The sequence below is a fragment of the Variovorax sp. DXTD-1 genome (assembly GCF_003984625.1).
Taxonomy (GTDB): Bacteria; Pseudomonadota; Gammaproteobacteria; order Burkholderiales; family Burkholderiaceae_C; genus Variovorax.
The window spans coordinates 1-54663 of sequence record NZ_RWKH01000017.1 but is presented as its reverse complement, the minus strand read 5'-3'; the positions used below and the strand labels follow the sequence as shown (position 1 = coordinate 54663).

At 66.6% G+C, this 54663-nt stretch carries 55 protein-coding genes and 1 pseudogene (1 of these 56 only partly in view); 28 read left to right on the top strand and 28 right to left on the bottom strand.

Features of this window, described 5'->3' with window-relative positions; translation table 11 throughout:
* On the top strand, window positions 1–1160 hold the final stretch of the coding sequence (locus EJI00_RS16865; protein WP_260590745.1) for a malto-oligosyltrehalose synthase. It extends 3907 nt beyond the left edge of the window; only the last 1160 of its 5067 coding nucleotides appear in the window; its start codon lies beyond the left edge, outside the window; its stop codon occupies window positions 1158–1160.
* 357 nt (window positions 1161–1517) lie between these two features.
* On the opposite strand, the gene kdsA is transcribed toward EJI00_RS16865, so the two are convergent.
* The gene (gene kdsA / locus EJI00_RS16860) at window positions 1518–2369 is read right to left on the bottom strand and encodes a 3-deoxy-8-phosphooctulonate synthase (RefSeq protein WP_126748650.1); all 852 of its coding nucleotides are present in this window, start codon (window positions 2367–2369) and stop codon (window positions 1518–1520) included.
* Window positions 2370–2577: 208 nt separating this feature from the next.
* On the opposite strand from kdsA, the gene EJI00_RS16855 reads away from it, so the two are divergent.
* Window positions 2578–2967, top strand: a complete 390-nt coding sequence (locus tag EJI00_RS16855; protein ID WP_126748649.1) for a hypothetical protein — start codon at window positions 2578–2580, stop codon at window positions 2965–2967.
* 55 nt (window positions 2968–3022) lie between these two features.
* Here EJI00_RS16855 and EJI00_RS16850 read toward each other — a convergent pair.
* A pseudogene (locus tag EJI00_RS16850) lies at window positions 3023–3360 on the bottom strand (PRC-barrel domain-containing protein).
* A gap of 86 nt (window positions 3361–3446) precedes the next feature.
* Window positions 3447–3893 (bottom strand): helix-turn-helix domain-containing protein, encoded by a 447-nt coding sequence (locus tag EJI00_RS16845; RefSeq protein ID WP_126748648.1) that lies wholly within the window; start codon window positions 3891–3893, stop codon window positions 3447–3449.
* A gap of 75 nt (window positions 3894–3968) precedes the next feature.
* On the opposite strand from EJI00_RS16845, the gene EJI00_RS16840 reads away from it, so the two are divergent.
* Both EJI00_RS16840 and EJI00_RS16835 read left to right on the top strand, forming a co-directional pair.
* A complete protein-coding gene (locus tag EJI00_RS16840) occupies window positions 3969–4862 on the top strand; it encodes a class I SAM-dependent methyltransferase (RefSeq protein WP_185868153.1) in 894 nt (297 codons plus the stop codon).
* Entirely contained in the window at window positions 4855–5406 is a 552-nt protein-coding gene (locus EJI00_RS16835; protein ID WP_126748647.1) for a DUF2938 domain-containing protein, read from the top strand. Before EJI00_RS16840 ends, EJI00_RS16835 begins: the two co-directional genes overlap by 8 nt.
* Here EJI00_RS16835 and ctaD read toward each other — a convergent pair.
* From ctaD to EJI00_RS16820, 3 genes are read right to left on the bottom strand one after another with little or no spacing between them, the layout of a single operon-like run.
* A complete protein-coding gene (gene ctaD, locus EJI00_RS16830) occupies window positions 5372–7900 on the bottom strand; it encodes a cytochrome c oxidase subunit I (RefSeq protein WP_126748646.1) in 2529 nt (842 codons plus the stop codon). The genes EJI00_RS16835 and ctaD overlap by 35 nt on opposite strands.
* Complete coding sequence (locus tag EJI00_RS16825) at window positions 7897–8847, bottom strand: c-type cytochrome (protein ID WP_126748645.1); 951 nt, start codon at window positions 8845–8847, stop codon at window positions 7897–7899. The genes ctaD and EJI00_RS16825 overlap by 4 nt, the downstream gene beginning before the upstream one ends.
* Window positions 8844–9239 carry a c-type cytochrome gene (locus EJI00_RS16820; protein WP_126748644.1) on the bottom strand — a complete coding sequence of 132 codons (396 nt, stop codon included), beginning with the start codon at window positions 9237–9239 and terminating at the stop codon, window positions 8844–8846. The genes EJI00_RS16825 and EJI00_RS16820 overlap by 4 nt, the downstream gene beginning before the upstream one ends.
* A 78-nt stretch (window positions 9240–9317) precedes the next feature.
* Here EJI00_RS16820 and EJI00_RS16815 point away from each other — a divergent pair, with 78 nt between their 5' ends.
* On the top strand, window positions 9318–10190 hold the full coding sequence (locus EJI00_RS16815) for a c-type cytochrome (RefSeq protein WP_126748643.1): 873 nt from the start codon (window positions 9318–9320) through the stop codon (window positions 10188–10190).
* Window positions 10191–10204: 14 nt separating this feature from the next.
* On the opposite strand, the gene EJI00_RS16810 is transcribed toward EJI00_RS16815, so the two are convergent.
* From EJI00_RS16810 to EJI00_RS16800, 3 genes are all read right to left on the bottom strand, one after another.
* Window positions 10205–10468 carry a hypothetical protein gene (locus EJI00_RS16810; protein WP_126748642.1) on the bottom strand — a complete coding sequence of 88 codons (264 nt, stop codon included), beginning with the start codon at window positions 10466–10468 and terminating at the stop codon, window positions 10205–10207.
* A gap of 51 nt (window positions 10469–10519) precedes the next feature.
* The gene (locus tag EJI00_RS16805) at window positions 10520–10951 is read right to left on the bottom strand and encodes a hypothetical protein (RefSeq protein ID WP_126748641.1); all 432 of its coding nucleotides are present in this window, start codon (window positions 10949–10951) and stop codon (window positions 10520–10522) included.
* 168 nt (window positions 10952–11119) lie between these two features.
* A complete protein-coding gene (locus tag EJI00_RS16800; RefSeq protein ID WP_126748640.1) occupies window positions 11120–12901 on the bottom strand; it encodes a thiamine pyrophosphate-requiring protein in 1782 nt (593 codons plus the stop codon).
* Between the two features lie 282 nt (window positions 12902–13183).
* Between EJI00_RS16800 and EJI00_RS16795 the strand changes: the two genes are divergently transcribed.
* Together EJI00_RS16795 and EJI00_RS16790 are read left to right on the top strand one after the other, a co-directional pair.
* A complete protein-coding gene (locus tag EJI00_RS16795) occupies window positions 13184–13492 on the top strand; it encodes a plasmid stabilization protein (RefSeq protein WP_126748639.1) in 309 nt (102 codons plus the stop codon).
* 25 nt (window positions 13493–13517) lie between these two features.
* The gene (locus tag EJI00_RS16790) at window positions 13518–13991 is read left to right on the top strand and encodes a CBS domain-containing protein (RefSeq protein ID WP_126748638.1); all 474 of its coding nucleotides are present in this window, start codon (window positions 13518–13520) and stop codon (window positions 13989–13991) included.
* A 19-nt stretch (window positions 13992–14010) separates the two neighbouring features.
* On the opposite strand, the gene EJI00_RS16785 is transcribed toward EJI00_RS16790, so the two are convergent.
* On the bottom strand, window positions 14011–14616 hold the full coding sequence (locus EJI00_RS16785; protein WP_126748637.1) for an isochorismatase family cysteine hydrolase: 606 nt from the start codon (window positions 14614–14616) through the stop codon (window positions 14011–14013).
* A 274-nt stretch (window positions 14617–14890) separates the two neighbouring features.
* Between EJI00_RS16785 and EJI00_RS16780 the strand changes: the two genes are divergently transcribed.
* From EJI00_RS16780 to EJI00_RS16745, 8 genes are all read left to right on the top strand, one after another.
* Entirely contained in the window at window positions 14891–15706 is an 816-nt protein-coding gene (locus tag EJI00_RS16780) for an SDR family NAD(P)-dependent oxidoreductase (RefSeq protein WP_126748636.1), read from the top strand.
* A 16-nt stretch (window positions 15707–15722) separates the two neighbouring features.
* Window positions 15723–16895 carry a DUF3182 family protein gene (locus EJI00_RS16775; RefSeq protein ID WP_126748635.1) on the top strand — a complete coding sequence of 391 codons (1173 nt, stop codon included), beginning with the start codon at window positions 15723–15725 and terminating at the stop codon, window positions 16893–16895.
* The gene (locus EJI00_RS16770) at window positions 16876–17655 is read left to right on the top strand and encodes an alpha/beta hydrolase family protein (protein ID WP_126748634.1); all 780 of its coding nucleotides are present in this window, start codon (window positions 16876–16878) and stop codon (window positions 17653–17655) included. Before EJI00_RS16775 ends, EJI00_RS16770 begins: the two co-directional genes overlap by 20 nt.
* Window positions 17656–17665: 10 nt before the next feature.
* Window positions 17666–18148, top strand: a complete 483-nt coding sequence (locus tag EJI00_RS16765; protein WP_126748633.1) for a hypothetical protein — start codon at window positions 17666–17668, stop codon at window positions 18146–18148.
* Between the two features lie 97 nt (window positions 18149–18245).
* Window positions 18246–18743: a hemerythrin domain-containing protein gene (locus tag EJI00_RS16760; protein ID WP_126748632.1), complete on the top strand. Its 498-nt coding sequence runs from the start codon at window positions 18246–18248 to the stop codon at window positions 18741–18743.
* Between the two features lie 95 nt (window positions 18744–18838).
* Window positions 18839–19429 (top strand): hemerythrin domain-containing protein, encoded by a 591-nt coding sequence (locus tag EJI00_RS16755; RefSeq protein ID WP_126748631.1) that lies wholly within the window; start codon window positions 18839–18841, stop codon window positions 19427–19429.
* A gap of 18 nt (window positions 19430–19447) precedes the next feature.
* Complete coding sequence (locus EJI00_RS16750) at window positions 19448–19639, top strand: aminoglycoside phosphotransferase (protein ID WP_126748630.1); 192 nt, start codon at window positions 19448–19450, stop codon at window positions 19637–19639.
* 240 nt (window positions 19640–19879) lie between these two features.
* A complete protein-coding gene (locus EJI00_RS16745) occupies window positions 19880–21535 on the top strand; it encodes a phospholipase D family protein (RefSeq protein WP_126748629.1) in 1656 nt (551 codons plus the stop codon).
* A 26-nt stretch (window positions 21536–21561) separates the two neighbouring features.
* Here EJI00_RS16745 and EJI00_RS16740 read toward each other — a convergent pair whose 3' ends face one another.
* From EJI00_RS16740 to EJI00_RS16725, 4 genes are all read right to left on the bottom strand, one after another.
* Window positions 21562–22092, bottom strand: a complete 531-nt coding sequence (locus tag EJI00_RS16740; RefSeq protein WP_260590743.1) for a murein hydrolase activator EnvC — start codon at window positions 22090–22092, stop codon at window positions 21562–21564.
* A 128-nt stretch (window positions 22093–22220) separates the two neighbouring features.
* Window positions 22221–22733: a CreA family protein gene (locus EJI00_RS16735; RefSeq protein ID WP_126748627.1), complete on the bottom strand. Its 513-nt coding sequence runs from the start codon at window positions 22731–22733 to the stop codon at window positions 22221–22223.
* Between the two features lie 5 nt (window positions 22734–22738).
* Window positions 22739–23290, bottom strand: a complete 552-nt coding sequence (locus EJI00_RS16730; RefSeq protein ID WP_126748626.1) for an NUDIX hydrolase — start codon at window positions 23288–23290, stop codon at window positions 22739–22741.
* A 19-nt stretch (window positions 23291–23309) separates the two neighbouring features.
* A complete protein-coding gene (locus EJI00_RS16725) occupies window positions 23310–24011 on the bottom strand; it encodes a fumarylacetoacetate hydrolase family protein (RefSeq protein ID WP_126748625.1) in 702 nt (233 codons plus the stop codon).
* Window positions 24012–24100: 89 nt separating this feature from the next.
* Between EJI00_RS16725 and maiA the strand changes: the two genes are divergently transcribed.
* Window positions 24101–24739, top strand: coding sequence for a maleylacetoacetate isomerase (maiA, locus tag EJI00_RS16720; protein WP_126748721.1), 639 nt, complete (start codon window positions 24101–24103; stop codon window positions 24737–24739).
* A gap of 17 nt (window positions 24740–24756) precedes the next feature.
* A complete protein-coding gene (pgeF, locus tag EJI00_RS16715; RefSeq protein WP_126748720.1) occupies window positions 24757–25512 on the top strand; it encodes a peptidoglycan editing factor PgeF in 756 nt (251 codons plus the stop codon).
* Here pgeF and EJI00_RS16710 read toward each other — a convergent pair.
* Entirely contained in the window at window positions 25444–25758 is a 315-nt protein-coding gene (locus EJI00_RS16710) for a hypothetical protein (RefSeq protein WP_126748624.1), read from the bottom strand. The two genes, pgeF and EJI00_RS16710, sit on opposite strands and share 69 nt — an antisense overlap.
* A 113-nt stretch (window positions 25759–25871) precedes the next feature.
* On the opposite strand from EJI00_RS16710, the gene phaC reads away from it, so the two are divergent.
* Window positions 25872–27632, top strand: coding sequence for a class I poly(R)-hydroxyalkanoic acid synthase (gene phaC / locus EJI00_RS16705; RefSeq protein WP_126748623.1), 1761 nt, complete (start codon window positions 25872–25874; stop codon window positions 27630–27632).
* A gap of 82 nt (window positions 27633–27714) precedes the next feature.
* On the top strand, window positions 27715–28893 hold the full coding sequence (locus EJI00_RS16700) for an acetyl-CoA C-acetyltransferase (protein WP_126748622.1): 1179 nt from the start codon (window positions 27715–27717) through the stop codon (window positions 28891–28893).
* A 505-nt stretch (window positions 28894–29398) separates the two neighbouring features.
* Here the strand turns inward: EJI00_RS16700 and EJI00_RS16695 are convergent.
* The gene (locus tag EJI00_RS16695) at window positions 29399–30310 is read right to left on the bottom strand and encodes a LysR family transcriptional regulator (protein WP_126748621.1); all 912 of its coding nucleotides are present in this window, start codon (window positions 30308–30310) and stop codon (window positions 29399–29401) included.
* Between the two features lie 105 nt (window positions 30311–30415).
* Here EJI00_RS16695 and EJI00_RS16690 point away from each other — a divergent pair, with 105 nt between their 5' ends.
* Genes EJI00_RS16690 through EJI00_RS16670 form a run of 5 tightly spaced genes read left to right on the top strand, consistent with a single transcriptional unit; the run spans window position 30416 to window position 35439 of the window.
* The gene (locus EJI00_RS16690) at window positions 30416–31387 is read left to right on the top strand and encodes a tripartite tricarboxylate transporter substrate binding protein (protein WP_126748620.1); all 972 of its coding nucleotides are present in this window, start codon (window positions 30416–30418) and stop codon (window positions 31385–31387) included.
* Window positions 31388–31397: 10 nt separating this feature from the next.
* Window positions 31398–32306 carry a MaoC family dehydratase N-terminal domain-containing protein gene (locus EJI00_RS16685; protein WP_126748619.1) on the top strand — a complete coding sequence of 303 codons (909 nt, stop codon included), beginning with the start codon at window positions 31398–31400 and terminating at the stop codon, window positions 32304–32306.
* A gap of 19 nt (window positions 32307–32325) precedes the next feature.
* Entirely contained in the window at window positions 32326–33507 is a 1182-nt protein-coding gene (locus EJI00_RS16680; protein WP_126748618.1) for a CaiB/BaiF CoA transferase family protein, read from the top strand.
* A complete protein-coding gene (locus EJI00_RS16675) occupies window positions 33504–34379 on the top strand; it encodes an HpcH/HpaI aldolase/citrate lyase family protein (protein ID WP_126748617.1) in 876 nt (291 codons plus the stop codon). Before EJI00_RS16680 ends, EJI00_RS16675 begins: the two co-directional genes overlap by 4 nt.
* Before the next feature lie 52 nt (window positions 34380–34431).
* A complete protein-coding gene (locus EJI00_RS16670) occupies window positions 34432–35439 on the top strand; it encodes a tripartite tricarboxylate transporter substrate-binding protein (protein WP_126748616.1) in 1008 nt (335 codons plus the stop codon).
* A gap of 45 nt (window positions 35440–35484) precedes the next feature.
* Here EJI00_RS16670 and EJI00_RS16665 read toward each other — a convergent pair whose 3' ends face one another.
* The 11 genes from EJI00_RS16665 to EJI00_RS16615 form a co-directional block, all read right to left on the bottom strand.
* Window positions 35485–37734, bottom strand: coding sequence for a xanthine dehydrogenase family protein molybdopterin-binding subunit (locus EJI00_RS16665; protein WP_126748615.1), 2250 nt, complete (start codon window positions 37732–37734; stop codon window positions 35485–35487).
* Window positions 37735–37747: 13 nt separating this feature from the next.
* Window positions 37748–38221, bottom strand: coding sequence for a (2Fe-2S)-binding protein (locus EJI00_RS16660; RefSeq protein WP_126748614.1), 474 nt, complete (start codon window positions 38219–38221; stop codon window positions 37748–37750).
* 39 nt (window positions 38222–38260) lie between these two features.
* Complete coding sequence (locus tag EJI00_RS16655; protein WP_126748613.1) at window positions 38261–38638, bottom strand: c-type cytochrome; 378 nt, start codon at window positions 38636–38638, stop codon at window positions 38261–38263.
* A 196-nt stretch (window positions 38639–38834) separates the two neighbouring features.
* Entirely contained in the window at window positions 38835–40313 is a 1479-nt protein-coding gene (locus EJI00_RS16650) for an NAD-dependent succinate-semialdehyde dehydrogenase (RefSeq protein WP_126748612.1), read from the bottom strand.
* 39 nt (window positions 40314–40352) lie between these two features.
* Window positions 40353–41441, bottom strand: a complete 1089-nt coding sequence (locus tag EJI00_RS16645; RefSeq protein WP_126748611.1) for a tartrate dehydrogenase — start codon at window positions 41439–41441, stop codon at window positions 40353–40355.
* The gene (locus tag EJI00_RS16640; RefSeq protein WP_126748610.1) at window positions 41438–43087 is read right to left on the bottom strand and encodes an ABC transporter ATP-binding protein; all 1650 of its coding nucleotides are present in this window, start codon (window positions 43085–43087) and stop codon (window positions 41438–41440) included. The genes EJI00_RS16645 and EJI00_RS16640 overlap by 4 nt, the downstream gene beginning before the upstream one ends.
* On the bottom strand, window positions 43087–43992 hold the full coding sequence (locus EJI00_RS16635) for an ABC transporter permease (RefSeq protein WP_126748609.1): 906 nt from the start codon (window positions 43990–43992) through the stop codon (window positions 43087–43089). Before EJI00_RS16635 ends, EJI00_RS16640 begins: the two co-directional genes overlap by 1 nt.
* Window positions 43993–44006: 14 nt before the next feature.
* Window positions 44007–44963 (bottom strand): ABC transporter permease, encoded by a 957-nt coding sequence (locus EJI00_RS16630; RefSeq protein WP_126748608.1) that lies wholly within the window; start codon window positions 44961–44963, stop codon window positions 44007–44009.
* A 34-nt stretch (window positions 44964–44997) separates the two neighbouring features.
* Entirely contained in the window at window positions 44998–46620 is a 1623-nt protein-coding gene (locus tag EJI00_RS16625) for an ABC transporter substrate-binding protein (protein WP_126748607.1), read from the bottom strand.
* 83 nt (window positions 46621–46703) lie between these two features.
* Window positions 46704–47996, bottom strand: coding sequence for an NAD(P)/FAD-dependent oxidoreductase (locus EJI00_RS16620; protein ID WP_126748606.1), 1293 nt, complete (start codon window positions 47994–47996; stop codon window positions 46704–46706).
* A 27-nt stretch (window positions 47997–48023) separates the two neighbouring features.
* On the bottom strand, window positions 48024–48689 hold the full coding sequence (locus EJI00_RS16615) for a haloacid dehalogenase type II (RefSeq protein WP_126748605.1): 666 nt from the start codon (window positions 48687–48689) through the stop codon (window positions 48024–48026).
* Between the two features lie 462 nt (window positions 48690–49151).
* On the opposite strand from EJI00_RS16615, the gene EJI00_RS16610 reads away from it, so the two are divergent.
* From EJI00_RS16610 to EJI00_RS16595, 4 genes are all read left to right on the top strand, one after another.
* The gene (locus EJI00_RS16610) at window positions 49152–50030 is read left to right on the top strand and encodes a GNAT family N-acetyltransferase (protein WP_126748604.1); all 879 of its coding nucleotides are present in this window, start codon (window positions 49152–49154) and stop codon (window positions 50028–50030) included.
* 312 nt (window positions 50031–50342) lie between these two features.
* Window positions 50343–51275 (top strand): 2-hydroxyacid dehydrogenase, encoded by a 933-nt coding sequence (locus tag EJI00_RS16605; protein ID WP_126748603.1) that lies wholly within the window; start codon window positions 50343–50345, stop codon window positions 51273–51275.
* Window positions 51276–51433: 158 nt separating this feature from the next.
* Window positions 51434–52837, top strand: a complete 1404-nt coding sequence (locus tag EJI00_RS16600) for an aspartate aminotransferase family protein (RefSeq protein WP_126748602.1) — start codon at window positions 51434–51436, stop codon at window positions 52835–52837.
* A 69-nt stretch (window positions 52838–52906) separates the two neighbouring features.
* A complete protein-coding gene (locus EJI00_RS16595; protein ID WP_015865681.1) occupies window positions 52907–53401 on the top strand; it encodes an Lrp/AsnC family transcriptional regulator in 495 nt (164 codons plus the stop codon).
* Window positions 53402–53434: 33 nt separating this feature from the next.
* Here the strand turns inward: EJI00_RS16595 and EJI00_RS16590 are convergent, their stop codons facing one another.
* Window positions 53435–54133 carry an HAD-IA family hydrolase gene (locus tag EJI00_RS16590; RefSeq protein ID WP_126748601.1) on the bottom strand — a complete coding sequence of 233 codons (699 nt, stop codon included), beginning with the start codon at window positions 54131–54133 and terminating at the stop codon, window positions 53435–53437.
* Between the last annotated feature and the right edge of the window lie 530 nt (window positions 54134–54663).

Below are 54663 nucleotides of genomic sequence, written 5' to 3'. Positions count from 1 at the left end.
CGCTCAGCGCGCTGAACGAGGTCGGCGGCGAGCCAGACCAGTTCGGCTTCGATGTGGACGAGTTTCATGCGCTCAGCGCCGACCGCGCGCGGCACTGGCCGCACACCATGCTCGCCACTTCCACGCATGACAACAAGCGATCGGAAGACGTGCGCAACCGCATCGATGTGCTTTCGGAAATGCCGGGCGAGTGGCGCGAAGCGCTCGCGCGCTGGCATGCGCTCTGCCGTGGCGAGGAAGAGGCTGCTGCGCCTTCACGCGCGGATGAGTACCTGCTCTACCAGACCCTGCTCGGTACCTTGCCCTTCGGCGGACTCAGCGCCGAAGCCGCGCCTGCGTATGAACAGCGCGTGCTGCAGTACATGCAGAAGGCCGCGCGCGAATCCAAGTCGCACACGCGCTGGACCCAGCCCGACGCGCAGTACGAAGAGGCGCTGGAAGCCTTGGTACGAAAGATTCTGTCCGATCGTTCGCAAGGCGGCTGCCTTGCCGACATCCAGCGCATGGCCGATCGCCTTTCATGGTTCGGCGCGTGGAACGGCCTGACGCTGACGCTGCTGAAGTACGCCTCGCCGGGCGTGCCCGATCTGTATCAGGGCAGTGAGCTCATCGACCTGAGTCTGGTCGACCCGGACAACCGGCGGCCGGTGGACTATGAACTGCGCAGCCAGCGGCTCGATCAGCTTCAGGCAATGGTCGGCGAAGCCGATCTGCCGGCGCGGGTGCAGTCGCTCGCCGAGGCGCCGCACGATGGGAGCGCGAAGCTCTGGTTCATCTGGCGGATGTTGTCGCTGCGACGCGAGCATGCGGAGCTTTTTCGCGGCGGCAGCTATGAAGGGCTCGCGGTTGAAGGGCCGTTGGCTCGGCATGTGGTGGCCTTTGCGCGGAGGCATGAAGGGCGGACGCTGGTGGTGATGGCGGGGCGGTTTTTTGCTGGGGTTGCGCGGAGTGAGGCGGATGGGGGTACGCCGGCGCTTCCTGACGTGGATGCCTGGCGGGGGACCAGGGTGGTGCTGCCTGATGGGCTTGGAAGTGCGGGGCTAACGAATGTCCTGACTGGGGAAGCGCTCGTAGCGAACGGCAATGTCGTTCCACTCGAAGGGGCGTTTTGTTGGATGCCGTGGGCCGCCTTCATCCAAATCGCGGAACCATCGGCGTGACTCGCTCGACACATCCGGGCGAAGCATCTGCCCTATCCCGGCGCAAACCGCCGGAGATTACCGGCGCGGACGTTTTCCTACTGCAAAGGTCGTTTTTTCCCTTCGCCGACCGAGGTGACGCTGGCTACCGTGACAGCGTGTCCACCACCGAGGCAGTTAAATGAAAAGCATCATCCTTTGGCTATGCGGCGTGCCCATTGGCGTCATCATCTTGTTGAAGGTATTCGGGGTCTTTTGAGAGCGATGACTCACCCGCGACCTTGAGATATAAGAGCTCGTCATTCCGGGCCGGCGGCCAAGGATGGAGAACCTAACCTCCGTCGTTGGGTCTGGCAGTTTTTGCGACGGGCGTCTTGTTCAGGCGGGAATATCAAGGGGCGAGAACGACTTCACTAAGTCATCCAACGCCTTCAGCTGCGTCAAGAAAGGCTCCAGTTGGTCCAGCGGCAGAGCGCTGGGACCGTCGCATTTAGCCTGCGCTGGGTCAGGATGAGCTTCAAGAAAGAGGCCCGCCAAACCAACTGCTAGGCCCGCACGCGCCAGTTCAGCCACTTGCTCGCGTCGCCCGCCAGAGACGGCAGCGTTCGCGTCGCGTTGCTGGAGCGCATGGGTAACGTCGAAGATGACCGGCAGGTTCCCTGTGACCTTCTTCATGGCACCGAAGCCAAGCATGTCCACCACAAGGTTGTCATAGCCGAAACAAGTTCCGCGGTCGCACAAAATGACAGGGGAGTTCCCCGCTTCTCTGATTTTTTCGACGATGTTGAGCACTTGCGGCGGGCTCAAGAACTGGGGCTTCTTGACGTTGATGACCTTGCCCGTCCTGGCAAGCGCGACGACCAGGTCAGTCTGACGGGCGAGAAACGCAGGTAGCTGTAAAACGTCCACCACTTCGGCGACGGGATCCGCCTGCCATGGCTCGTGCACGTCGGCGAGGATGGGCACGCCGAACTCCGCCTTCACGGCTTCGAAGATTTTCAGGCCCTCTTCCAATCCGGGCCCCCGGAAGGAATGAATGGACGAACGATTCGCCTTGTCGAAACTTGCCTTGAAGACGTATGGAATCTCAAGTTTCCGCGTGACGCGGACGTATTCCTCCGCAGCACGCAGGGCCATGTCCTTCGACTCGAGTACGTTCACGCCGCCAAACAGGACAAAGCCATCGCTGTTGCTGACGTTAATTGCGGAGTTAATGGCGACGGTTGTCAAGAAGATCTCCTTTGTGGTGTTGTCCACATTCTCACGGTTCGGCTGCTGATTCAAAATGAATCGCCCCGGCTTCCCTAGACACTTTTGAGCCGTTGGAAATGGCGTCGCTCGAACCCCCCAATGAACCGACCACCTGCCCGGCATCCGTCCGACATCTCCGCTGCTTGAAATCGAAGACCGTGCCATGAACAACTTTCAGGAGAGTTCCATGGCTCAACTCAACCAACCTGCCGACAAGAGCGCATCTCACGACCGGGGTCATCCCGCACCATCGCCCGCAGACCTGAAAAAGGCTGCCGACGAATTCACCGAGGGGCCGAACGTCGAGGCAAGTCCGTGGGAGCTCCAGGCCGCGCGCGGAGAAACACCGCTGCAAGGGCCCCGGGCAGAGAATGCCCTGGACTGGGACGAGTTCCTTGCATGCTACGACGAGTGGAAAGACGCGACCGTTCGTTTCGAAGCCGCCGTTCGCGAGATGAAGGCGGGCTCGGAGCAAGGCCGCTTGCAGGCGCAGCAACTCGCGCGCGAGCTTGCACGCCTGCACCATGCGTTCATGGAATCCTCGCAGCCTTACTTCAAGGCCTCGAAGGTCGATTGAGGGGCCTCCCTGTCGCCCCTGGTTCGGCGGTGCGCCCGCCGAACCCCTCTAGCTCCTACAGCCCGTAGTACTTGTCCACCGTGCCGCTGTATTCGTCGTCGTAGTCCGGCACGCGGTCGCTCGCATACCTGGGCGCGCCCTCGAGCTGCGCCTTGTCCAGCGGCACCACGTAGCCGTCTTGTGCGGTGTCGTACTTCAGCATGGGCCACGGAATGGGATAGCGGTCCGTGCCCATGCCCAGGAAGCCGCCGAACTCATCACGGCGTAGCGGACCTGGCCTGAAACCTTGTCGATCATGAGGTCGTCGATGGTGCCGAGTTTGTCGCCGGCCGCGTTGTACACGGCGGTTCCCTCGACACGCTCTGAAGAAATAACCGTGTTGGCGCTTGTCATGGAAGGATGTCTCCGGCCGGCATTTCTGGGGATGACGGCGTTGAATGTTGCAATGCCCAGAGTTGCAACTTTCGACCTGGAAATTTTCAGCTGCATCGGTCGAGAGACCGTCGTGCTGTAGGAGCCTTTCGGCCGCCGGCGCGTGGTGCAGCCCGCAAGATGCGTTGGAAGGTCGGGCATTCCATGTGGCTTGGCGCCGGGCAGGCGGCGGCGTGGCGAAGGCCGTCGCGCATGGCGGTGAGCTTGCGGATGGTCTTGTCGAGCTCGTCGGCCTTGGCTGCGAGCATCTGCCTGTCGATGCGCGGTACTCCCCCGGGCGCGAACATGTGCCCTATCTCTTCAAGCGAGAAGCCCGCGGAGCGGCCCACCGCGATGAGCGCCAGCCGCTCGAGCACGCCGGCCCCGAACAGGCGGCGCAGGCCGCGCCGCCCGGTGGAGGCGATGAGGCCTTTTTCCTCGTAGAAGCGCAGCGTCGATGCGGGAACGCCGGATTGCTGCGCCACTTCGGCAATGTCCAGATGAATTGCTGCCATTACCTCTTGACCTCAAGTCGACTTGAAGTTGCACAGTCTAGCTTCCGCCTCTTGGGGCATGCAAGGAAATCGATGATGACGAACATCAAGCAGCACGACATGGAAGGCAACGAGCAGGCCGCACTGTGGAACGGCCGCGCGGGGCACGCGTGGGTCGATACCCAGGCCTTGCTCGACCGGCTGTTCATGCCGTTTGAAAACCTGCTGGTGGGCGAAGCACGCGCCGCAGCCGCGCGCCGGGTGCTCGACGCGGGCTGCGGTACGGGTGCGACCACGCTGGCCATCGCACGAACGCTCGGTGGGGAGGGCGCCTGCACCGGTCCCGATATTTCGGAGCCGATGATCGCCGCCGCCCGGGCGCGCGCCGAGCGGGAGGGCGCCTCCGCAAGTTTCATTTGCGGCGATGTGCAGAGATACCCTTTCGAGCCGGCAAGCTTCGACATGATCGTGTCGCGGTTCGGCGTGATGTTCTTCGACAGCCCGGTGCAGGCCTTTGCAAACCTGCGGCACGCCGCCAACGATGGCGCGGCGCTTCGGGCAATTGCGTGGCGCAGCGCCGCAGAAAACCCGTTCATGACCACTGCCGAGCAGGCTGCGGCGCCTCTGCTGCCAAATCTGCCAGTCCGCAAGCCAGGTGCGGCGGGGCAGTTTGCTTTTGCAGATCGGGATCGGGTCGCTTCCATCCTCGAAGAGAGCGGCTGGGGCGGCATCGACATTCGTGCGATCGACGTGGAGTGCACTTTTTCAGAAAGCGATCTGCTGGGCTATCTCACCCGGCTCGGCCCCGTCGGCCTGGCTCTCCAGGACGAGGCCGACGAGCGCAGGCGCGCAGAGGTCGTCGAAACCGTTCGCGCCGCGTTTGAGCCGTATGTATACGGCGCCGAGGCTCGCTTCACCGCCGCCTGCTGGATGATCGCCGCTCAGGCGCTTTCGGTGCCGGCCGAGCCGAAGGGAGCCACCCATGCCTGAGGCCGTGAGTTACGTGGTGTGCGCCGTGCTGATTGGCTCCGGCGCAACGGCGGTGATGGACATCTGGGCGGTCGTGCGCAAGCGGCTGCTGGGCGTTCCCTCGCTCGACTACGCCCTGGTCGGCCGCTGGTTCTTCTATCTGGGGCGTGGGCGCTTTCGACACCATCCGATTGCTGCCTCGCCGCCGGTGAAGGGCGAGCGGCTGATCGGCTGGATTGCTCATTACCTGACCGGAATTTTGTTTGCGGGCGTGCTGCTCGCGTTGTGGGGACTTGGCTGGGTTTTTCAGCCGTCGCTCGGCCCTGCATTGATTGTCGGAATCGGCAGCGTGGTGGCCCCGTTCTTCTTGATGCAGCCGGGCATGGGTGCGGGCATTGCGGCCAGCCGCACGCCGCGCCCGGCCGCGGCGCGCTTGCAGAGCCTGGTGACGCACGGGGTATTCGGCCTTGGGCTTTATGGCGCCGGCTGGGTTGCGAAGTGGGTGCTGATTGCGAGCACGTCGGTGCTGTTCAACCCAGCAGTCGCGGCACCAATTGCACCGTAAGTGCACCGATGATTCCCTGCGCTGTTACGCAGTGCCACATGAGCCCGGTGTTGTCGATGGTCGCGCGGGCCGCGGGCTGCAGCCGGCCTGCCCAGGAGCGCACCAGCACGTAGCCGCCCATCAGCATGAGCACGGCGATGTGAAAGGCCTGGTAGCCCAGCAGCATGCCGACCGATGCGCTCCAGCCTTGCGCGCGCGGGTCGAGGGCCGCCAGCAGATGGCCGCCGATGTCGAGCGCGGCTGAGGCTGCGGCGCCGGCCATGGCGAGCGCCACGAGCACCCGCAGCCAGCGCTGGCCGGGCGCATGCGGCGTGCGGACCATGCGCGTGGCCGCCAGCATGGCGCCCGAGCTGGCCGCGAGCAGCAAGGCCGCGGCCAGCGGCCAGCGCATGGCCGGCAGCGCGGCACCGGGAGGCGGGCACACATCGCTTGCCATTGCCAGGTGCACGTGGGTGTAGAGCAGCGAGACGAAGATCGTCATGTCCACCGCAATCAGAACGATCATCGCCCACCATGAATGCGACGTGCTGCCATGCGCGCCGACCGGCAGGCGCACGCCGCGGCCCACGTCCACCATTGGAACTGGCGGCGGAAGATCTGAATCCCACAACCAGCGCAGGATGAACGCCACCGCGAGCACGCCGCACGCAAACGCCGGGATGGTTTGCGAGACCGTCAACAGAAGAAAGAAGCCCGCCGTGCCCGCGGCCGCTCCCAGCGGCCACCAGCTGTCCGTGGGCAGGCGCAGCAGGTGCAGCGGCCGTGCGTCGCGCAGGCTGGTCATCAGCGTTTCCCGGCCGCCGAACACCGTGCCGGGCAGCCAGTGCTGGCCGGCTTCGACCTCCTGCGGCAGCGCGGGGTTCTTCCACAGCGGATAGGCGGAATCGACCTGCGGAATGCTGCGCGCGCCGTATTCGCGTGGCGGCAGCCATTCGAGCGTGCCCGCGCGCCAGGGATTGCCGTGGTCGGTGGAGGGCCGCCGCAGCGTGCGGAACGCATCGACGAAAAAGAGCAGCACGCCGGCGGCCAGGATATAGGCGCCCACGGTCGACAGCATGTTGAGCGCGTTCCAGCCCAGGCTGCCGTCATAGGTGTACACGCGCCGGGGCATGCCGAGCATGCCCGCGATGTGCATCGGAAAGAACGTGAGGTTGAAGCCGCCGAACATCAGCCCGAACACCCAGCGGCCCCAGCGTTCCGACAGGCAGTGTCCGTTGAAGAGCGGTGCCCAGTAGTAAAACCCCGCGAACACCGGAAACACCATGCCGCCGATGAGCACGTAGTGCAGGTGCGCAACGATGAAGTAGCTGTCGTGCGCCTGCCAGTCGAAGGGCAGCACCGCCACCATCACCCCGGTGAGGCCGCCCAGCACGAAGATGAAATGAAAGCCCAGCAAAAACAGCGTGGGTGCGTTCAGCGCCACCCGGCCGCGCCAGAAAGTGGCGATCCACGCGAACACTTGCACGCCGCTCGGTATGGCAACGATGAAACTCGCCGCCGAAACGATCAGCAGCGAGAGGTTGCCCAGGCCCGCGGTGAACATGTGGTGCGCCCACAGCGCAAAGCTCACCACGCCCACGCCGATGAGCGCCAGCACCACGGCGCGATGGCCCACCAGCGGCGTGCCCGCAAGCGTGGCCACCATCATCGAGACCATGCCCGCTGCGGGCAGGAAGATGATGTAGACCTCCGGGTGGCCGAAGAACCAGAACAGGTGCTGCCAAAGCAGCGGATCGCCGCCGCGCGCGGGAATGAAAAAGGGCCAGTCGAACGCGCGCTCCAGCTCCAGCAGCATGGTGGCGGCAATCACGGCCGGAAACGCGATGACGATCATCAGCGCGCTCACCAGCATGGCCCAGGCAAAGATGGGCATGCGCATCAGCTTCATGCCGGGCGCGCGCGTGAAGAGAATGCCTACGATCAATTCGATGGCGCCGGCAATGGCCGAGATCTCGATGAACCCGATGCCAAGCAGCCACCAGTCGGCGCCGCGCCCGGGCGAAAACTCCTTGCCGGTGAGCGGCGGGTACATGAACCAGCCGCCGTCCGGAGATTCGCCGAAGAAGATGGTGCAGAAGAAAGCCAGGCCACCGATGAAGTAGGCCCAGAACGCATAGGCGGAGAGCAGCGGAAACGGCAGGTCGCGCGCACCGAGCATGCCCGGCAGCAAATAGATGGCCACGGCCTCGACGATGGGAACCGCAAACAGGAACATCATCACGGTGCCGTGCATCGTGAAGAGCTGGTTGTAGGTGTTGGCGTCGATCAGGTCGTTGCCGGGCACTGCCAGCTGCGTGCGCATCAGCAGCGCCAGGATGCCGGCCAGCACAAAGAACAGCATGGCCGCGGCAATGTAGAACACGCCGATGCGCGTGTTGTTGACCGCCGAGAGCTGGCGCCAACCGGTGGGCGGCTCCCAGGCACGCTCCAGCGCCTCGCGCTCTCCCTCGGGGCGCGGCGGCAGGTTTGCAAGATCGTTCGCAGCGTGGGTCATTTCAGTTGCGCGAGCCAGGCCGCGATCAGTTGAAGGTCGGCCTCGCCGATGCGATCGCCGGAAGACGGCATGCGTGCGCCCGGCTTGAGCTGCTGTGTGTGGGCAACCCATGCGGCCAGTTGGGCGGGGTCATTGGGCACGGTGCCGGCGCCCAGGTGCAGCCGGCTGCCCACGTGGGTGAGGTCGGGGCCGAGGCGGCTTTCTTCGCTCACGCCGCGCACGGTGTGGCAGGCGTTGCAGCGGTGCGCAAGAAAGGCTTCGCGGCCTCGCTCTACCTCGCGGGGCGACGTGGGCGAAGTGGCCGCGGTGGCCGCCGGCTTTGCTTGCGCCGCAAGCCAGGCATCGAAGGCCGCGGGTTCCTCCGCCACCACGTGCAGCGCCATGCGCGCATGTTGTTCGCCGCAATACTCGGCGCACTGGCCGCGCCAGGTGCCGGGCCGGTCGGCCTGCAGCTGCAGGTGCTGCACGCGGCCCGGCACCATGTCCATCTTGCCGCCGAGCGAAGGCACCCAGAAGCTGTGGATCACGTCGGCGCTGCCAAGCCCGAAGTAGACGGGCCGCCCCACCGGAATGCGGATTTCGTTTGCCGTGACCACTTCGGCGCCGGTGGCCGGGTCGCGGTAGCGCACCTCCCACCACCACATGTGGCCGGTCACGCCCACGATCAGCGCGCCGGGCGGTGGAATCGGCCGCCATGGCGGCCGGTGCCATTCGCTGTAGAAGAAGAGCGCGGTGAGTACCACCGTCGGAAACACCAGGCCGCCGCCAATCAGCCACCAGCGCGCGTTCACGGCGCCCTTGCGGCGCCGCATGGCAAGCGCGAGCAGCAGCATCACCCCGGCGAAGATCAGCGTGCCGCCCACCGCCAGCACGCCGCTCACCTCGAGCAGCGTCTCGGCGACCGGCCCTGCGGCCCGGAGTGCGGATTGCGGCGGGCCTTCGCTCATTCGAGTGAGAGCAGGTAGGCCGCCATGTCGCGCGCGTCGTCGGGCGAAACGCCCATGGCGGGCATCAGGGTGCCGGGCACCAACGCGGCGGGCGCCACGATCCATCGGACGAGATGGTCCGGCCCGTTCGGCACATGCCCCGCGATGTAGCTGCGGCGGCCGAAGGCTGCAAGCGTCGGGCCCATGCGTCCGCGCGCGGCTTGCACTTCGGGAATGGCATGGCAGCTTCCGCACTGGTACTGGGCGAGCAGTTGCCTTCCTCTCTCGAGCTGGGCTGAAGACGCATGATCGAATGGCGGCCCGCTCCCTCCCGGTGTGCACGCGGCAGAAAGCAGTGCCGCAGCCAGAAGGGCGAACAGGCACACGGCGCGATGCGGAAGAACGGCCACCATGCCGCGATTGTGCGGACAGGAACGCGGCTTGCGCCGACACGGCGGCGCCGGTGCGCGTCGGACAATGCCGCCAATTGAATGTTGCCGATGGGTGCACCCAAGACCGTTCTTCTCACCATTGCCGCGCTGGGCCTTGCAGGCGCGGCGGCGGGCGCGCTGGTGGTGTACGGCGGCCTCTACGACGTGGCCGCCACGGTGCAGCACACGCAGCCTGTCTACTCGCTGCTGGAAACCGCCATGCACCAGTCGGTGAAGCTGCGGGCCCGCAACATCGAAACGCCGAAGCTCGACGATGAGCGGCTGGTGATGCGCGGCGCAGCGTGCTTTCGCGACAAGTGCGTTCAGTGCCACGGCGCACCGGGCGTGTCGCAGGGCGACATCGGAAAGAGCATGCAGCCGCTGCCCGGCCCGCTGGTGGATGCGCGGCACCACTGGAAGCCGCGCGAGCTGTATTGGCTCACCAAGCACGGCATCAAGATGAGCGGCATGCCGGCCTGGGAATACAGGCTGTCCGAGGAAGAGCTGTGGTCGGTGGTGGCGTTTCTTGCCAGGCTTCCCGATTTGACGCCGCAGCAATATGCGCAAGCCACGCGCTTCGAAGCGACTGGCGTGCCGGGCGCATCAACGGGTTCGGCGTGCGGCGCGGCCCCGGACGGAGCATCGGTTCGCTCGGGCGACGTCGACCGCGGCAAGCGGGCGCTTCACCAGTACGCCTGCAGCGCCTGCCACACCATTCCGGGTGTCACCAGCTCGTCGCCGCAGGTCGGCCCGCCGCTCGTGGGAATAGGGGGGCGCACCCTCATTGCCGGAAAGCTGGCCAACACGCCCGACAACATGGTGCGCTGGCTGCGGCATACACGAGAGGTCGATCCGCTGACGGCCATGCCGGAACTGGGCGTGACCGAACAGGACGCGCGCGACATTGCCGCGTACCTTGCAACCTTGCACTGAGGGCGACCGCCGGGCTAGAACTTCGCGGCGGTGCGTTCGTCGTCGACCGTGGCGATGCGCAACCGCGCGCGCTCGTGCTTGATGACGAGCTCGGCACATCGCTCCTGCATGGAGGCATCGGCCGGGGGTTGCTCCCTGCAGTCCACAAGGAGCTGCGACTCGTCGAAGTCCAGACCATGAAGAACCTCCTGGCCATGCGAATTGATGGCCAGGAGGTTTTCGGCGGACAACTGCGTGCGCAGGGTCTCGGAAATGGCGAGCGTTTGCACGGGCTTCACCGCTTCGTCGTCCGGGCGCAGGCTGGTGGAATGACTCCCGTCACTTGGGTGTCACTTCTTCATGGCCTTGATCTCGGCCTTGCCCTTTTCCTGGTCGGCCTTGGCTTGCTTCACGCAGGCGTCCTTGGCATCGCCCTTCTGGTCGTCGCACTTTTCCTTCGCAACGGCGTAAGCCACTTCTACCTTGGCTTCGGCCACCTTGCGGGCGTTGCCGTCGCTGGGCTTCTGCTTCTGGTCGAGTTCGGCCTTGGCAATTTTTTCCTTGCCCTTGGCTTCTTCCATGCAGACGTCCTTGGCGTTGTCCTTCATGGCGTCGCAGGCTGCCTTGTCGGCCTTGTAGTCGGCCGAGATCTTGTCGCGGGCCGCTTTGAAGTCAGCCAGGGCCGGATCGGTTGCCGCCGAGGGGGTGGTGTTCACTTGCGCGTGCACCTGGACCATTCCGAGGCACGATGCCGCGGCGCACATCATTAACAGCTTCTTCATGATGATCTCCTTGACGCCGGTGGTTGTTCTGCAAGAAAGGATTCGGCGTCTCAAATCAATATAGAAGTCGCCCGCACCGCCTCGGTAGGACGCGTCGCGAAACGCCCGTAAGCACATGCTGACGAGCCTGCGGCGATCGTCATCGCGGCCGGGTAGCGGTGCGAGGGCTCACGCCATTGCACTGGCCCAGTACTCTCGCGCGGCGGCCTTGATGGTGCGCATCGCCTCGGGATCGCCATGCCAAAGGGCCGAGAGGTAGGCCTTTGCCTGCGCCAGCGACACATCGGGCGGAAGCGGCGGCACGGCGGCATCGGTCACCATCTCGAGCAGCATGGGGCGGTCGGCCGAAAAGGCGGCGTCCCATGCGGGTCCGATCGCCTCGGGCGTATCGACGCGCATGGCGCCAAGGCCGAGCATTTCCGCGAAGCGCGCGTACGGAAAATCGGGCAGTACCTGCGAGGCCTCGAACTTCGGATCGCCGCCGAGCACGCGCTGCTCCCAGGTCACAAGGTTGAGGTCGCGGTTATTGAGCACCATCACCACCAGGCGCGGGTCGGCCCAGTCGCGCCACATGCGCGCGAGGGTGATGAGCGCGTTCAGGCCGTTCATCTGCATGGCGCCATCGCCCAGCATGGCAACCACCGGCCGGTCCGGATGAACCAGCTTGGCCGCAATGGCGTAGGGAACGGCGGGGCCCATGGTGGCCAGGCCGCCCGAAAGGGTGGCCTTCATGCCGCGGCGCAGCTTGACGTCGCGGGCATACCAGTTGGCGGCCGTGCCGCTGTCGCAGGTCAGCACCGCCTGTTCCGGCAGCCGCGGGGAGAGTTCCCAGAACACGCGCTGCGGGTTGAGCGGCGATGCCTCCACGTGGGCGCGCGCCTCGAGCACCCGCCACCATTTGGCCACCTCCGCTTCGATGCCGCGGCGCCAAGGCCCGTGTTCCTTGTGCTCCAGCAGCGGCAGCAGGGCGGCGAGCGTGGCGCGGCTGTCGCCGACCAGGCCCAGTTCCGCCGGGTAGCGCAGGCCGATGGCGCGCGGGTCGGTGTCGATCTGCACGCAGCGCGCGCGCCCCTCGGGCGGCAGAAACTCCGCATACGGAAACGACGAGCCCACCATCAGCAGCGTGTCGCAGTCTTCCATCATCCGGGAGCTTGGCCGCGTGCCCAGAACGCCGATGGCACCGGTCACGAAGGGGAGGTCGTCCGGCACCGCGGCCTTGCCCAGCAGCGCCTTGGCAACGCCCGCGCCAAGCTTTTCGGCCACGTGGATCAATTCGTCGGTCGCGTGCAGCGCACCCGCACCCGCGAGGATGGCGACCTTGCTTCCGGCATTGATGATTTCGGCCGCGCGCTGCAACGCGGGCAATTCGGGCACCACCGCGGTGGCCGTGGCCCCGATGCCGCTGTGCACGGTGCCGTGCTCGCGCGGCGGCACCGGCACGGCGGGCAGGTCCTGCACGTCGTTGGGAAAGATGACGCAGGTCACCGCGCGGCGGTCGCGTGCGATGCGCATGGCGCGGTCGATCAGGTGGCGGGCCTGCTCGGCGCTGGAGGCCATCTGCACGAACTCGTGCGCCACGTCCTTGAACAGCGAGACAAGGTCCACCTCCTGCTGGTAGTCGCCGCCCAGGGCGCTGCGTTTCTGCTGGCCGACGATGGCGACCACGGGCTGGTGGTCCAGCTTCGCGTCGTAGAGACCGTTCAGGAGGTGGATTGCACCGGGCCCCGAGGTGGCCAGGCACACACCCACCTCGCCCGAGAACTTGGCGTGCGCGCAGGCCATGAAGGCGGCAAGCTCCTCATGCCTGCTTTGGACGAATTCGATGGAGCCGTCGGCCCGGTCGAGCGCGCCCATCAGACCGTTGATGCCGTCGCCGGGGTAGCCGTAGATGCGCCGCACGCCCCAGTCGTACAGGCGTTGCACCACGAAATCGCTGACTGTCTGCTTCATTGAAACTCCATCTGCCGGGCGCGCCGGCGGTTGCCATCGGTTGCGGATGAAGCGTCCTTCGGCGGCGAAGGGCGTCCACGTTGCGCGATGTTCCGCGGTCCGGGGGCGGCGGGTGTCGTGCGATCCGCCCCAGGAGGCGTCGGCGCAATCCCACAGCGCGAGAGGGCCCCGCAGCGTTGCGCCGCCGCCAGACTGCTCCCACGTGCAGGTCCTGCGTCCTCCGACCCACGGCGCTGACGGCAGGCGCACGATGCAAGCATCTTCACCCTTCAGGAGAAAGCAATGCCAAGAGGTGACAAGTCGTCCTCTACGGACAAGCAGAAGCGCAAGGCCGAGCACATCGAGGAAAGCTACGAGCACCGCGGTGTCGGCAAGGCCGAAGCCGAAAAGCGTGCCTGGGCCACCGTCAACGCCGAGACCGGCGGCGGCAAGAAGAGCGGCCGCGGCAAGGCCGAGAACCACGCACCGTCGCGCAAGGGCGGCCACAAGGGCGGCGCCGCCGCTGCATCGCGCACCGCCGCCGAACGATCGGCATCCGCCAAGAAGGCCGCTGCAACGCGCAAGCGCAACGCCGAGCACCGCAGCGGCTGACCCAGGCAAACCAAGGAGATCCGCAATGACCCGAGTTTCCGAACTGATGACCCGCGGCGTACGTACCCTTTCGCCCGCCGATTCGGTGGCATTGGCCGCCCAGGCAATGGACGAACTGGACATCGGCGCCATTCCGGTGTGCGACGGCCAGCGCCTGCTGGGCATGGTGACCGACCGCGACATCGTGCTGCGCGTGGTGGCGCAGGAGCGCCCGCTGGACACTTCGCTGTCAGAGGTGATGACGAAGGACGTCAAGTGGTGCACCGAAACCGACAACGTCGAAACGGTGATGGATGAGATGGCCGGCTACCAGGTGCGCCGCATGCCGGTGGTAGACCGCGACCGGCGGCTCGTGGGCATGCTGTCGCTCGGCGACACGGCCGCCAAGGGCGACATCGGCAAGGCGGGCGATACGCTCAACATCATTTCGCAGCCGGCCGAGCCGGACCGCTCGAAGCAGTCCGCCGCGAGCGGGCCCAGCGGCGGCGGCGCGTCTTGAGCATCTGGCGCGGGCCGGCTCAGCGCTTCGCGGGCAGGCGGATGCGCGGGCCGGGTGTGGTGCGAACCAGCAGTGCTTCTTCCGCCTGGCGCAGAAACCGTTGGTTGCGCTCGGGTGTTTGCGAAGCAACGCAATCGCGTGGTGCCAGCGCTTCCAGGTCGCGCATGCCCGCATCGGCCAGCGTGGCCCAGATGCACTGGTCGCTGGCCACGCCGGTCACGATCAGCCGCCTTGCCTTCAGGTAGGCAAGCAGCAACTCGAGCGGGGTCGCGAAGAAGGCGGACTGCTTGGGTTTGAGCACAAAGTAGTCTTTCTCGCCCGGCAGCAGCGCCGAAGTGATTTCGGCGCCGGCCCCGCCGGAGGCGAGCGACATCTCCACCAGCTTTGGAAAGTCGGAGCGCCAGCGTCCGCGGTTGTCGTTGACGTAGATGGTGGGCACCCCGGCGCGGGTGCATCGCGCCTTCAGGGCCGCAATGCGCCCGGCAATGGCGTGCGCGCCGGGCAGCAGTTTTTCTGCATCCGGAAAATCCCAGCAGCTGATCATGTCGATGATCAGCAGAGCGGTGTGGCCGGCGGCGGGCGTGGAGGCGAGGACAGGGGGCGGGGAGGAAGAAGATGAGGCCATGGGCCGGCAAAGCTCCAGTCAGTCCAGTCAGCGGAGGCCTCACGATTCCCAAAGCGCATGGCGCCACCCGTAGGAAAGCTGCGCGTGGCCGCGAAAGTCGCCGCCGAGTTCGCGGGTTCGCGGGTTCGCGGGCGGGCGCGTAGGAGGCCTCTTTCACGACGACGCGCGTTATCCCGCTCTGCCGGAGCGCTAGGTGTTCGACTATCGGCGAGAGCTGTCGAGATGCACGGTTTGTTGCCGTGCGCCCTGCAATCGTTCACAAGGAGCTATTCCGATGAACACTTCCCCGACGAGCACTTCCGCTTTCACGCGGCCCTTCGCCATCGTGACGGGCGCTTCGTCCGGCATAGGGCTGGAACTGGCGCGCTGCTGCGCCAACGAGGGTTTCGATCTGTTGATTGCGGCCGATGAGCCCGAGATCGAGGATGCCGCGGTTCAACTGTGCCGCCGTGGCGTGGAGGTGCAGCCCGTGCTTGCAGACCTTTCCACCACCGAGGGGGTCGATCGCCTGCTGGCAGCCGCCGGCCAGCGTCCGGTCAATGCGCTGCTCGCCAATGCCGGGCGAGGGCTCGGCCATGCCTTTCTCGACCAGAACTTTGCAGACGCGCGGCACGTGCTCGACACCAACATCACCGGCACGCTGTACCTGATCCATGCCGTGGGCGGCGCAATGCGCGCGCGCGGGCAGGGGCGCATTCTCATCACCGGCTCCATTTCGGGCTTCATGCCCGGCAGTTTCCAGGCGGTGTACAACGGCACCAAGGCCTTCCTGGATTCGTTCTCCTTTGCGCTGCGCGAAGAGCTGAAGGACAGCGGCGTGACGGTGAGCTGCCTGATGCCGGGGCCGACCGACACCGAGTTTTTCGACCGTGCCGACATGCTCGACACCAAGGTGGGCCAGGACGACAAGAAGGCAGACCCGGCCAAGGTGGCGAAGATCGGCTTCGAAGCCATGATGAACGGCGAAGGCGACGTGGTCGCGGGCTGGAAGAACAAGCTCCAGGTCGCTGTCGCCAGCGTCACGCCATCGGCACTGCTGGCCAAGCAGCACCGCAGGATGGCCGAACCCGGAACGGCGGACCAACGCTAGGCCGGGAGCGGATGCCATGGACACTTCTTTCAGCTCGGGAGTCGCCCTCGTGGACACCGTCCTCAAGAGCACCGGCGGCAGCGTGGTGGTGTGGAGCGCCGATCCGCAGGCCTACGGCAGCGAACACGAACGCGCAACGCGCAGCAATTTCGCCGAGCGCCTTGCGGCGCTGAAGCAGTTTCGCTTTGCGGGCGAATACCACGCTTCGCGTGCGCGCGAGAACACGCCGCTGTACTTTGTGCCCAGCGACACCGTGCCCAGCACGCAGCTGGCGCGGTCGCTCGGCATCTCGACGGTGCATGACCTGTTCGGCGGCGTGGTGCCATACCCTTTCGTGGCCACCAAGGCCATCACGCATCCGCTGGTCGGCAGGGCGGCCGCCTGCCCGGAGGGGTGGGCGCCCACCTTTGCTGCCGACATCTCGCATGCGGCGCTCGGCGGGTTCTCGGCCTTCTCTGCCGAGGATGCGCGATGGGCCGGGCGCCGCCTGCTCGAAAACGGCCCGGTGCGGGTGAAGCCCGTGTGCGCCACCGGCGGGCGGGGCCAGACCATGGTCACCGGCGCCGATGCGCTGGACCGCAGCCTGGCCGCCATGGACGAGAGCGAGATCGCGCTGCACGGCGTGGTGATCGAAGAGAACCTCGAACGGCCCGACACCTTCAGCGTGGGGCAGGTGATGGTCGACCACATGATCGTGAGCTACTTCGGCCGCCAGCGCATGACGACCGACAACGTGGGCCAGAGCGTGTACGGCGGTTCCGACCTGACGCTGGTGCGCGGCAACTTCGACGCGCTGCTGGCCAAGACCAGCCCCAGCCCGGCGCTGTGCCTGGCCATCGAACAGGCGCGGCGCTACCACCAGGCGGTGATCGACTGCTTTCCCGGCTTTCTTGCGTCGCGTGTGAACTACGACGTGGCGCAGGGCGTGGGCGCCGGGGGCGCGTGGCGCTCGGGCGTGCTCGAGCAGTCGTGGCGGGTGGGGGGCGCAACCGGCGCCGAGATGATGGCGCTCGAGGGCTTCTGGCGCGACCCGGCGCTGGAGCGCCTGCGCGTCTCGTGCTTTGAGGCGTATGGCGCGGCGGCGTCCATTCCTTCGGATGCGGCGGTGCACTATCGTGGCATCGACAGCCAGATCGGCGCCCTGACCAAGTACGCATTGATCCAACCGTATGCCAGCGACACGACATAACGTCATCGATATTCCCGTAGACGGCCAGCACATTGCCGGAACGCTGGTCGCCGCTTCGACGATGGTGCCCGGCGTCCTGCTCGTGCACGGCTGGGATGGCAGCCAGGAGCAATACATTGCGCGCGCGCACGACATTGCCGCGCTCGGCTGCGTGTGCCTCACCTTCGACTTGCGCGGCCACGCGCGCCACGCGGCGCTGCGCAAGGAGGTCACGCGGGAAGACAACCTGCGCGACGTGCTCGCGGCCTACGACACGCTGGTGAGCCACCCCACGGTCGATCCGAACGCGGTTGCCATCGTCGGCAGCAGCTACGGTGGCTACCTGGCGGCGCTGGTCAGCGCCATGCGGCCGGTGCGCTGGCTCGCACTGCGGGCGCCGGCGCTTTACCGGGACCGCGAGTGGCTGGCGCCCAAGGGGCAACTGAGCAGGTCCGACCTTGTGGCCTACCGCCGCACCCTGGTGGGCCCGCGCGACAACCGCGCGCTGGCCGCCTGCGAAGCCTTCACCGGCGACGTGCTGATCGTCGAATCGGAGCACGACCAGATCGTGCCGCACCCGGTCATCGAGAACTACCTGGGCGCGTTCAAGCGCGTTCGTTCCGCCACCTACCGCGTCATTTCGGGCGCCGACCACGCCTTGTCGAAGCAGTCGTCCCGCCAAGCCTATGGGCAGCTCCTGGTGTCCTGGATGACGGAAATGACACTCGGCGCCAGGGCCACCGGCGCCATGACGCGGGCCGTTTCCGAAAGCCCCGCATAGAGGTTTCCACATGAACACAAGCAAACGACTTGCGCCGGCGCTGCGAACCGGCCTGATCGCCGGAACGTTGGCCAGCTTTGCCTCGACGGCCGCGCTCATGCTCTGCGGCCGGCGGGAAGCCGGCAGCGCGGTGGCGCCGACCAATGCCACCAGCCATTGGCTTTGGGGCGACCAGGCCCTGAAGGTGTACCGGCCCACGCTGCGGCACACGGCCCTGGGCTATGCCACCCACCATGCGAGCGCGATCTTCTGGGCGGTGCTCTACGCCTGGCTGCATACCGAGCGGCGCCCGCCGCAATCGGTGCCTGCCGCGCTGGCCAGTGCCGGCGCTGCGACGGCGGTGGCCTGCACGATCGACTACACGATCACACCGCGCCGGCTCACGCCCGGCTTCGAGCACCATCTTTCGAAAGGCTCCATGGCCGTGGTCTACGGCTTCTTCGCCCTGGGCATGGCGGCCGGATGCCTGCTCGCCCAGCGCGGGCGCGAGTAGTGGGCGCTGCTACGTGCACACAGGCAGCTTTCCTACGTCGCGGTGTTTCGAGTCCCCCCATCGTTCAGCTTCCACCAACCTTATTCGGAGCCCCACGATGCCCACCTCTACCAAGCGCGCAGCACCCGATGCATGCAGCCTTCTCGATACCGACCACCGCAACGTCAAGAAGTTGTTCAAGGAGTACGAGGAACTGACCCATTCGCGCGCCGCCAGCGCGCAGCAGAAGAAGCGTGAACTCGCAACCCAGATCTGCACCGAACTGACGGTGCATGCGCAGATCGAGGAAGAGATTTTCTACCCCGCCTTGCGCGAGGCGCTCAGCCAGACCGATCTCCTGGACGAAGCCGAGGTCGAGCACGCCAGCGCCAAGGAACTGATTGCGCAGATCGAGTCCGCCGCCGACGTGGACGACAAGTTCGACGCCAAGGTCATCGTGCTGGGTGAATACATCGACCACCACGTGAAGGAAGAGCGCAACGAGATCTTCGTCAAGGCGCGCGCCGCCAAGGGGCTCGACCTCGTGGCCATGCGCGACCAGCTTGCGGCCCGCAAGGAAGAGCTGATGGAAGAACTCACCGGCGCAACCGCCTGACCCGCCGGGGTTGCAGGCTGCCTTGCCACCTTAACGGCACCTGGCCGCCCGCCGGCCGGGTGCCACGCTTTTTCGATTGGCCTTGGAGGTCACCCATGACAAATCTCGTCTCCCGGCTTTTTCCTACGGCGACCAACATGATTCGCCTGGATCACACGCACGTGCTTTCCACTTTTCACCAGTACAAGGCGAGCGCGCCGAGCCGCGTGAAAAAGGGGCTGGTCAACACCATCTGCACGGCGCTTGAAATTCATGCGCAACTCGAGGAAGAAATCTTCTACCCCGAGATGCGCGAGATCGACGATGAACGCATTACCGAAGCCATCCACGAGCATTCGGAAATGCGCAGGCTCATCGGCCTGCTTCGCACCATGGAGCCCGAGGCGCGCGACTATGACGAAACCCTGTTGGCCCTGATGCGCGACGTGATGCATCACGTGGCCGACGAGGAAACCATCTTGCTGCCGGCAGCCGAAAAGCACATGGCGGACAAACTGGGCGACTTGGGTGCGCAAATGACCAAGCGCCGGATGCAGCTCGCGGGTCCGCGCACGGGCGAGATCGCGCTCGACATGGTGCGGGCTGCTTCCGGCAACACCGCGGCCATTGCCGTGGTCGGCCTGGCCGCGGCGGGGCTTCTGCTGGCACGGCGCTCCGGCCATCTGCGTCGGCACGCGCGCGTCTGACCCGGGAAAAACGGCCTCATGCCCGAAGACACCAACATTCCGTTGCCGTCCGCGCCCGAATCCTCGCGCGCTGCTTTCCAGGCGCTGGCCGAGCGCGTGGGAGTGCTTGCGCCGGGAGCACCGCTTTCGGACGAGCTCATGAAGTTCGCCGAAGGCGTGATGCAGTTCGCCGCGGAGGGCAAGGTTCCGCGCAAGCGCGAAGGTTCATAGCCGGGCGGGCTACAGCAGGTCGCGTAGCCGGTAGTACCTCGCTGAGTGGCACCGGCACTGGCGCCGGGCTGACTGCTACCTGGTTTTCCATCGGTGTTCAAAAAATGTGGTGCTGCCGGCTGCATCCGCGCGTCAGCTTGCCTTTGCCGGCGGTGTAGAAGGACTCCATAAACGGCCGTTTTTCGGCCGGCTCATGGTAGAAACCGGCCACCCTGCGCGCGTTGCGCATCGCACCGTCCGATGGCAGAAAACTCCAACCCGAGAATTTCCGGAATTTCCGAAGAAACAGCCGGCGCCGGCGTGCGCAACGCCTGGCCGCTTTGGCTGGTGCTGGGCATGGCGTTGTTGCTCCTGGGCGGCTGCGCGGGTCTGCCGTCGGGTGTGGAACGCAAGCCGTCGATGGCCATCACCAACGGCACCGACACGGCGCTGGGGCGCCTTGTCACGGCGGCTTCACCGCCGGAGCGGGGCTTGAGCGGCTTTCGGCTGCTGCCCATGGCGCAGTTTTCGCTGCATGCGCGCATCGAGTTGGCAAAGCGCGCGCAGCGCTCCATAGACGTTCAGTACTACCTGGTGCAGAACGACGAAACCGGCCGCTACCTGCTTCGCACATTGCGCGACGCGGCGGAGCGTGGCGTGCGCGTGCGCCTTCTGGTGGACGACCTCTACACCGCGGGTGCCGATCCGCTGTTCGCGGGCCTGGCGGCGCATCCCAATGCCGAGGTGCGGATGTTCAATCCGTTTCCGGCCGGGCGCGAGCGCCTGGGCACTCGCTGGGCCTCGTCGCTGCTCGACTTCGATCGCGTGCACCGCCGCATGCACAACAAGCTCTTCGTGGTGGACAACGTGATGGCGGTCATGGGCGGGCGCAACATCGCCAACGAATACTTCCTGCGCGACGGCGGATCCAACTTCATCGACATCGACACGCTGGTGGCCGGCACCGTGGTACCGCGGCTTTCGTCGCTGTTCGACATGTACTGGAACAGCCCTTACGTGTACCCCGTGGAGTCGCTGGTTTCGACCGGCGGGGCCACGCCGCAGCAGTTGCGCGACCGCTTCGAGCAACTGACCAGCGGGCCGGACACGCTGCACCCCGAGCCGCTTGCTTCCACCGACCTGCTGGGCAATAACGCGCTGGCCAAGGACCTGGACGAAGGCGCGCTCTCGCTCGTGTGGGCGCGCGCCGAAGCCTACGCCGATGCGCCCGCCAAGGCGCTCGGTCCCACGGAAGAAGCCCGCGGGCTGCCGGCGGACGAGTCGACCGACAGCGTGCTCTACAACGTGCGGCGCTACATACGCGACGCGGAGCACGAGATCCTGCAAACCACGCCGTATCTGATTCCAGGCCGCGGCGGCATGGAGTCGATGCGCATCGTGCGGCAGAAGGGCGTGAGCTACACCATCGTGACCAATTCGCTCGCGGCCACCGACGAATCGCTGGTGCACATCGGCTACCGCCGCTACCGGCCGGAGATGCTGCGGCTGGGGGTGGCGCTGTACGAACTGAGCCCCAAGCGCGTGGAAGAAACCAAGCGCTTCGGCATCTACGGTTCGGCGAGCGGAAGGCTGCACGGCAAGTCGGCCGTGATCGACCGCAACATCGTCTTCATCGGCTCGATGAACTTCGATCCGCGCTCGATGCTGCACAACACCGAGGTCGGCATTTTCATCTTCAGCCCGCAGATCGCGCAGCAGCTCACCAGCCTGATCGGCTTCATGCGGCTCGACGGTGCCTACCAACTGCAGCTGGGGCCGCGCGGCGGTATCGAATGGGTGAGCCCGGCCTCGGGCGACGGGGCCGACACCATCCTGCATGTGGAGCCGGAAACGGATTTCTGGTCGCGCTGGAAGCTGGAGCTGTTCGCTCCGCTGGTGCCCGAGAGCCTGCTTTAGCGGCGCGCTTGGCCACCACCGGGTGCCTAGTGCTGCAGGCGCCCGCTCAGGTAGGGCTCGGGATCGACGGCGGTGCCGTTCTTGCGAATTTCGAAGTGCACCTTCACGCGGTCGGTGCCGCTCTTGCCCATCTCGGCAATTTTCTGGCCCTGGCGCACCACCGCGTTTTCCTTGACGACGATGTTTTCAGCGTGGGCGTAGGCGGTGAGGAAGGTGTCGTTGTGCTTGATGATGACCATGTTGCCGTAGCCGCGCAGTTCGCCGCCCACGTACACCACGCGGCCGTCGGCCGAAGCCACGACCGGGTCGCCAAGGTTGCCCGCGATGTCCAGGCCCTTGTTGCGCACGCCGTCGAAGCGGGCAATGGTGCTGCCGCTCGCGGGCCGGATGAACATGGCCTGCGGCTGCTGGACGGGTGGTGGCACGTTCACGCCGGCCCGGGGCGGCGGCGCGGGCGTGGTGCAGGCTGCAAGGCCGGCCGCTACGAGTAGCGCGGCGCCGGTGCGGGAAACAAAAGTCTGAAGGTGCTGCATGGTTCTCTTTTGGAACGAATTCATTGCTGAGGGTTCCTTCGGCCCGGCACGCCGGGCGAGTTACCGCCGGCATGCTAGCAAACTCCCAGGCGCCGGCAGGTGCCGGGCCCCTGGGAGAAGGGGCTGAAGGGGCTGGCGGTGCCTGCTCTTTGTTACTTGAGCGGAATGGGCGTGCCGCGGTCGATCGGCACCGCCGTCACGCTGTTCTTGGGCGAGCCGTCGATCAGCAGGTCGGAGTAGGTGAGGTAGACGAGCGTATTGCGCCGGGCGTCGACCATGCGCACCACGCGCAGCCGCTTGAAGAGAATCGACAGCCGCTCGGTGTAGACCTCTTCGCGCTTGGGCAGCGGCTGCGTGATGCTCACCGGGCCGACCTGGCGGCAGGCGATGGAGGCTTCCGACTTGTCTTCGGCAACGCCGAAGGCGCCGGCCAGCCCGCCCGTCTTGGCACGAGAGACGTAACAGGTCACGCCGCTGACCTTGGGGTCGTCGTATGCCTCGACCACGATCTTGTGGTCCGGGCCGATGAGCTTGAACGCGGTGTCGACGTCGCCCACTACTTCTGCCTGCGCCGCCGTGGCCAGCGCGAGGCCCAGGCCGGCGGCAACGGTGGATGCGAGCGCCGCACGCAAGAGGGCGGTGGCCCGCAATGCCTGGATGGTCATGTGTTTCAAACGATGCTGAGTTCGTGCACGCGGTCGAAGCTGCCGCGCCGCCGGTCTTCGAAGAAGTGTTCCAGCGCCTCGCGCACGGTGCGAAACGCGATTTCTTCCCAGGGAATTTCTTCTTCGGTGAAAAGCCGGGCCTCGATGGTTTCGTGGCCCGGGTCGAAGCGGTCGTCCAGCAGGCGGGCGCGGTAGAACAGGTGCACCTGCCCCACGCGCACCACGCTGATCACCGCGAAGAGGCCCTGCATCTCGTAGTTGGCGCCGGCCTCTTCGTCGGTTTCGCGCGCCGCGCCCTGGGCCGCGGTTTCGCCAAGCTCCATGAAGCCTGCGGGCAGCGTCCATTTGCCCCAGCGCGGCTCGATGTTGCGCTTGCACAGCAGCACCTTGTCGCCGAGCACGGGAATGGTGCCCACCACGTTCAGCGGATTCTCGTAGTGGATGGTGCTGCAGGCGGGGCAGACGGCGCGTTCCTTGGTGTCGCCATCGTCCGGAATACGGTAGACCACCGCGGTGCCGCAGTTCTTGCAGTGCTTGATGGGTACGCGCAGGATCATGGAGCGTGGCGCGCCGGAGTCAGACGATCTTGACCGTCAATTTGGGCAGGCCGGCCACTTCGCCGACCAGCGTGTCGCCCGCCACCACCGCCGCCACACCCTCGGGCGTGCCGCTGTAGATCAGGTCGCCGGGCTGCAGCTCCCAGGCGGCCGAAAGATGCTCGATGGTTTCGGCCACGTTCCAGATCAGCTTGCTCACGGTGCTGCGCTGGCGGTCGGTGCCGTTCACCTGCAGCGAGATTTCGGCGTTCTCGGCATCGCCGGCCTGCGCCACTGGCACGATGGGGCCGATGGGCGCGCTCTGCTCGAAGCCCTTGCCGATGTCCCAGGGGCGGCCCTGCTTCTTCATCTCGCCCTGCAGGTCGCGGCGCGTCATGTCCAGGCCCACGGCATAGCCGTAGATGTGCTTGTGCGCGTCGGCCGCCAAGATGTTCTTGCCGCCGGTGCCGATGGCCACCACGAGCTCGATCTCGTGGTGCAGGTTCTTGGTGAGCGTGGGGTAGGCCATGGTGCCGGTCTGGCCCGCATCGACCACCACCAGCGCGTCGGCCGGCTTCATGAAGAAGAACGGCGGCTCGCGGCCGGTAAAGCCCATTTCCTTGGCGTGATCTTCATAGTTGCGGCCCACGCAATAGATGCGGTGCACCGGAAAACGGGCGGGCTGCCCGACCACCGGGACCGAAACGGTCGCGGGCGGGGCGAAAACAAACTCGGAAGCCATTGCGTCTGTCCTTTTCAGCGGAACGGAGAAAAACGGCAGTGTGCCAGAGGCAGGCCAGGGTTGTTCGCGAGCGCTATGCTTGCGCAATGATGAAGCTGCATAACTACTTCCGCTCCTCGTCGTCCTTCCGGGTGCGCATTGCGCTGAACCTGAAGGGCCTGGACTACGACTACGTGCCGGTGCACATTGCCCGCGGCGACCATCGCACGGGCCCCTATTCGGCCATTTCGGCCGACATGCTGGTGCCGCTGCTCGAAGACGAGGGCGAGCGCTTCTCGCAATCGATGGCCATCATCGAATACCTGGACGAAACCCACCCTGAGCCGCCGCTGCTGCCGCACGACCCGGTGGGCCGGGCGCATGTGCGAGCGCTGGCGCAATCGATTGCCTGCGAGATCCACCCGCTGAACAACCTGCGCGTGCTCAAGTACCTGGTGAAGGAGCTCAAGCTCGACGACGAGGCCAAGAACACCTGGTACCGCCACTGGGTGCGCGACGGCATGCTGGCCTTCGAGCGGCAGCTTGCGCAGCACCCCGGCAGTACCTTCTGCTACGGCAACACGCCCACGCTGGCCGACTGCTGCCTGGTGCCGCAGATCTTCAACGGCAGGCGCTTCGACTGCGACTTCAGCGGGCTCCCACGCACCATGGCCGCCTTCGAGGCCTGCATGGCGCTGGACGCGTTCCAGCGCGCCCAGCCGTCGCAGGCACCCGACGCGGAAGTGTGAACGGCATGGTCGCCGGCATGGACCCGCGCTGGCTCGTGCCCGACTGGCCGGCGCCGCAGAACGTGCGGGCGCTGTGCACCACGCGCGCTGGCGGCGTATCGGCCGGGCGCTATGAAAGCCTGAATCTCGGCGACCACGTGGGCGACGAGCCGGCGCATGTCGCGACCAACCGCACGCGTCTGCGGCAGGCCATCGGCGTGCGGCCGGTCTTCTTGCAGCAGGTGCATGGCAGCGAGGTCGTGGCGCTCGAGGGCGTCGACAGTGCCTTGCCCGACGGCGCCGCCGCCGATGCCTGCACCACGGCCGATAGCGGCCTGGCCTGCACGATCATGGTGGCCGATTGCCTGCCTGTGCTTTTCACCGATACCGAAGGCCGCCGCGTGGCCGCCGCGCATGCGGGTTGGCGCGGCCTTGCCGGCGGCGTGCTTGAAGCAACGGCCGGGCGTTTTGCCTCGGAGCACGGCAAGGTGCTGGCATGGCTCGGCCCCTGCATCGGCCCCAAGGCCTTCGAAGTCGGCGCCGAAGTCAAGGCTGTATTCGAGGCGCATGCGCCCGAGGCCGCGGGCTGTTTCCAGCCCTCTGGATCAGCCGGCAAATGGCTGGCCGACCTGCCGGCGCTCGCACGCCAGCGCTTGCGCGCGGCCGGCGTGGAGGCGGTGCATGGCAACGACGGCACCGACGGTTGGTGCACCGTCGGCAACCCGTCACGGTTCTTTTCGCACCGGCGGGACAGCGTCAGCGGGCGCTTCGCCGCCTTGGTCTGGAAGGCCTGAATCCTTGCTCGCTTCCGCCGCTGCGGCGCGGCGCGCGGCCTCCTGTGCCTCGGCCTCGCGCTGCCTGATTGCGCGGCGGCGGCCCGGGGTTCCCATCAGGTAAACCACCAAGGCCACGGGCGCCAATCCGTACAGAAGAAATGTGAAGATGGCACCCAGCACGGTGCCCGTGGTGCTGGTGGCTTCGGCGACGGCCATCATCACGGCAACGTAGAGCCAGCCGATCACGATCAGGTGGATGAACACAACAAGTTTCAGTCGGTAAGTAGGTGGGCGGCGTTATGAAGGCCTTGTGAAATGCAGCATACTCAAAACACGAGCAGCCATCCGTACCGACCAGGCGAGGACCAGGAGACACCATGAAGCAACAAGCCACGGGGGCCGATGCGTTCGCGCCCTTTCAAGAGGCACTGCCCGAGGGATGGAACAAGGCGCTGGAAGCGTTCCAGCAATCCGCCGCGCAGGGGGCCTCGGCCTTCATCGGCGGCACGCCGCTGTGGCAAATGCCGCAGGCGGCCAAGATGCCCGAGCTGCCCAAGATCTCCATCGACCCCGAAAAGCTTCAATCCATCCAGCAGCAATACGTTGCCGAGGCAACCGAGCTCTGGCGCCAGGGCTTCGCCGCCAAACCCGAAGGCGACAAGCGCTTTGCTTCCGACGCCTGGGGCGGCAATCCGCTCGCCGCCTTCTCGGCGGCCGTGTACCTGCTCAATGGCCGCACCATGCTGAACATGGCCGAGGCCATCGACGCCGACGAAAAAACCAAGGCTCGCCTGCGCTTTGCGGTCGAGCAATGGATGGCGGCCTCGTCGCCGAGCAATTCGCTGGCGCTGAACGCCGAGGCGCAGAAAAGAGCCATCGAGACGCAGGGCGAGAGCATTGCCAAGGGCATTCAGAACCTGCTGCACGACATCAAGCAAGGCCACCTCAGCATGACCGACGAGAGCGCCTTCGAAGTGGGGCGCAACGTGGCCACCACCGAGGGCGCGGTGGTGTTCGAGAACGAGCTGTTCCAGCTGCTCGAATACAAGCCGCTCACGGCCAAGGTGTACGAGCGGCCCTTCCTGCTGGTGCCGCCCTGCATCAACAAGTTCTACATACTCGACCTGCAGCCCGAAAACTCATTGATCCGCTATGCGAACGAGCAGGGCCACCGGGTGTTTGTAGTGAGCTGGCGCAACCCCGACGAATCATTGGCCAACGCCACCTGGGACGACTACATCGAGAACGCCGCAATCAAGGCGATTCACACGGTGCAGGAAATCAGCGGACCCACCAACAAGTCCGGGCAGATCAATGCGCTCGGCTTCTGCGTGGGCGGCACCATCCTGAGCACCGCGCTGGCCGTGCTTGCGGCACGCGGCGAAAAGCCGGCGGCGTCGGTCACGCTGCTCACCACATTCCTCGACTTCAGCGACACGGGCATTCTCGACATCTTTGTCGATGAGCCGATGGTGCAGTACCGCGAAATGCAGCTCGGCAAGGGCGGGCTGCTGCCGGGCGGCGACCTGGCCTCCACCTTCAGCTTTCTGCGCCCGAACGACCTGGTGTGGAACTACGTGGTCGGCAATTACCTGAAGGGCGAAACCCCGCCGCCCTTCGACCTGCTTTACTGGAACAGCGACGCCACCAACCTACCGGGCCCGTTCTACACCTGGTACCTGCGCAACACGTACCACGAGAACAAGCTCGCCAAGCCCAATGCGCTCACGGTGTGCGGCCAGAAGGTGGACTTGAGCAAGATCGACATCCCGGCGTATATCTACGGCTCGCGCGAAGACCACATCGTGCCGATTGGCGGAGCATATGCCTCCACCCAGTTGCTGCCCGGCAAGAAGCGCTTCGTCATGGGCGCTTCGGGCCACATTGCCGGCGTGATCAACCCGCCCGCCAAGAAAAAGCGCAGCCACTGGATCCGCGAGGACGGCAAGTTTCCGAAGACGCAGGCCGAATGGCTGGCCGGCGCCACGGAGCACCCCGGCAGCTGGTGGACCGACTGGGCCCAGTGGCTCAAGGGCCATGCGGGCAAGCAGGTTCCCGCGCCCAAGACCTATGGCAACGGCAAGGCCTACAAGGCCATAGAGCCGGCGCCGGGGCGCTACGTCAAGGCCCGAGCCTGACATAGCCCAAAGCAACAGCCGATAGCCGCACGCACAATCCCACGCACCCCGCTTCATTCAAATCACTTCAACGGAGAACCTCATGGAAGACATCGTCATCGTTTCGGCTGCACGCACGGCGGTCGGCAAGTTCGGCGGCTCGCTCGCCGGCATTGCGGCCACGGAGCTGGGCGCCCTCGTGATCAAGGAAGTGATTGCACGCGCGAACCTCACGGCCGAGCAGGTCGGCGAGGCCATCATGGGCCAGGTGCTGGCCGCCGGTGCGGGCCAGAACCCCGCGCGCCAGGCATGGCTCAAGGGCGGTGGCACCAAGGAGACCCCGGCGCTCACCATCAACGCCGTGTGCGGTTCGGGCCTGAAGGCCGTGATGCTGGCGGCACAGTCCGTGGCCACGGGCGACAGCGAAATCGTGATTGCCGGCGGGCAAGAGAACATGAGCATGGCGCCGCACGTGCTGCCCAACTCGCGCAACGGCCAGCGCATGGGCGACTGGAAAATGGTCGACACCATGATCGTCGACGGCCTGTGGGACGTGTACAACCAGTACCACATGGGCATCACGGCCGAGAACGTGGCCAAGAAGTTCAGCATCGACCGCTCCGCGCAGGATGAGCTCGCACTGGGCAGCCAGACCAAGGCCGCGGCCGCGCAAGATGCCGGCAAGTTCAAGGACGAGATCGTGCCGGTGAGCATTCCGCAGAAGAAGGGCGACCCGCTCGTCTTCGACAAGGACGAGTTCATCAACCGCAAGACCAGCGCCGAAGGCCTGGCGGGCCTGCGCCCCGCGTTCGACAAGGCCGGCGGCGTGACCGCGGGCAATGCCTCGGGCCTGAACGACGGCGCCGCCGCCGTGATGGTGATGACGGCCAAGAAGGCCGCCGCCCTGGGCCTGAAGCCGCTGGGCCGCATTGCAAGCTACGCCACCGCAGGCCTCGACCCGGCCATCATGGGCATGGGCCCGGTGCCCGCGTCGACCAAGGCGCTGCAGCGCGCCGGCTGGAAGGCCGCCGATCTCGACCTGCTCGAGATCAACGAGGCCTTTGCCGCGCAGGCCTGCGCTGTGAACAAGGAAATGGGCTGGGACGTGAACAAGGTGAACGTGAACGGCGGCGCCATTGCCATCGGTCACCCCATCGGCGCGTCGGGTTGCCGCATTCTCGTGACGCTGCTGCACGAGATGCAGCGGCAGAACGCCAAGAAGGGCATTGCGTCGCTGTGCATCGGCGGCGGCATGGGTGTGGCGCTGACTATCGAGCGCTGAGTTTTCCTTCGGGGCGCCTTGATCGAGAGGCGCCCTTTTTCTCGCGCTGCCTGTCGTTCAGGGCGGCGCACCCGCCGACGGGGTACCTTTCTCCGCGAATGTCCCCCGGCCTTCGGCCTCCTCCTTTATTTCGCTGCGCAAGGCACCCCATCAGCGGGTGCGTTGGGCAGAGCCGTGGCTGATCAGCGATACACCACGAGCGTGCCCCAGTGCACAGGGCATCGGGTGCTCCCCGCAGCGAAATAAAGGAGGAGCCGAAGGCGGGGGACATTCGCGGAGGGGAGTACCCGGTGGCCTTTGCACCAACCCCGAACAGCAGCGCAACCTTGTTCACCGCCCAAATTTTCAGCAAACTGATTATTCCCCTTGTAAAACAACAACTTAAATCGTGTTTACAAGGAGGCACATCAGTTATCCCCAAAGTTGTCCACGGAAAATGGGGATGGCACCGGCTTCCTCATAATTCGCCCGCAAGTCCTTGTTTTTGGGAGGATAGGAGAGGCGCTCAGGCGACGGCAGCCTGCTCCCCGGCGTAGTGCCGACACAGCGTTTCGACCAGCGCCTGCGCATAAATCGGCAACGCCGTCCGGTCGCGCACCAGCAGATACCGCTCCCGCACGCACCATGCATCGCTGAGGTCGATCAGCGCGAGCTGCATGCTCTCCTGGTTTCGGCGCGCCGCCGACTCGGGCACCACGCCAATGCCCACGCCGCTGCCGATCATCCTGCACATGGCGTCGAAGCTCCCGAGCTGGATGCGCAGCTTCTGCCGCTTGCCCAGGTTGTCGGTAATTTGCGCGAGAAAGGTCTGCAAGGTGCTGCCTTGCTGCATGCCGATGGCGTCTTCATCCAGCGTCTCGGCAAACGAAATCTTGCGGCGCTTTGCGAAGCGGTGCTTGCGCGAGGTAACGAGCACCAGCCGGTCGGTGCTGAAGTGAATGGCTTCCAGGCCCAGCGTGTCGACGCGGCCCGCCACGATGCCGATGTCGGCGCGGCCGTCGAGCACGCCGCGCGGGATCTGAGCATTCGGTTTTTCCTGAAGGTCGACGTTGATGCGCGGGTTGTGCGCAAGGAAGCCGGGCAGTATTTCAGGCAGGAAGTCTGTCACCGCCGTGGTGTTGGCGAACACGCGCAAATGGCCGCGGAGGCCGCCGCCGTATTCGAGCAGATCGGCGCGCAGCTGCTCGGTCTGGTGCAGCACCAGGCGCGCGTGGTGCAGGAAGGCTTCTCCCGGCGGCAGCAAGCGAACGCCGCGTGCCTCGCGCTGCAGCAGCTGCAAGCCGGCCTGCGTTTCGAGCGCCTTGATGCGCGCGCTGGCCGCCGCAAGCGATAGATGCTGCCGCTCCGCCGCGCGTGTGAGGTTGCCGAGTTCGGCCGTGGCAACGAAAAGGCGCAGGTCGGTCAGGTCGAAGAGCATGTGCCATCGTACCCAAGCCTTCGAAATTCCAGAAGGCTGGGTTCCGAAATCGCAGATTGCGCGCACGGGTAGGGCGGAACACCATGCGGCCATGGAGACAAAGACATGAGACTTCGCGCACTGGCCCTTCTTTCGTTCGCCGCGGCATTGATTGCCGCAGGCCCTGCAACCGCACAGCCGTACCCCTCGCGCCCCATCACGCTCATCGTGCCGCAGGCCGCGGGTGGCACCAACGACATCGTGGGTCGCCTGGTGGGCCAGAAGCTCGGCGAGGTGATGAACGCCAGCGTGGTGGTCGACAACCGTCCCGGCGCGGGCGGCAACATCGGCACGCAGCTGGTCGCCAAGGGCCCGAAGGACGGCTACACGCTGCTCATGACCATCAGCAGCAGCCAGGCCATCAACCCGGCGCTCTACAAGAACGCGGGTTTCGACCCGGTGAAAGACTTCAAGCCCGTGGGCCTGATCGGCGCGGTGCCCAACGTGCTGCTGGTCAACCCCTCTTTTCCGGCCAAGGACTTCAACGAGTTCCTGAAGCTCGCGCGGCAGAAGGGCGCCAACTACCAATACGCTTCCGCAGGCAACGGCACGCTCAACCACCTGCTCGGCGAAATGCTCAACAGCATGGCCGGCATCTCTCTGCAGCACGTGCCCTACAAGGGCGTGGCTCCCGCGCTGAACGACGTGCTCGGCGGGCAACTTCCCATCGTGTTCGCGAGCCTGCCCTCGGCGCTTTCGCACATCAAGGCCGGCAAGCTGCGCGCATTGGCCGTGAGCGGCGACAAGCGCTCGCCGGTGCTGCCCGACGTGCCCACCATCGCCGAGGCGGTGCCGGGCTACAACGGGACGCTGTGGATCGGCCTGTTCGCCCCCGCGGGCGTGCCGGCCGACGTGCTGGCCACGCTGCAGGACGCCACGCGCAAGGCGCTGGCCGCGAAGGACCTGCGCGACAAGCTCGACCAGCAGGGCGTCGAGATTGCGGCGCCCACCACGCCGGACCAATTTTCGAAACTGCTGCAGGACGACCTCGCCAAGTGGGCGCGCATCGTCAAGGCATCCGGTGCGGCGGTCGACTGAAAAAAGAACCATGAGCAATCACACCCCAGAGAATTCCTCCCGCCTGATCGACGGCGACACGCTGGCCAAGCTCCAGGCCTGGCAAGGCCGCAGCGAAATGCTGGCCGACGAAGTCACCGCCGCGCCCGTGCGCGCACTCTCCGCCACGCTGGACCGCGACGATCCGCTTCCTGGCACCGGCACGCGCCTGCCCGAGCTCTGGCACTGGCTCTACTTTCTGCCGCACCATCGCCAATCCGAAATCGGTGACGACGGGCACGCCAGACGCGGCGGCTTCCTGCCGCCGGTGCCGCTGCCTCGCCGCATGTGGGCCGGCGGACGGCTGGTGTGGGAGAAGGGCAATCCGCTGCAAGTAGGTGACAAGGTCGAGCGCACTTCGACCATTGCTTCCGTAACCCACAAGGCAGGCCGCACCGGCGAACTGGTGTTCGTGCTCGTGCGCCACGAGGTGCGCAACGAACGCGGCCTCGCGCTCACCGAGGAGCACGACATCGTCTACCGCGCCGCGGCTGAGCCCGGCGAGAAAACTCCGCCGCCCACACCGGCACCGAAAGACGCCGCCTTCAGCCGCGAGATCGTCCCCGACGACGTGCTGCTGTTCCGTTACTCGGCGCTCACCTTCAATGGCCACCGCATCCACTACGACCGCCGCTACGTGACGCAGGTCGAGGGCTACCCGGGCCTGATCGTGCATGGCCCGCTCATCGCGACGCTGCTGGTCGACCTGCTGCGCCGCAACGCACCGGGCGCACAGCTCGCGCGCTTCGAATTCCGCGCCGTGCGGCCGACCTTCGACATCGCGCCGTTCCGCGTGCACGGCAAGCCGACCGACGGCAGCGCCGACGGCAAGACGTTCAGCCTGTGGGGCGAAGACGCCGATGGCTGGCTCACGATGCAGGCCACTGCCGTGCTCGCATGAACACAGGGAGAAAAAACGCATGACAAGACCTCTCGACGGCATCACCGTCGTTTCGCTCGAGCACGCGATTGCGGCGCCGTTCTGCACCCGACAGCTGGCCGATCTGGGCGCCCGCGTCATCAAGGTGGAGCGGCCCGGCGTTGGCGACTTTGCCCGCGCCTACGACGCTCGCGTGGGCGGCGAGGCCTCGCACTTCGTGTGGGTGAACCGCTCGAAGGAAAGCCTCACGCTCGACCTGAAGCAACCCGCCGCGCTCGCGGTGCTGCAGGAGCTGGTGGCCGATGCCGACGTGCTGGTGCAGAACCTCGCGCCCGGAGCGGCCGCGCGCATGGGCCTGGGCGCCGAAGCGCTGCAGGCGAAGCACCCGCGGCTCATCGTCTGCGACATCTCGGGCTACGGCGAAGACGGGCCCTACCGCGACAAGAAAGCGTACGACCTGCTCATTCAGAGCGAAGCGGGTTTCCTGTCGGTCACGGGCACGCCGGACGATCCGTGCAAGTCGGGCAATTCCATCGCCGACATCGCGGCGGGCATGTACGCGTACACCGGCATCCTCGCGGCGCTGCTGCAGCGCGGCAAGACCGGCAAGGGCTCGCACATCGACGTGTCGATGCTCGAGTCGCTCGCCGAGTGGATGGGCTACCCGATGTACTACGCCTACAAGGGTGCACCCCCGCCGCCGCGCAGCGCCGCATCGCACGCCACCATCTACCCCTACGGGCCGTTTCCCGCGGGCGACGGCGGCACGGTGATGCTGGGCCTGCAGAACGAGCGCGAATGGCGCGTGTTCTGCGAGAAGGTGCTGCTGCAGGCGGGGCTTGCCACCGACGCGCGCTTCGACAGCAACGCGCGGCGCAACGAAAACCGCGACGCGCTGCGCGCCATCATCGTGGAGACCTTCGCCGCGCTCGGCACCGTGCAGGTGGTCGAGCGCCTCGATGCCGCGCAGATTGCCAATGCGCGCATGAACGACATGGCCGGGCTGTGGGCACACCCGCAATTGCAGGCGCGCGAGCGCTGGCGGCAGGTGGGTTCGCCGGCCGGCGACATTCCGGCCTTGCTGCCTGCAGGGCGCCAGAGCGCTTTCGACTACCGCATGGACGCGATACCGGCCGTCGGCGAACACACCGAAGCCATTCTGCGCAGCCTGGGGCGAGGCGATGCCGAGATCGCCGCGCTGCGAGAGGCGAGGGTGGTGTGAGCGCGACGCCTGCGGCGCTCGCGCTGGCATTGGCGCGCACTTTCCTGTTCGTTCCCGCGGACCGGCCCGAGCGCCATGCGCGTGCGCTGGCCACCAAGGCGGGCGGTGTGATCGTCGATCTCGAAGACGCCGTGGCGCCCGAACGCAAGGCGGCGGCGCGTGCGCAACTGAGAGCTTCTTTCGCGGCATTGAGCGCCGAGGAAAGAGGGCGCCTGCTGGTGCGCATCAATGCCCGCGGCACGCCGTGGTTCGACGGCGATGGTGCGCTGGTGGGCGAACTTGCCGCCGAAGGCTTGATTGCCGGTGTTGTTCTTCCGAAGGCCGAGCGCGCTGCGGACCTGCAGCAGCTCGCCGCGGGCATCGGGCGCAACGGCGTGCTCGTGCCGTTGATCGAATCGGCGGCGGGCCTGGAAGCCGCCCGCGAACTCGCGGCGGCGCCGCAGGTGCTCCGGCTCGCATTCGGCAACCTCGATTTCCAGGCCGACCTGGGGCTGGCCTGCGATGCGGACGAAGCCGAACTGCTGCCCGTGCGCCTGGCGCTGGTGCTCGCCTCGCGCCGCGCCGGGCTTGCGGCACCCATCGACGGGGTCACGCCCGATTGGCGCGACGCGGCGCGGCTCGCCGCCGATGCGGCGCGCGCCCGGCGCGGCGGCTTCGGTGCCAAGCTTTGCATTCACCCGGACCAGGTCGCGCCCGTGCATGCTGCGCTCGGCCCGGGAGCCGACGAATTGGCATGGGCGCGCCGCGTGGTGGATGCGACCCGGGCCGCGGGCGGCGGTGTCGTCAGCCTCGACGGACGCATGGTCGACGCACCCGTGGTGCGCCTCGCGGAACGCCTGCTGGCACTCGATTCGCAAAAAGCCCCGTCCTGACGGGCGACGGGCTTCGGATATTCCAGATCAATAACCTCAAGGAGACAACGAAGTGAAAGCAACGAAGAATTGGAAAACACGGGCTGTGCTGGCGGCATCGCTGGGCGCTTGCCTGCTGGCCGTTCAAGCGCCGGCAACGGCGCAGCAGGCACCCTGGCCCGACAAGCCCATCACCATGGTCGTGCCGTATTCGGCCGGCGGCCCCACCGACGTGGTGGCGCGCATGCTCGCGATTCCCATGGGCAAGTCGCTCGGGCAGACCGTCATCGTCGAGAACACCGTGGGCGCGGGCGGCACCATCGCGCCTGGGCGCGTGGCCAAGGCGGCGCCCAACGGCTACACCATCCTGATTCATCACATGGGCATGGCGACCGCGCCCGCGCTCTACAAGAAGCTCAGCTACGACCCGCTGAAAGACTTCGAATACGTCGGCCAGGTGATGGACGTGCCGATGACGCTGCTTTCGCGCAAGGACTTTCCGGCCAACAATTTTCAGGAGTTGCTGGCCTACGTGAAGGCGAACAAGGACAAGGTCACGCTCGCCAACGCCGGCATCGGCGCCGTGTCGCAGCTGTGCGGCATGCTCTTTGCCCACCAGATCGGCGTGCAGCTCACCACCGTGCCATACAAAGGCGCCGGCCCCGCGCTCAACGATGTAATGGGCGGGCAGGTCGACCTGGTGTGCGACCAGACCACGCAGACCGCGCCGGTCATCAAGGACGGCAACCGCGTCAAGGTGTTCGGCGTGACCACGCCCAAGCGGCTGTCGAGCATGCCCAACATCCCGACGCTCGACGAGCAGGGCCTGAAGGGCTTCGACGTGAAGGTGTGGCACGGCATCTATGCGCCCAAGGGCACGCCGCCAGCGGTGATGCAAAAACTCAACACGGCGCTGCGCGCCGCGCTGCAGGACGACATGGTCAAGCACCGCTTCGCCGAACTGAGCACCGAGGCCGTGCCGATGGACAAGGTCACGCCCGAAGCCCTGCGCACCCATCTCGCGGCCGAGACCGAGAAGTGGGGCAAGGTGATTCGCGCGGCGGGCGTGCAGGCGGATTGACGAAGGATTGACCGGCACTGGCGGGGCAGGCCGGCCCCGCAACGTTCACGCCAGGTTGAAAGGCATCTGGCGCAGCGGCTTGCCCGTGAGCCGCGCAAGGGCGTTGGCGAATGCCGGCGCCAGCGGCGGCAGACCGGGCTCGCCAATGCCGGTGGGCGCTTCGGCGCTCGGCACCACGTGCACATCGAACTCCGGCATGTGGGTGATGCGGGCCACGGCAAAGTCGCCGAAGTTGCTCTGCTGCACTTCGCCGTCCTTCAGCGTGATGGCGCCGCCCGGCAGGCACATCGACAGGCCCATGACCGCGGCGCCCTGCACCTGCGCCTCGACGCTGCGCGGATTCACCGCCAGGTTGCAATGCACGCCAGCGGTCGCGCGGTGCAGCACCGGCTGGCCGTCCTTGACCGAAGCTTCCACCACATAGGCCACCACGGACTGGAAGGACTCGTGCACCGCCACGCCCCAGGCGCGGCCCTGTGCCAGCTGCTTCTTGCCGTAGCCGCTCTTGTCGACCGCCAGCTGCAGCGCGGCGCGATGTCGCGGATGCTTGTCTCCGAAGAGCTGCATGCGGTAGGCCACCGGGTCCTGCTTTGTGCTGTGTGCGATTTCGTCGATGAGCGTTTCCATCACAAAGGCGGTGTGCGTGGAACCCACGCTGCGCCACCACAGCACTGGCACGTTCACCTTGGGATGGTGCACGGTCAGGCGCATCGGCAGCGGATACGGCTCGCGCATGCCCTCGGTGGCCGAGGCGTCGATGCCGTCCTTGACCTGGAAGGACTCGAACACCGTTCCCGTGAGGATCGACTGGCCGACGATGACGTGGTCCCACGCCAGCACCTTGCCGCGCTCGTCGAAGCCGATGCGTGCGCGGTGCAGATGCATGGGGCGATAATAGCCGCCCTTGATGTCGTCCTCGCGGCTCCACAGCAGGCGCACCGGCGCAGTCAGGCCCGCGGTACGCGCGGCCTTGGCGATCTGGCAGGCCTCGACCACGTAGTCGCTCGAGCCCACGAAGCGCCGGCCGAAGCCGCCGCCCGCCATTTGCACATGCACGCTCACCTGCTCGGGCTTGAGGCCCAGCACACGTGCCGCCGCGACGGCGTCCAGCCCGGCGCTCTGCGTGCCGACCCAGAGGTCGGCGCGGTCGGCCGACAGCTTCACGGTGCAGTTCAGCGGCTCCATGGGCGCATGGGCCAGGTAGGGGAACACGAATTCGGCTTCGAGCTGCCTGGGCGCCTTGGCGAGTGGTGCCATGTCGGCGTCGAACTTGCGCGGGCCGGGCTTGGCGGCCAGTTCGCGGTACTGCACCAGCTGCTTTTCGCTGTCGACCTTCTCGACGGCGGAGGTGTCCCACTGCAGCTTCAGTGCATCGCGGCCCATCTTGGCCGGCCAGTAGCCGTCAGCCACCACGGCCACGCCTTCGGCGCCGCGGTCCAGCGGCACGCGCAGCACGGCCTTCACGCCCTTGACCGCGCGCGCTGCGCTGTCGTCCACCGACTTCAGGCGCGCACCGAACACCGGCGGATGGGCCACCACCGCGGTGAGTTGCCCGGGCTGCTTGACGTCGATGCCGAAGTCTTGCCGGCCGCTGCTCTTGGCACGCGCATCCAGCCGCGTGGTGGGCCGGCCGATGATGCGGAAATCCTTCGGGTCTTTCAGCGTGACCTTCTCGGGCACCGGCAGCGCCATGGCGGCTTCGGCCAGTTCGCCGTAGCCCAGCTTGCGTCCGCCCGGGCCCAGCACCGTGCCGGCCTGCGTGCGCAACGTGGTTACGTCGACGTTCCACCTTGCGGCTGCGGCAGACAGCAGCATGGCCCGTGCGCGGGCGCCGAGCTCGCGGTATTGCGTGAAGCTGTTCTTGATGGAGTTGGAGCCGCCGGTCAGATGCATGCCGAACACGGGGTCGTGGTAGGCGGCATCGTTGGTGCCGCTCTTGCTGCGCACCAGGCTCCAGTCGGCATCGAGCTCTTCGGCCAGGATCATCGGCAAGCCCGTTTGCACGCCCTGGCCGAATTCGAGCCGGTTGTGGGTCACGGTGACTTCGCCGTTGGTGGCAATCTGCGCGAAGGCCAGCGGCTGCTGCGTGGGCTTGAGTCCGCCGGCCGGCTTGGCCGCACCGTCGGCTTGCGCCATGGCCATGTGGGGAAACGCGCCGATCGCCAGGCCGCCGACGCCGGCAAGCTTCAGGAAGCTGCGGCGGGGCAGGGCGGCGGCGCCGTCGGGCTGGCTTGCGGCCATCAGGCGCTGCAGGGCGCGCGGCAGTTCGCTCGGATCGATATGGGTGGGCAACATGTAGCGTGCTCCTTCAGGCCAGGGTCTTGGCGGCGTCTGCCACCGCGGCCCGAATGCGGGCGTAGGTGCCGCAGCGGCAGATGTTGCCGGCCATGGCCGAGTCGATTTCGTCGGTGCTCGGCTGCTTGCCGGGCGGGAGCGATTTGATGAAGGCCGTGGCGCTCATGATCTGGCCGCTCTGGCAGTAGCCGCATTGCGCCACGTCGTGCTTGACCCACGCGGCATGCACGGCCGCGCCCACGCGGTCGCTGCCGTCGGTGGCGGCTTCGATGGTGACGATCTTCTTGCCCTCGGCCGCCGAGATGGGCGTGATGCACGAGCGAATGGCCTGGCCGTCCAGGTGCACGGTGCAGGCGCCGCACAGCGCGGCGCCGCAGCCGAACTTGGTGCCGGTCATGCCCAGCGAATCGCGCAGGGCCCAGAGGATGGGGGTGCCGGGGTCGGCGTCGACCGTGTGTTCACGGCCATTGACGTGGAGCGCGCTCATGTTCTTTTCTCCGCAGGTGGGGGTGATGATTTCTTGTGACTACTTGGCGCCGTCGAGCAGCCATTGCGCGAGCAACTGTGCGTCCGCATCGGGAACCTGTGCTTGCGCGGGCATCGGCATCGGTCCCCACTTTCCGGAGCTGCCGGCCTTGATGCTGGCGGCCAGCTGCGCCGCTGTTCCCTTGCCGTCGCCGTACTTTGCGCCAATGTCTTTCCAGGAGGGTCCCACTACTTTTGCCGTGGCCTGATGGCATGCAACGCATGCGTACTTTTGGGCCAATGCCTGGCTGGCCGCGGCAGGCGCGGGCCAGGCAATGCTTGCGGCAATGCACGGCGCAGCCACGAGCGAAGCCAGCAAGGCGCGCGGAATGGTGGTGGTGCGGCCAGGGCCGCGTTGCGGTTTCCGGTCTTCGTTCATTTCTCTTCAGGCCCCTTGTGTTGCGGCGCTCATCGTGTGATGCGCGACTGTAGAGACGAGGGTCTGAAAGAGATAGTGGCCAATGCAGCATGCCTTTTGAAGCGGTGCTTCAAAATACAAGGCCGAATCACCGGGGCCCGAAAGGCCCCCAAGGGTCAATCCCGCAGGTGCTCCGAGGCCACCCGCGGGAGCACGCTCAAAGGCCGCCCTGGCACAGGTACTTGGTGTGCATGTAGTCGTCCAACCCGTGCACCGAGCCCTCGCGTCCGTAGCCTGACTCCTTCACGCCGCCGAAGGGCGCGGCCTCGGCGGCGAGCGCGCCTTCGTTGATGCCGACGATGCCGGACTCCAGCGCGTCGGCCACGCGCGAGATGCGGCGCACGTCGTTCGAATAGAAGTAGGCGGCCAGGCCGAAAGGCGTGTCGTTGGCGGCGGCCACCACTTCGGCTTCGGTTTCGAAGCGCGTGACCGGCACCACGGGCCCGAAGGTTTCTTCGCAGCTGCACTCCATGGACGAATCGGCGTTCACCAGCACGGTGGGTGCGTAGTAGTTGGGGCCGTTGCAGCGCGCGGAACGCAGGCGCTCGCCGCCCACCACGATGCGCGCACCGCGGGACACGGCGTCGCGCACATGGCGCTCGATCTTCTCGACCGCGCGGGCGTTGATCATCGGGCCGATCTGCGAATCGGGCTCTGTGGCCGGGCCGACCTTGAGCGCGCCCACGCGTGCTGCCAGCTTGTCGACGAAGGCGTCGTGCACCTTCGACTGCACGAACACGCGGTTCGGGCACACGCAGGTCTGGCCGCCGTTGCGGAACTTGGCGGCCATCAGGCCTTCCACCGCGGCATCGATGTCGGCGTCTTCGAACACGATGAAGGGCGCGTTGCCGCCGAGTTCGAGCGACAGCTTCTTCAGCGTGTCGGCCGAGGCACGCGCCAGGTGCTTGCCCACCGGCGTGGAGCCGGTGAAGCTGATCTTGCGCACACGCGCATCGGCGAGCCACACATCGACCACCTCGGGCGTGCGTTCGCGCGAAGCGGTCACGATGTTGAGCACGCCCGCCGGCACGCCCGCTTCCTCGGCCAGCTTCACGAGCGCGAGCGAAGTCAGCGGCGTGTCCTCGGCCGGCTTGCACACCACGGTGCAGCCTGCGGCCAGCGCGGGCGCGATCTTGCGGGCGATCATCGCGGCCGGAAAATTCCAGGGCGTGATCGCGGCGACCACGCCCACCGGTTCCTTCACGGCGAGCATGCGGCGGCCCGTGACCGGCGCGGGAATCACGTCGCCGTTGGCGCGCGTGGCCTCTTCGGCGAACCACTCGACGTAGCTGGCCGCATAGGCCACTTCGCCGCGGCCCTCGGCGAGCGGCTTGCCCTGCTCGCGCGAGATGAGGCGGCCCAGGTCTTCCTGGTGCGCCAGCATGAGGTCGTTCCAGCGCTTGAGGATCTGTGCGCGCTGCTTGGCGGGCACGGCGCGCCACGTGGGGAAGGCTGCGTGGGCGGCAGCCACCGCAGCGCGCGCATCGGCGGCGGTTCCGTCGGGCACGCTTGCAAAGACGCCATCGGTGGCGGGGTCGGTCACGTCGAGGCGGCGCGCATCGCTGGCTTCGCGCCATTCGGAGCCGATGAGTTGGCGGCCCGGCAGCAGGTCTTGGCGTTGGAGGGTGAGTGGCATGGTCTGAAAATTTCTTGAGAGGTTTTGGCGGGTCGGACTTCAGGCCGCGGACACGCGCTCGGCAATGGCCATGCCCAGCTCCGTGGTCGAGGCCGTGCCGCCCAGGTCGCGGGTGCGCGGTCCGTCGCGCAGCACCGCCTCGATGGCACCGAGGATGGCGTCGTGCGCGGCGCGGCCAACGCCCTGGCCCTGGGTGAGGAAGTCGAGCATCAGCGCGCCCGACCAGATCATTGCGATCGGGTTGGCGATGTTCTGGCCGTAGATGTCGGGCGCCGAGCCGTGCACCGGCTCGAAGAGCGACGGAAACTTGCGGTCGGGGTTGAGGTTGGCCGACGGCGCAAGGCCGATGGTGCCGGTGGTGGCCGGGCCGAGGTCGGAGAGGATGTCGCCGAACAGGTTGCTCGCCACCACTACGTCGAAGCGCGTGGGCTGCAGCACGAAGCGCGCCGAGAGAATGTCGATGTGCTGCTTGTCGACCGTCACGTCGGGGTAGTCGCGGCCGATGGCATCGGCGCGGCCGTCCCACCACGGCATGCTGATCGCGATGCCGTTGCTCTTGGTGGCCACCGTGAGGTGCTTGCGCGCACGGCTTTCGGCAAGCTCGTAGGCGTAGCGCAGCACGCGGTCGGTGCCGTGGCGCGAAAACACCGATTCCTGAATCACGATCTCGCGTTCGGTGCCTTCGTACATCACGCCGCCGAGCGAGGTGTATTCGCCCTCGGTGTTCTCGCGCACCACGAAGTAGTCGATGTCGCCGGGCTTGCGGCCGGCCAGCGGGCAGGGCACGCCTTCGAACAGGCGCACCGGGCGCAGGTTGATGTACTGGTCGAACTCGCGGCGGAACTTCAGCAGCGACCCCCAGAGCGAGACGTGGTCCGGCACCGTCTCGGGCCAGCCGACGGCGCCGAAGTACAGGGCGTCCACGCCCCGCAGCTGCTCTTTCCAGTCGTCCGGCATCATCTGGCCGTGCTCGGCGTAGTAGTCGCAGCTGGCCCAGTCGATGGTGCGGCAGTCGAGCTCGAAACCGAAGCGCTCGGCGGCAGCCAGCACCACGCGCAGGCCCTCGGGCATCACTTCCTTGCCGATGCCGTCGCCGGCGATCAGCGCAATCCGGAACGTGGGGGTCATGCGTGTATCTCCCTGGTGGAATGGGCTGCTGCCGCGGCCGCTTGGTCCATGTCGTCGAGCCAGCCGCGGCGCAGCTCGGGCACCGACCGCGCGAGCAGCTGGTAGTAGGGGTGGTGCGGCCCGCGGTCGTAGTCGGCGCGCGCCACTTGCGAGAGCTTGCGGCCGTGCTGCATGACCACGATCTCGTCGCACACCGAGCGCACGGTGTGCAGGTCGTGGCTGATGAAGAGGTAGGACACGCCGAGTTCGCGCCGCAGTTCGGCCATGAGGTCGAGCACCGCCGCGGCCACCACGGTGTCCAGCGCCGAGGTCACTTCGTCGCACAGGATGAGGTCGGGCTCGGCTGCCAGCGCACGTGCCAGGTTCACGCGCTGCTTCTGCCCGCCCGAGAGTCCACCCGGCAGCCGGTCGGCCACCGTGCGCGGCAGCTTCACCAGGTCGAGCAGCTCGAAGATGCGCTGCTTGAGCGGCTCGCCGCGCAAGCCCTTGTAGAACTGCAGCGGCCGCGCCAGGATGCGCCAGATGGTCTGCGAGGGGTTCAATGCCGTATCGGCCATCTGGAAGACGATCTGGATGCGGCGCAGCTCCTCTGGCGTGCGCTGCTGCAGCGTGGGCTTGAGCGCATGGCCGTCGAACGTGATGCTGCCATGGCAGGGCTTGAGCAGGCCCGCGACGGCGCGCGCGAGCGTGGTCTTGCCCGAGCCCGATTCGCCGATCACGCCGATGGCCTGCCCGCGGTAGAGCTTGAGGCTGATGTCCTCGAGGATGAGCTTGGCCGGCTGGCCCTTCGAGTCCACCGCGCCGTAGCCGCACGAAAGCTGGTTCACGTGAAGCAGCAGCGCCGAATCGCCCGATGCCTGGCCCGAGGCGCGTACCGCGGGCCGCGCCGCCGCCAGCAGGCTCTTTGTGTAGTCGTCCACCGGGGCGGAAAGAATCTGCTCCGTGGCGTTCAGCTCGCTCATCTTGCCGTTGCGCAGCACCAGGATGTGGTCAGCCATTTGCGCCACCACGGCCAGGTCGTGGCTCACGTACACGGCGGTGGCGCGCCGCTCGCGCACCACGCGGCGAAAGGCGCGCAGCACTTCGATCTGCGTGGTCACGTCGAGCGCCGTGGTCGGCTCGTCGAGGATCACCAGGTCGGGGTCGCCGATCAGCGCCATCGCCGCCATCAGCCGCTGCAGCTGGCCGCCGGAGACCTGGTGCGGATAGCGTGCGCCGATGTTTTCGGGATCGGGCAGCGCCAGTTCGCGGAACAGCTGGACCGCTTTCGCTTCGGCCTCGGCCCGCTTGCACAGGCCGTGGATGACGGTCGGCTCGACCACCTGGTCCATGATCGTGCGCGAGGGATTGAACGACGCGGCCGCGCTCTGCGCAATGTAGGAGACCGTGCGGCCGCGCAGCGAGCGCTGCCGCGCGGCATCGAGTGCCAGCACGTCGGTGTCGCCGATCTGCACCCGGCCGGCCGAGATGCGGCAGCCGCTGCGCGCATAGCCCATGAGCGCGAGCGCGGTGGTGGTCTTGCCGGAACCCGACTCGCCGATCAGCGCCAGTACTTCGCCCGGCTGCACCGAGAAGCTCAGGTTGTCGACCAGCGTGCTGTTGCCCGCCACGATGTGCAGGCCCTGGACAGTGAGTGGTGCGCCCATCAGCGTGCTCCTCTTTCGCGCGCGGCACGGCCGGGCAGGTTGTCGATGACCAGGTTGACTGCAATCGTCAGGCTTGCAATGGCCAGCGCCGGCACGATCACCGAGGCGCCGCCCATGGCCAGCGCCCCGATGTTCTCGCGCACCAGCGAGCCCCAGTCGGCCGCGGGCGGCTGGATGCCAAGGCCCAGGAAGCTCAGGCTCGCCAGCAGCAGCACCACGTAGACAAAGCGCAGGCCCAGGTCGGCCAGCATCGGGCCCAGGATGTTGGGCAGGATCTCGCGCAGCATGATGTAGAGCGTGCCTTCGCCGCGCGTGCGGGCCACGGTCACGTAGTCGAGCGCGTTGATGTTCACGGCCAGCGAGCGCGCCATGCGATAGGCGCCCGGCACGTAGATGATGGCCGCCGTGATCACCAGCATCGGCACTGCGGAGCCGAAACCCGCCACCATGATGAGCGCGAACATCTTGCTCGGGATTGCCGTCAGCGTGTCCAGCCCGCGGCTCAGCACCGCGTCGATCCAGCGGCCGCTGGCCGCGGCCAGCAGCGCCAGCACGGTGCCGGTTCCACTGGCCAGCAGCGTGGCCAGGAGCGCAACGCCGATGGTGTAGCGCGCGCCCTCGATGATCAGCGCCAGCATGTCGCGGCCGAGGTAGTCGGTGCCCAGCCAGTGTTTCGGGCTGATCGGCTCGAAGACGTTCGAGGTGCCCGCGGCCGCCGTGCCGTGCGAGAGCATCCAGGGGCCGAGCAGCGCCGCGAGCAGCCAGAACAGCAGCACCGCAAGGCCTAGCAGGCCGGACGGGCCGAAGCCCGCGAGCCAGCGCAGCGGGCCACCGCGGCGCTTTTGCGGCGCTGGCGCCACCAGGGCCGCAGCGCTCACCACCGTTGAGGATGTGGAGGTTTCCATGAAGCTTCCTTCCTTCAGCGGTGCCGCAGGCGCGGGTTGGCGAGAATGCCGCAGATGTCGGCGGTCGTCACCAGGATCAGATAGGCGCAGCAGAAGATCATGGCGCAGGTCTGCACCAGCGGCATGTCGCGCTGCGAGACGCCATCGACCATCAGCTTGGCGATGCCCGGGTAGTTGAAGATGGTCTCGACGATGATCACGCCGCCCAGCAGGTACGACAGGCTCAACGCCACGGCGTTGGCAATCGGCCCCACCGCATTGGGCAGTGCGTGCGCCAGCACCATGCGCATGGGCGAGGCGCCCTTGAGGCGCACCATCTCGATGTACGGCGCCTCCAGCTGGTCGATGACCGCGGCGCGCGTCATGCGCATCATCTGCGCGACGATCACGCAGCACAGCACCAGCACCGGCATGGCGAAGGCGCGCAGCAGCTGGCCCAGCGAATCGATGTCGCTGACGAAGGAGAGCGCCGGCAGCCAGCGCAGCTGCACCGCAAACACCAGCACCGCCAGAGTTGCCACCAGGAACTCCGGCACCGACACCACGCCCACCGCCGTCGTCGACGCGGCGCGGTCGAACCACGAGCCGCGCCACACTGCGGAGGCGATGCCCAGCGCGAGCGCAATCGGCACCGAGAACAGCGCCGTGACGGCGGCCAGCAGCAGCGAGTTGGGCAGGCGGCTCGCCACCAGCTCGGCCACCGGCATCTGCGTGGTCGCCGAGCGGCCGGGGTCGCCCTTGAGCATGCCGACGAGCCACTTGGCATAGCGCTCGGGCGCGGGCACGTCCAGGCCCATCTGGGCGCGCAGCGCGGCCACGGCTTCGGGCGTGGCGTCCTGGCCGAGCTGCTCCTGCGCGGCATCGCCGGGCAGCACCGCGGTGATCGAGAACACGACCACCGACACCGCCAGCAGCGACAGCAGCGCCAGCGCGATGCGCTGGGCCAGAAGCTTCAGGATCACATGGTTCATGTCGATGCTCCCGGAGACGAGGCGGGCGGACGCCTCATGTCTCCAGCCATACGTTCTCGGCAAAGTTGTAGCCCATCAGGCCGCCCAGCGGAATGGGCGACAGGCCCTTGAGCTTGGAAGTGTGGCCGTCCAGGCTCGAAAGGAACAACGGGATGCCGATGCCGGCGTCCTGGTGAATCATGGTCTGCATGTCGGCATACATCTGCTTGCGCTTGGCCAGGTCGGTCTCGGCGCGCGAGGCCACAAGCAGCTGGTCGAACTTCTCGCTCTTCCAGCGCGACTCGTTCCACGCCGCACCCGACTGGAAGAACTGCGTCAGCAGCACGTCGGCGCTCGGGCGCGGGTTCACGTTGCCAAAGCCCACATGGCTGTTGAGCCAGTGGTTCGACCAGTAGCCGTCGGCCGGCATGCGCTTGATGTCGATCTCCAGCCCCGCGCGCTGCGCCGTCTGCTGCAGCAACAGGGCCATCTCCACCGAGTACAGCGCCGCCGGCGAGGCCACCATCGGCACTTTGCCGGTAATGCCGGCCTTCTGCAGGTGGAACTTCGCCTTGTCCAGATCGAACGGGCGCTGCGGCAGGCCGGCGAAGTAGAAGCGGTTGGTCGGATCGACGGGCTGGTCGTTGGCGACCACCGCGTAGTCGAGCGCAATGGTCTTCTTCATCTGCTCGCGGTCGAACAGGTGCTTCATGCCGAGCACGAAGTCCGGGTTGGCGCCGGGGCCCACGTCCTTGCGCATCACCAGGTCGGAATACTGGCCCGATTGGGTCACGAAGATGCCGAAGCCGGGTGTTCCCTTCACGCGCGCCACCGAACGGGGGTTGACCGAGCCGACCAGGTCCATGCCGCCCGAGAGCAGTGCGTTGACGCGTGCGCTCTCGTCGCCGATGCCCACGAACTCGATCTCGTCAAGGTAGGGCTTGCCGGGCTTCCAGTAGGCGTCGTTGCGCACCATCAGCGAGCGCACGCCGGGCTTGAATTCCTTGAGCTTGTAGGGACCGGTGCCGATGCCGGCGTTGAAATCGGAGGTGCCTTCCTTGACGATGTGGAAATGGAAGGTGCCCAGGATCACCGGCAGGTCGGCGTTCGGTGCGCTGAGCACGAAAGTGACCTCGTTGGGGCCGGTGGCCTTGGTGCTCTCGATCTGGTCGGCAAGGATCTTGGCCTTGGAGGCGGTGGCCGGGTCCTTGTGGCGCATCACCGAGAACACCACGTCGGCGGGCGCGAGCGCCTTGCCGTCGTGGAACACCACGCCCTTGCGCAAGGTGAAGACCCAGGTCTTGGCGTCCGTGGTGGTGAAGGATTCGGCCAGCGCGGGTTGCGGCGTAAGGCTGGCATCCAGCGTGGTCAGGCCGTTGTAGATCATGTTGCAGCGCGAGTAGTCGGTCTGGTTCGACTGCTTGGCCGGGTCGAGCGTGTCGGTGGCGGCGGCGGTGGCGCCCGCCACGCGGATGCGGCCACCCTTCCTGGGCGTTTGCGCATGGGCGGACACCGCCATGCCGGCCAGGCTGCCGGCCAGCGTGGCCTGCATGCCACCGGCCATCAGCATCGCCAGGATGTCGCGCCGCGATGCGCCGCGTTTCAGCGATGCCATCACCCGAAGGCTTTCGTCGGGACCGACGAGGTTTTCAAACCTCTTGTTGTTGCTGTCGCTCATGGTGGGGTACTCCTGTGAAGCCGATGACTGATGGTTGAAGAACAAACAAACACGGTACGAAAACGGTGGGCTCGCGCGGGCGCTCAGGCCAGCTTGTCCTTGAGCGAGTAATAGAGGCCCACCGCCGGAAGGAACCAGGGTGGGCCGAAATGACCGGGAATGGCGGGCCAGTCGCGGCCCCGCCATGGGTTGGCGTCGGCGTCGCCGTTCATCACGGCGGCCATGCGCTCGCCCATGTGAACCGACATCTGCGTGCCGTGCCCGCTGTAGCCCATGGCGTAGTAGAGGCCGTTGCGCTCGCCAGCGTGGGGAAGACGGTCTTGCGTCATGTCGACCACGCCGCCCCAGCAATAGTCGAGCCCAACGGCGCCGAGTTGCGGAAAGGTCTGGGCCAGCCCGGCACGCAGGATCTCGCGGCTGGCCATGTCAGATTGGGGGCTGGACACCGAGAAGCGCGCGCGGCCGCCGAACACCAGCCGGTGATCGGCCGTGAGCCGGAAGTAGTGATGGATGTTCGCGACCGTGGTGTAGGTGCGGCGGGCCGCGAGCAGCGCCTGTGCGCGCTCCGCGCCGAGCGGCTCGGTCACGACGATGAAACTGCCGATCGGCACGATACGCCGGCGCAGCCAGCCGAAGCTGCCATAGCCGCCGTGACGGGTGGCGCCCGTGGCCAGCAGCACCTGCTGCGCGGTGACGGTGCCACCGGCGGTGTGCAGGCGGTGCGCATGGCCCTGGCCGAGCCGCTCGATGCGGTTCACCTGCGTGCCGGTGTGAATCTGCGCACCATGGCGCTGCGCGGCCGAAGCCAGGCCCTGGGCGAAGCGCCCCATGTGCATCTGGCCGCTGCGCTTGTAGAGCAGGCCGCCGTGGAAGCGCTCGCTCTGCACCTCGCTGCGCACCTGCGCCGCATCGAGCACTTCGACGTCGGTGTCCACGCCGTCGCCTGCGAGGCGCCGCGCGCTGTTTTCGAGCGCCGCCATCTGGTTGGCGCGCGTGGCGAGCTTGAGCTTGCCGTGGCGCATGAAGTCGCAGTCGATGGCCTCGTCGCGCACCAGCCGCGCCACGGTGTCCACCGCATCGTCGTAGGCGCGGTACCAGGCGCGGGCCTTTTCAATGCCGACCTTGGCCGCCACATCGGCATAGTCCACTGCCAGCCCGTTGTTCACATGGCCGCCATTGCGCCCCGATGCTTCAGCTGCCACGCGCGTGCCGGCCTCCAGCACCGCGACCCGGGCACCGCGCTTGGCGAGCGCCAGCGCCGCCGAAAGGCCCGTGAAGCCGCCGCCCACGATGGCGACATCGACCTGCGCCGGCAGTGCATGCACTGCGGGCGCGAAGGCCGGTGCGGAATCGGTCCAGTAGGAGTCGAGCTTCATGGCGTGGGGCGTTTCAATCTAGAAGGATCAGAGCCCGACGACGCCGGGCAGGCCGCCGATGTCCTTGATCTCGGTGTAGCGGTAGGCCGGGTTGCCCGGTCCGTGGCCGCGATTGACGAACACCTTGTTGACGATGCCGATGTCGTCGGCCGACATCAGGTCGTAGCGCAGGCTGGACGACACGTGCAGCACGTCTTCGGGGTTGCAGCCGAGCGAGTCGAGCATGTATTCGAATGCCTGCAGGCGCGGCTTGTAGGCTTGGGCCTGCTGCGCGGTGTACACGCGGTGGAACGGCGCGCCGAGCATGGCCACGTTCTTCTGGATCTGGTCGTCCGAGGCGTTCGACAGGATGACCAGCGGAATTTCCTTGGCCACCTTGGCAAGGCCCGCGGCCACGTCGTCGTGAGGGCCCCAGGTGGGCACGGCGTCGTAGTACTTCTGCCCGTCGCTGTCGAAGTACTGGATCTTCCATTTCTTGCACAGGCGGCGCACTGCGTTCTTCAGCACCACTTCGTAGGGCTGCCACGCGCCCAGCACTTCATCGAAGCGGTAGGCCGTGAAGTCGGTGACGAACTGCTCCATCTGCTCGGGCTTGATGCGGTCGGCGAAGAGGTCGACGGTCAGCTCCTTCATGCGGAACCGGGTGAGGGTGCCGTAGCAATCGAAGGTCACGTATTTGGGACGGAAAGTCATGGTCTCTGTTCCTGTTCAAGGGTGGCAAATGCGACAAACTCATTACGAAGCGATTGCAGCACGCCCCTGCTCGAGGTATGTAGGGAAAAACGGCGCCTGGCGAAACGAAGCTGCGGTTTGCGGTGCTGGCGACGGCATGGCGTGCGGTGTGCCCTGTGTGCGTGCGGCCATGCACCGTGGTGCGCCGCGGCAAAGCCGATCGGCACGCTTTTGAAGCGCGCATCAGCTTGGAGGATGGAAAGGCGTGCATGGCGTAGGTGGCAAGGAAGTGGCGGTCGATCCTAGGCACGATGGCTCAGCATTTGTGTGCGTATGCAGGCGCTGCGCCGCAGCGAATTGCAAAACCGGGGTGCGCGGCAACCGAAGCTTGCAAGTTGCGAAGCGGGCTGATTTCGGTCTGGTGCGGCGCCGCAATGTCGTCCAAGATGGATGCGCCATTCCGCCGAAACCAGAGTTTTCCCTATGCCTGAACCCATTTCGAACGCACCCGCCATGGACGGCGTGGTGCTCAGACCGATGACGGCCGCCGACCTTCCGCATGCGCATGCGCTCTCGGCCGAACTGCGCTGGCCGCACCGTCCCGCCGATTGGGAGCAGATGTTCTCGCATGCCGAAGGCGTTGCCGCCGAGCGCGACGGCGAACTCATTGCCACGGGCTTGCGCTGGCTATGGGGCAAGACCCACGCCACCATAGGTTTGGTGATCGTCTCGCCCGCCTGCCAGGGCCGCCGCATCGGGCACCGGCTCATGAGCGCGCTGCTCGATGGACTGGACGAGCGCACGGTGCTGCTGCATGCCACCGCGGAAGGGCGGGGGCTTTATGAGCGGCTCGGCTTTGTGCGCACCGGCGAGATGCGGCAGCACCAGGGCCTTGCGCAGCCGGCCCCGCTGATTGCGCTGCAGCCCGGCTGGCGCCTGCGGCCCGCCGGTCTTAACGAATTGCCCGCGCTCCAATCGCTCGACGCAGCGGCTCGAGGCATGCCGCGCGATGCGCTCGTCGCCGAGCTGCTGCAAACAGCCGACGCCTGCGTGGTGCTCGACCACGACAACGAGCCGAAGGGCTTCGCCATGCTGCGGCGCTTTGGCCGCGGCCACTCCATCGGCCCGGTGGTCGCGCCCGATGCCGAGGGTGCGAAGGCGTTGATTGCGCACCTCGCGGGCATGAACGCCGGCAACTTCACACGCATCGATATCGACTTCGACAGCGGCTTGGCCGAATGGCTCGAAAGCATCGGGCTGCTGCGCGTGGATGCGCCGACGACGATGGTGCGGGGTGGGGCGGCTGCTGTGCCTGTGGGCTCGCCTTCTTTGTTTGCCATCGTTACGCAGGCTGTGGGTTAGGTTTTTGAGTCTTCGCGTGGTGTGTTCGGGGCGCGCACCCGCCGACGGGGTGCCTTTCTCCGCGAATGTCCCCCGGCCTGCGGCCTCCTCCTTTATTTCGCTGCGCAAGGTACCCCGCCAGCGGGTGCGTTGCACAGAGCAGTCGTTGATCAGCGGTACACCAGCAGCGCGTCCAGGTGCACAGGGCATCGGGTGCTCCCCGCAGCGAAATAAAGGAGGAGGCGAAGCCGGGGGACATTCGCGGAGGGGAGTGCCCGGTGGCCTTTGCACCAGCCCTGAACAGCAAGCTCAATCAAACGACGCACACAAATCATGAAAACCACCTTCCTCTACAAATCAGACCCCGTACGCGGCCGCCAATGGGCCGAAGTGTTCAGCCAACGCCGCCCCGACATCGACTTCCGCATCTGGCCCGACATAGGCGACCCGGCGCAGGTGTGCTTTCTCGCGGCCTGGGAGCCGCCGAAGGACATTGCCGAACTGTTCCCGAACCTGGAGGTGTTGTTCTCCTCTGGCGCGGGCGTCGACCAGTTCGACTTCACCGCATTGCCCCCGACATTGCCCGTGGTGCGCATGGTCGAGCCCGGCATCGTCAACGGCATGGTCGAGTACGTGACGCATGCGGTGCTCGGGCTGCACCGCGACATGCCGCAGTACCGCCGGCAGCAGCAGGAAGGCCAATGGAAGCCGCTGCCGGTGCGGCCTGCGAGCGAACGGCGCGTAGGTGTGCTGGGACTCGGCTCGCTCGGACAGGCAGTGCTGGCGCAGCTTGTCTCTTTGGGTTTCGACTGCGCCGGCTGGAGCCGCTCGCGGCATGAGGTGCAGGGCGTGCAGTGCCATGCGGGTGCCGACGAGCTGCCCGCGTTTCTTGCGCACACCGACATCCTCGTGTGCCTGCTGCCGCTCACCGATTCGACGCGCGGCTTTCTCGATGCGAAGCTGTTCTCCATGCTGCCCATGGGCGCGGGCCTGGTGCATGTGGGTCGTGGGCCGCATCTGGTCGAGTCCGACTTTCTGGCGGCACTCGCCAGCGGGCAGATCGGCGACGCGGTGCTCGACGTGACCGACCCCGAACCGCTGCCGCCCGCGCATGCCTTCTGGCGCCATCCGCGCATTCAGCTCACGCCCCACATCGCCAGCATGACGCAGCCGCTGAGCGCCGCGCAAGCCGTGCTCGACAACCTGCGCCGCTTCGAAGCCGGAGAGCCCATGGTCGGCCGGGTGGACCGCGCCAAGGGCTACTGAGGACTGTTGAAAGGCCCGCCGCATGATGTGCTGTGGCAAGGCGCATAACCGCAGCGTGCTTTGCGCAGACCCCCCAAAGCAGCACCATGCCATGCGGCACGCCGCCTAAGCTGAGGGCATTCGAAAGCTTCCTTCGCTCTCGCTTAACCCACACCGCCATGACGCATCCCACCGCATTGCCGAACCTCGCCACGCTCGACGCCCTCGACCGCGCCCACCTCATCCACCCCGTCTCGCCATGGCGCACGCACGAGCAGCGCGGCCCCACCGTGCTGGCCTCGGCGCGCGGTGCATGGCTGGCCGATGCGAACGGCCATGAACTGCTCGATGCCTTTGCCGGCCTCTGGTGCGTGAACGTGGGCTACGGCCAGGAGAGCGTGGTGCAGGCTGCGGCCGATCAGATGCGGCGCCTGCCGTACGCCACCGGGTACTTTCACTTCAGCAGCGAGCCGGCCATTCGCCTGGCCGAGAAGCTGGTGCAGATCACGCCCGCCTCGCTGACCCGCGTGTACATGACGCTCGGCGGCTCCGAAGCCGTCGATGCGGCCGTGCGCTTCATCGTGCAGTACTACAACGCCATCGGCAAGCCCTCGAAAAAGCAGTTCATTGCGCTGGAGCGCGGCTACCACGGTTCTTCGTCAACCGGTGCGGGCCTCACGGCCTTGCCGGCCTTTCATCGCGGCTTCGACCTGCCGCTGCCCACGCAGCACTACATTCCGTCGCCCAACCCGTACCGCCACGCTGAAGGGGCTGACCCGCAGGCGCTGATCGCCGCCTCGGTGGCCTCGCTGCGCGCCAAGGTGGCCGAGCTCGGCGCCGAGAACGTGGCCGCATTCTTCTGCGAGCCGATCCAGGGCTCGGGCGGCGTGATCGTGCCGCCGAAGGGCTGGCTCAAGGCCATGCGCGATGCGGCACGCGAGCTCGACATTCTCTTTGTCGTGGACGAAGTCATTACCGGCTTCGGCCGCACCGGCCCCATGTTCGCGTGCGAGGCTGAAGGCGTGGAGCCCGACCTGATGACCATGGCCAAGGGCCTGACCTCGGGCTACGTGCCGATGGGCGCAACCATGATGTCCGAGAAGGTCTACGCCGGCATTGCCGACGGCGCACCCGCTGGCGCCTTGGTGGGCCACGGCGCCACCTACTCGGCCCATCCGGTGAGCGCGGCGGTCGCGCTCGAAGTGCTGCGGCTGTACGAAGAGGGTGGGGTGCTTGCCAACGGCCAGCGCGTGGCGGCCGACTTTGCGGCGGGGCTCGATGCGCTGCGCGCGCATCCGCTGGTGGGCGATTCGCGGCACCGCGGCCTGCTGGGCGCGCTGGAGCTGGTGAGCGACAAGCAGAGCAAGCGCGGCTTCGATGCATCGCTCGGGCTGGCGGACCGCATCTTTGCCGCGGGCTACCGCAACGGCCTGGTGTTCCGCGCCTTCGGCGACAACATCCTGGGCTTTGCGCCGGCGCTCACCTTCACCGAAGACGAGTTCGCCCAGATGTTCGTGCGCCTGAAGAAAACGCTCGACGAGGTGCTGTACGCCGCCGACGTGCGCGCGGCGCTGGCGGGCTGACCGGGAAAGCACTGCCTCAGGGCCCCGCCGGCAAAGCAGAATCGGACTTCTCCGTTTTTCAGGACCGCCATGTCTGAAGCTTTCAAAATCGACCGACTCGACCTGCGCATCCTGGCCCAGCTGCAACAGAACGGGCGCATGACCAATGTCGACCTGGCGGACGCCGTCGGCCTGTCGCCCAGCCCCTGCCTCATTCGCGTGAAGCGGCTCGAGCAGGCCGGCTACATCGCCGGCTATGGCGCGCATTTGCGGCTCGAGAAGCTCGGTGACACGCTCACCGTGTTCACCGAAGTCACGCTGCAAGACCATCACCGCGAAGACTTCGTGCGCTTCGAGGCTGCGATCCGCGAGGTGGACGAGGTGCTCGAATGCCACCTGGTGAGCGGCGGCTACGACTACCTGCTGCGGTTTTTGACGCGTGGCGTCAACCACTACCAGGAAGTGATCGAGGAGCTCCTGGAGCGGAACATCGGCATCTCGAAGTACTTCAGCTACATCGTCATCAAGTCGCCGTTCATCAAGACGCATTGCCCGATCGAGCGGCTGTTTCCACATCCGCGCTGATTGGCGCCAGGGGTAGCTCCCTGGCGTTGGCGCTCAGCGCCCCGCGTCGACCGCATCGGCCAGTTCGGCGAGCGTGCGGAAGTGGTAGTCGGGTTCGGTGCGCTTGGATTCGATGGTTCCGCCGGAGCCCTTTTGCGCGTGGCGCCGCTCGATCCAGCAGGTGGCAATGCCCAGTTCCTTCGAGATGCCGATGTCGTGGTACTGGCTTTGCGCCACGTGCAGGTTGTCGGCCTGCTTGTAGCCCCAGGCGCCTTCGAAGCGGCCGCGGGCGTAGGCGAAGTAGCGCGCATCGGGCTTCTCGCAGAGCGCATCGTCGCAGCTCAGCAGCATGTCGAAGGGCGAGCCGAGTGTCTTGTCGAAGTGGGCAAGCGCCCAGTGCTGCGCGTTGGTCATCGTGACCAGCTTGAAGCGCTTGTGCAGCCGCTTGAGGGCTTCCACTGAATCTGGAAAAGCAGGCCACTGCGCGACCGAATCGCGCAGGCCTTGCGCCAGCGCGTCGGTATCGGGCAGTCCCAACTTGGGCGCAATGGCGTGCCAGCAGCGCTCCAGGTCGTCGGGATACCAGCCGGCGTTGCCGTCGGCACGGGCGCTTCGGTAAGCGGCCAGAAATTCGTCGTCGCTCACGCGCGTATCGGGCACCGCCGAGCGAAGGTAGGCGAGCATGCCTCCCTCGAAGTCGATCAACGTGCCGACGACGTCGAACGTAAGAACCTTGAAATCTTGCAGGGACATGCGAATAGCTCCAATCGGTGCGGACAAGGCAAGAGATGCCGTTCGTCGATGAGCATAGGAGCGCCATCGGCTTTGTCCGAACCGAAGTGGGCCGGTGAATCAGCACGGTATTTCGCAATCGATGCCGTGCCGGCATCTTCTTTCGCAGCGTCGTCCAGACGCTTCCTTTCCTTGACGAAACACTAATTACATCTGGACGCAAGCTTGGGTATCTGGCTGCATTTTTTCCTCGGCCGTGGCGAGATTTGCGTGCGGTTGCCTTTGTCGGTTAGGGCGGTGCGGTGCGTTCCGCCGCTTGCTGACCTGCCTCAAACGAGGTACCCGATGGGGTATGTCACGAGTTAGTACGTCTGTTTACATTGACCCTGCGGAACGGGATCCGGGTCAGTGGAGGCAACTTTTTCAAATGCCTGCCTGGATGCGATCGCAAGAACTTAAGCATTAAGGATGAGGCTGTGAACAAGACTATTCGCGTTTTTTGGAATTCATCTGTCGGCACGCCCCCCGTGCGAGCCGTGACCGACCTTCCG

What these genes read in the sequence shown, in the direction of transcription:
- EJI00_RS16645 (WP_126748611.1), bottom strand. Translation starts at nt 41,441, where the DNA reads ATGACCCCCACGTTCCGGATTGCGCTGATCGCCGGCGACGGCATCGGC.
- EJI00_RS16695 (WP_126748621.1), bottom strand. Translation starts at nt 30,310, where the DNA reads ATGCTCTTCGACCTGACCGACCTGCGCCTTTTCGTTGCCACGGCCGAA.
- EJI00_RS16685 (WP_126748619.1), top strand. Translation starts at nt 31,398, where the DNA reads ATGAGCAATCACACCCCAGAGAATTCCTCCCGCCTGATCGACGGCGAC.
- EJI00_RS16665 (WP_126748615.1), bottom strand. Translation starts at nt 37,734, where the DNA reads ATGTTGCCCACCCATATCGATCCGAGCGAACTGCCGCGCGCCCTGCAG.
- EJI00_RS16635 (WP_126748609.1), bottom strand. Translation starts at nt 43,992, where the DNA reads ATGGAAACCTCCACATCCTCAACGGTGGTGAGCGCTGCGGCCCTGGTG.
- EJI00_RS16745 (WP_126748629.1), top strand. Translation starts at nt 19,880, where the DNA reads ATGGCAGAAAACTCCAACCCGAGAATTTCCGGAATTTCCGAAGAAACA.
- EJI00_RS16740 (WP_260590743.1), bottom strand. Translation starts at nt 22,092, where the DNA reads ATGAATTCGTTCCAAAAGAGAACCATGCAGCACCTTCAGACTTTTGTT.
- EJI00_RS16760 (WP_126748632.1), top strand. Translation starts at nt 18,246, where the DNA reads ATGCCCACCTCTACCAAGCGCGCAGCACCCGATGCATGCAGCCTTCTC.
- EJI00_RS16800 (WP_126748640.1), bottom strand. Translation starts at nt 12,901, where the DNA reads ATGAAGCAGACAGTCAGCGATTTCGTGGTGCAACGCCTGTACGACTGG.
- EJI00_RS16765 (WP_126748633.1), top strand. Translation starts at nt 17,666, where the DNA reads ATGAACACAAGCAAACGACTTGCGCCGGCGCTGCGAACCGGCCTGATC.
- EJI00_RS16595 (WP_015865681.1), top strand. Translation starts at nt 52,907, where the DNA reads ATGTCTGAAGCTTTCAAAATCGACCGACTCGACCTGCGCATCCTGGCC.
- pgeF (WP_126748720.1), top strand. Translation starts at nt 24,757, where the DNA reads ATGGACCCGCGCTGGCTCGTGCCCGACTGGCCGGCGCCGCAGAACGTG.
- EJI00_RS16725 (WP_126748625.1), bottom strand. Translation starts at nt 24,011, where the DNA reads ATGGCTTCCGAGTTTGTTTTCGCCCCGCCCGCGACCGTTTCGGTCCCG.
- EJI00_RS16650 (WP_126748612.1), bottom strand. Translation starts at nt 40,313, where the DNA reads ATGCCACTCACCCTCCAACGCCAAGACCTGCTGCCGGGCCGCCAACTC.
- EJI00_RS16690 (WP_126748620.1), top strand. Translation starts at nt 30,416, where the DNA reads ATGAGACTTCGCGCACTGGCCCTTCTTTCGTTCGCCGCGGCATTGATT.
- EJI00_RS16835 (WP_126748647.1), top strand. Translation starts at nt 4,855, where the DNA reads ATGCCTGAGGCCGTGAGTTACGTGGTGTGCGCCGTGCTGATTGGCTCC.
- EJI00_RS16775 (WP_126748635.1), top strand. Translation starts at nt 15,723, where the DNA reads ATGGACACTTCTTTCAGCTCGGGAGTCGCCCTCGTGGACACCGTCCTC.
- EJI00_RS16820 (WP_126748644.1), bottom strand. Translation starts at nt 9,239, where the DNA reads ATGGTGGCCGTTCTTCCGCATCGCGCCGTGTGCCTGTTCGCCCTTCTG.
- EJI00_RS16660 (WP_126748614.1), bottom strand. Translation starts at nt 38,221, where the DNA reads ATGAGCGCGCTCCACGTCAATGGCCGTGAACACACGGTCGACGCCGAC.
- EJI00_RS16590 (WP_126748601.1), bottom strand. Translation starts at nt 54,133, where the DNA reads ATGTCCCTGCAAGATTTCAAGGTTCTTACGTTCGACGTCGTCGGCACG.
- EJI00_RS16600 (WP_126748602.1), top strand. Translation starts at nt 51,434, where the DNA reads ATGACGCATCCCACCGCATTGCCGAACCTCGCCACGCTCGACGCCCTC.
- ctaD (WP_126748646.1), bottom strand. Translation starts at nt 7,900, where the DNA reads ATGACCCACGCTGCGAACGATCTTGCAAACCTGCCGCCGCGCCCCGAG.
- EJI00_RS16815 (WP_126748643.1), top strand. Translation starts at nt 9,318, where the DNA reads ATGTTGCCGATGGGTGCACCCAAGACCGTTCTTCTCACCATTGCCGCG.
- EJI00_RS16610 (WP_126748604.1), top strand. Translation starts at nt 49,152, where the DNA reads ATGCCTGAACCCATTTCGAACGCACCCGCCATGGACGGCGTGGTGCTC.
- EJI00_RS16750 (WP_126748630.1), top strand. Translation starts at nt 19,448, where the DNA reads ATGCCCGAAGACACCAACATTCCGTTGCCGTCCGCGCCCGAATCCTCG.
- EJI00_RS16630 (WP_126748608.1), bottom strand. Translation starts at nt 44,963, where the DNA reads ATGAACCATGTGATCCTGAAGCTTCTGGCCCAGCGCATCGCGCTGGCG.
- EJI00_RS16655 (WP_126748613.1), bottom strand. Translation starts at nt 38,638, where the DNA reads ATGAACGAAGACCGGAAACCGCAACGCGGCCCTGGCCGCACCACCACC.
- EJI00_RS16790 (WP_126748638.1), top strand. Translation starts at nt 13,518, where the DNA reads ATGACCCGAGTTTCCGAACTGATGACCCGCGGCGTACGTACCCTTTCG.
- EJI00_RS16795 (WP_126748639.1), top strand. Translation starts at nt 13,184, where the DNA reads ATGCCAAGAGGTGACAAGTCGTCCTCTACGGACAAGCAGAAGCGCAAG.
- EJI00_RS16770 (WP_126748634.1), top strand. Translation starts at nt 16,876, where the DNA reads ATGCCAGCGACACGACATAACGTCATCGATATTCCCGTAGACGGCCAG.
- EJI00_RS16805 (WP_126748641.1), bottom strand. Translation starts at nt 10,951, where the DNA reads ATGAAGAAGCTGTTAATGATGTGCGCCGCGGCATCGTGCCTCGGAATG.
- EJI00_RS16755 (WP_126748631.1), top strand. Translation starts at nt 18,839, where the DNA reads ATGACAAATCTCGTCTCCCGGCTTTTTCCTACGGCGACCAACATGATT.
- EJI00_RS16680 (WP_126748618.1), top strand. Translation starts at nt 32,326, where the DNA reads ATGACAAGACCTCTCGACGGCATCACCGTCGTTTCGCTCGAGCACGCG.
- EJI00_RS16625 (WP_126748607.1), bottom strand. Translation starts at nt 46,620, where the DNA reads ATGAGCGACAGCAACAACAAGAGGTTTGAAAACCTCGTCGGTCCCGAC.
- EJI00_RS16785 (WP_126748637.1), bottom strand. Translation starts at nt 14,616, where the DNA reads ATGGCCTCATCTTCTTCCTCCCCGCCCCCTGTCCTCGCCTCCACGCCC.
- EJI00_RS16840 (WP_185868153.1), top strand. Translation starts at nt 3,969, where the DNA reads ATGACGAACATCAAGCAGCACGACATGGAAGGCAACGAGCAGGCCGCA.
- EJI00_RS16605 (WP_126748603.1), top strand. Translation starts at nt 50,343, where the DNA reads ATGAAAACCACCTTCCTCTACAAATCAGACCCCGTACGCGGCCGCCAA.
- EJI00_RS16780 (WP_126748636.1), top strand. Translation starts at nt 14,891, where the DNA reads ATGAACACTTCCCCGACGAGCACTTCCGCTTTCACGCGGCCCTTCGCC.
- EJI00_RS16615 (WP_126748605.1), bottom strand. Translation starts at nt 48,689, where the DNA reads ATGACTTTCCGTCCCAAATACGTGACCTTCGATTGCTACGGCACCCTC.
- phaC (WP_126748623.1), top strand. Translation starts at nt 25,872, where the DNA reads ATGAAGCAACAAGCCACGGGGGCCGATGCGTTCGCGCCCTTTCAAGAG.
- EJI00_RS16640 (WP_126748610.1), bottom strand. Translation starts at nt 43,087, where the DNA reads ATGGGCGCACCACTCACTGTCCAGGGCCTGCACATCGTGGCGGGCAAC.
- maiA (WP_126748721.1), top strand. Translation starts at nt 24,101, where the DNA reads ATGAAGCTGCATAACTACTTCCGCTCCTCGTCGTCCTTCCGGGTGCGC.
- EJI00_RS16700 (WP_126748622.1), top strand. Translation starts at nt 27,715, where the DNA reads ATGGAAGACATCGTCATCGTTTCGGCTGCACGCACGGCGGTCGGCAAG.
- EJI00_RS16845 (WP_126748648.1), bottom strand. Translation starts at nt 3,893, where the DNA reads ATGGCAGCAATTCATCTGGACATTGCCGAAGTGGCGCAGCAATCCGGC.
- EJI00_RS16620 (WP_126748606.1), bottom strand. Translation starts at nt 47,996, where the DNA reads ATGAAGCTCGACTCCTACTGGACCGATTCCGCACCGGCCTTCGCGCCC.
- EJI00_RS16730 (WP_126748626.1), bottom strand. Translation starts at nt 23,290, where the DNA reads ATGATCCTGCGCGTACCCATCAAGCACTGCAAGAACTGCGGCACCGCG.
- EJI00_RS16855 (WP_126748649.1), top strand. Translation starts at nt 2,578, where the DNA reads ATGGCTCAACTCAACCAACCTGCCGACAAGAGCGCATCTCACGACCGG.
- EJI00_RS16825 (WP_126748645.1), bottom strand. Translation starts at nt 8,847, where the DNA reads ATGAGCGAAGGCCCGCCGCAATCCGCACTCCGGGCCGCAGGGCCGGTC.
- EJI00_RS16735 (WP_126748627.1), bottom strand. Translation starts at nt 22,733, where the DNA reads ATGACCATCCAGGCATTGCGGGCCACCGCCCTCTTGCGTGCGGCGCTC.